Raw genomic sequence first — 57,671 nt, 5'->3', positions numbered from 1 at the left:
TTCACAGACAAAGCGTTCTCCGCGCAACAGTTGTTGAATTCGATACTTGGGAACGTCGCTACTTTCGTTGACTCAGTTAATGGGTACGTGGACAGTGCGGCCACCAGCATTCGGCGCTTCACCGACTTGCTGCCGTTCATGAACAAGGAAGCCAACGCCGCGGGCGCAGGGGTGAAAGTGGTGGGCGATTCGGCACAAGCAGCCGGACAACAGGCCAAAGCATCCGGAGATAACTGGTTGGAATTGACGGGTAAATTTGCTGAGTACAACAAACAACTTGCAGAGCAAATCGTCACATCGGAAAAAGTGGTAGCAGCCCGTAAGGAAGAGGAAAAGACGGTACGCGATCTTGCAGACGCTGAAATCAACGAGTTATCACGTAAAAGCCAGGTGATCGAAGCAGCGAAGGCAACGGCTGTTGCCCTTGAAAATGTCGTACTGAAACGGCAGGGCGACCTATTCCAGACGCAAGAACAGATCACCAAGCTGGAAGCATACATAACCGCAAACAAAGATGTGTCAGCAGAGCATCTGAAACAAATCGAAGAACTTAAAAAACTGGCCGCTGCAAAAGAAGCGGACCTTGACAAGTCTCGTGCCGAAGCCTCCGCAGCCAGGTTGCACACAGAAGCGTTGATATCTGAAGGGCGCGCTATGCAAGACAACTCTTCCAAACTGGAAGGGTTGCGCGCCGTCTATCAGTTGATGGTTGTCCAGGTCAACGAATTGCGTAAAGCCAAGGAACAAGGCCTGAATGTCGATCAACAATTGATCGATGCACAAGTGCGCCTCGGCTCCGCAGGTAAAGCCTACCTCGACTCACTCAGTGATACGCACAAAAACCTACAAGCAAACCTTACGACCAAGATGGCAGAAAACAATCTGCAACAGTTGACCATCAAGTTGTCGATGGAGGAAGCCCGTAGCAATTTGGAAGTCGCCAAGGCCAAAGGGGACGAAGCTGGGGTGCGTCGCGCAACGAACGAAATGCGCCGTCTTGAAATTCAACTGGCACAACTCCAGGCACAGGCCCTGCGCGCTGAAGCAGAAGCAACCCTTGAAATGGTCAAGGTCAAGCGCGAAGAGTTGTTAGCACGGGGGCTGTTGACCAAGGCCGCAGAGATGGAACTGAAGGCCCAAGAGTTGGGCGCACAGGCCAAGAAAAAACAATCTGAGATATCAGACGAGGTGGCCAAGCGCCTAGAACGCCTGACCACAGCGCAGAATAGTTCCACCTCTGCGACCAACTCGCAAAAATCGGCATTCGATAGTGCAGCGACAGGTGCACAAGGAATGGCCGGCGCTTACGACAATGCTGCCGCATCGGCAACAAGATATGCAGCCGCTGCGCAAAAGGCCGCGAGTTCTTCGCCAAGCGCGCAACAAACGCGCACGATCACACGCGAGGACGGCACCACGGAAGTGCTACGCAAGAACGGGAAGGACACCTACGTTGATAGCCAGGGCATCACGGTAGGTGCCGACGGTCGCCCGACGAGCGTGGCATCTGACGGCAACGGCACTGCGCAGAAGGACGTAAAACTCGCACAGATGTTATACGACTTCACACAAGGTAAAACCGTTGCCGCAAACGCAGAAAACCTGGCATTGGCAAAAACCGAGTTGGAAGCCGCCAAGACCAACATGGAAGTGATGCAGCAATACGGCGCTCAATTCTCCCGCGCTGGTCAAGATGACGTCATCAAGGCATACAACCGTGCGCGATCTTTGGTTGACGCATTACAAGGCGGAGGCCTCGCAGGCCCAACCGGCAACCAAGGCAACGGCCCGTCAGGTGGACTGCGTTCTTACACCGTGAATATCAACATGGGCGGCAAAAACACCTCCCTAGGCGTCGCTTCGGAAAAAGATGCACTGGCATTAACCGACCTGTTAGGGCAACTTAGCAATGACAAATCAAGGTCCGCTTAATGACAACCCTTTCAGATGGCACAACAACGATTGAACTAGATCCCGATTTTTGGTGGAGGGACGAGTTCGACTGGCAACCGGTAGAGCAATCAGAAACGCGCACGATCACAGGCGCAATCGTGATAGAGGCCCACGCCCGTGTTGGCGGTCGCCCTATCACCTTGGAACCGCCCGACGAAAGTAGCGCATGGCTGTCTCGTGACGTGGTAACAGCCTTGCAAGCGTTCGCAGCCGTACCAGGCAAGGTGATGACACTGGCCCTAAACGGAACCGAATACCAGGTGGTATTCAAACGGGCTGGAGGGGACGCAGTATCTGCAAAACCTGTTGTCTTTTTCAGCAACGCAGCCGGTTCGGACTACTACCTGACCACCCTTAAATTTATGGAAGTTTAGAAATGACAATCTCCGCAGGCGACGTAAAACTTGTCAAGTCAAAAGTGATGGACGACGTACCCGAAGGTGGCGGACCGCCCACATCAGTAGCGATTATCGACGCCACGAGCAATGCCATTTTTGAGGACATCTCGGAAACAGCCAGGGCCGGCGGTCAGGTTAACCTGCGCAAACTCTTCACAGCCATCAACACAAACGATGTCGATAAATACTTTGGCGCAAATGTGATCGTTGCCGCTCCACCATCGGATGAAAAAGTGTCTATCACGCTGTTTTCCACCGGCCAGGTGTTTGATGTACGCGCATCCGCGAAAGGCCGTATCGAATCTTATTTGTCCATCGGCTCCCGGTATCCTGGTTATCTGTTCGGCGATCACATCGCCGGCCAAAGAATCGTTACCCTGCTTCAGCGCGAAAACATTGCGGTACCTGCCGTAGGCGATACCCTGGTGCTGCGCAAGAATCAGGACTTGCCCACCATGTTTGAGCAATACGTCAAAGTGATTGACGTGTCGTCCCGGGTACGCAATTTTACTGATAGCTCCGGAGACTTCACTCGGTTGGAAGTGTCGTTGGAATTGAGTGACGCACTCACCCAAGATTTCAACGGCTTGGACGCCACGAAGATAGAACCGACAGAGGCGATGTACGCGAACAAAACACGCCTTTTCAGTACGATTGTGGCCGATGCGGCCCGCTACTATGGAGTAGTCAAATCGGTTGAATCCGCAGCCATAGGTGACCTGGTTATCAAAGGTTCTGGAATATTCACGCAGTTGGTCCCAAGTACCAGGATTGAAGTGCCGATTGCAGATGCACGCATGAGTCAGCGCCAATCGGCTGCGATGAAAGCAGGTGAAGTGTCCAGCAATAACGTAGCAGCGGTGTTCAACACGTCACAGGCGTTCTTCGTCGGGGGTCGGGTTCTGCCTGGATCATTCTCCATCAGAACGGGCGGCGTTACCCTGAAGGACAAAGGCGGCGTGCTGATGAATGATAGCATTGCTGTCGGGGCTTTTGACTATGACAACGGCGTTGCCACACTGGCGACCAACGTATTTGGCACAGGAACGAACACTTTTACATTCGAGTACATCCCCGCTGGCACCCCAGTATCCATAACCAATTCGGTAGGCGTACCTGTAACGGCTCAAGGTCAGCGGTCAAACTGGGTGTTCACAGTCGATTCGATACCCGCACGCGGCACTACCCTTGTGAGCTTCAGGGCTTTGCAAAAATGGTATGTGCTGTCTGATGACGGCTCTGGCGCGTTGCGCGGCGCGGATAGCGCTGTGGGTGCGGGTACGATCAATTTTCCAACAGGCACGATATCAGCCACGCTGGGCACACTGCCGGACGTTGGTAGTCAAATCATCATCCAGTGGGTGGATTCAACTGGCGCACGCCCACTAAACGCCATCCCTTTGCAGGCAGGCTCCCTTGGCAAAGCGTTCGGCAAAGTGGCGTTGATCAACGATGCAATCAAGCCTGGGGCGCTGACGCTGACATGGAACGATGGTACGTTGCGGACAGCGACTGACTCCAACGGCACATTGGTCGGCGATGCATCCGGAACAGTCAACTACACGTCTGGAAAGATCGTATTCCGTCCAAACACCCTGCCAGCTATAAATACCGAGGTAACAGTTTCGTCCACTAACGCAACGGCGAACACGGGTGGTGTCAACCTGTTCACCGATGGTGGGGCAAACTGGACTCTGACAGTCACTGCGCCGATTCGTCCTAAGACATTTGAGATGTCCGTCTACACCAAAGCACTTGGCGTCAACTGGCTGAACGAACCTGTCCTGCAACGCAAATTAATGCGCGTCTATGACAACGGCGCTGGCAATTTGCAAGTGACCAGTGGGACCACAAACCTGAACGTCGGCACGATCAACTATACAACGGGCGCTTGCGTGTTGTTCAAAACGACCACGGGATACAACAAGGAAGATGCCGAATACCTAAAAAACGACCTGTTAGCGGATGGCACCATCGTGTTTGGTCGCTTCACCGGTCGGAAAATGTATTTCAGAGATTTAACCATATTAAACGGTCCGGAGATTTAAGAATATGAGTACAGAAACAGGTGAAGATGGTGCGAAAACCACGTCATGGCAATGGTGGTCAGGTGATCAAACCCGCGCAGGAGAATACCGCTGTGTGGGTTCTGATGGGACCGGTCAATCCTACACCTTCAACGTAGACAGTTTGTTTATGCAAGGCAGTCCGGCACCGGTATCATTCAAGTTGGGCGGTCAGCGCTACTTCATCTCAAACGACAACACACTGGTGCGCAATCCATCTGTCGCAACTGGCGTAGGCACGAACTGCGGATCAGTCGGCACTGTGGCCAATGACTTTGGCGTTATCATGACTTCGTGGGCCGCAGGCACTGCAAACACACCGACAGAAATCAGCGGCGTTGATCCAATCGGATTGACGGCAGTGGCCGATGCGGTCACATTCCGTACTGCCGTGGCACCATTGTTTAACGGGGGGTTCAGCATCTCTGGTGTTTTCCAAGACGGTTCGACCTTTAGCGGCACACCAGATATCCACGGCATAATCAACAACACATCTGCTGGCATCTTTGGCAATGTTGATTACAACAACGGTATCGTCACATTGCGCTTTGGTACCCCAGTAGACGACTCGCATGCTCATGACCCTGGCGTGGTTGACCTTACTTACCTGGGCATCGCTGGCCTCAAATACGTGAAAACCAAGGCCGTGCAGACAGATACCCTGCGGTATAGCGCCGTAGGCTATTCGTACCTGCCGCTTGATCAGAACATCCTGGGCCTTGATCCAGTGCGCCTCCCCACAGACGGCAAGGTACCCATCTTCCGTGTCGGTAACTTCGTGGTCGTCGGCCATACTGCGACCGTCGGGCCTATGACTGTATCTAATGGCCAGGTCATCAACTGCGCAAGGGTCCGCCTGTCACGCGTTCGTGTCATCGATGCTGATGGACACATCATAAATGCTGGCTACATCCAAGACCTGGAGGCCGGCGCGGTAGAATTTATCGACGTATCTGGCTACGTTCAACCTATCAAAGTAGAACATCGTATTGAAGATATGGCTCTTGTGTCCGATGCGCAGATCAATGGGCAATTGAGTTTGTCCCGTCCTCTCACCCATGACTACCCGGTAGGGTCTTCGATATCCAGCGCGTTGATCATTGGCGACACCCATGCGCGTGTGTCTACTTTGTTTGATCAGGCGACGTTCGATAACACATGGGCAGATACCGTTACAGGCTCCCCAGCCCAAGCGACGTACAACGATACGCTATTCCCGATCCTCGTTACGAACAAGGGCGCGCTGACAGAACGCTGGGCGCTGCGATTCACCAACACAACGACGTTCGACATCATCGGCGAACACACCGGCATTATCGGCGCAGGCAATACAGGTACTGACGCAGCGCCAAACAATCCGGCAACGGGCGCACCCTACTTCACTGTGCCAGCGGCAGGCTGGGGGTCGGGCTGGGCTGTTGGCAACGTGTTGCGTGTCAACACAGTGGGGGCAACGAATCCGATTTGGGTAGCGCGCACTATCCTGCAAGGTCCGCCAACATCCACAAACGATAGTTTCACTTTACTGGTACGTGGCGACGTAGACCAACCCTAACAGGCAGAACATGACAGATACAACAGTAAAATATTTTCACGATGGTATGGCCGGTGCGCCGATATTGAACGGGGTTGCAGGTAGCCTGATAGACGTTCTGGATGCCGTGCTGGTCAACGGCTGGGGCGTTGCCTCTGTCGGCACCATCGTTGTTGTGGACAACGTGGCGACGATGACCATTTCGGTCGGACACAGCTTTGTACCTGGCGCAGTCGCGCTGATCGCTGGCGCAACGCCATCCGGTTTGAATGGCGAATATCGGATTGCCTCTACCACAACGACCACAGCGACTTTCGCAACGACAGGCATCAGCAACCAGACGGCCACGGGCACAATCACTGCCAAAGTGGCATCAGCAGGATGGACCAAAGCGTTTTCAGGTACCAACCTTGCGGCCTACAAATCGGCAGACAGCACATCGACTATGGCATATCTGCGAGTTGATGACACTGGCACTACATCTGCCCGGGTTGTTGGATATACCGACATGACCGCGATATCCACCGGTACAAACCCATTCCCAACCAGCGCGCAACAATCAGGCGGTTTGTATTGGTCCAAGAGCGAGGCGGCATCATCCACTGCGCGTAAGTGGGTCATCTTCGCTGACGGAAAAACGCTGTACTTTAATCGCTTCAATTCATCGTCAAATACGCTGGCATGTGAAATGTCCATGTTTGGTGATCTGGCATCCGTCAGCGCTTCCGGCGATGCCTTCGGCTGCATGCTTACCGGCTGCGCAAATGAAAAATCAAATGGCAGCGCGGCGACTGTTGACCAGAATTTCTACTCGTCCATCGCGCCAGCCACGGCCTACATTGCCAAAGCATACAACGGCATAGGCGATGCGATCCAAGCTATCCGCACATTCCCAACAGCATTGGCAAATGGCGTTAGCAACTACAGCGGTCAGGTGACAGGCCCGAACGCAACACCCTACCCGAACCCGACTGATAACGGTTTGTATTTGGTTTTGTTCAACATCTCGGAAAACGATAGCAAGGCTTTCCGTGGCTTTATGCGAGGCATGTACGCAGTAGCACAGAGCATGCCCACCACAACATTTGCCACGCATGACAGTGTGTCCGGTGTTGCCAACTTCCCTGGCCGGGTGATGAAGGCAATTACCGCGAAGAACACAAGCACCAGTGTATACGGCACTGTGTTTTTTGACATTACCGGACCGTGGGGGTAATCGATGGCTGACATTTTTGAATCAAGTACCGTTCTGCGCGTTTCGTTCAACGAAGCGGACGGAACAACAACGCCAGTTGATTCCAGCGCGTTGGCAAATACGCTCGTACCGCACGACAGCGTGGTGATCAACACAGGCACAAGCGCGCATTACTCCGTGGCAGGAAATTTTCCGAACGGTTCCTGGTACGAGATAAGTAAGGATGCATCGTGGCTTGCGGGGGACTTCACCATTGAAGCATGGGTGATATTAGATAGCTGGAACACAAACGACCCTTATAACGTAATCTTGGCGCGCCAAGATACCGGGGGATTTGCGTTCAACTTCGGGCTAAAAGCGGAAGGACCGCAATGCTACATGGAAGATGTGAACGGTACGTCTTTCCACGTGGATTCCCTTGGCGCTGGTTTTACTTTTAATCTTCAGCAATGGCACCACGTAGCTGTGTGCAGGTCTGGGGCCACTTGCCGCATATTCGTTGACGGGGTGATGACGGGCACAAGTACTGGAACTACACTTCCAATAAAAAATCTGGGTGGGCAACCGTACTACATAGGACGGATCGGATACTCCACATTATATTTCTTAAACGGACGTATGTGCGATCTGCGCGTCACATCTGCCGCACGGTACATGGGAAACTTCGCTCCCCCGGCACCTTTCGGTTTGCCAGACGGCGACCCGCTCTATGCGAACGTCGCTTTGTTGTTGAAATTCGACGGCGCAGATGGCGCAACCTCGGTCGTAGACCAAAGTCCATATGCCAGGACGATGACCCGTGTCGGCACACCGGCTTTAAAAGCAAACATACGCAAGTTTGGAACAACAAGTTCGTATTTCAGCAATAGCATGGACGCATGGGGAACAGCTACCGACACGGCGCTGGACCTGAATACCGATTTTACGCTGGAAGCCTGGGTGTACCAAGTTGCAACAGGTTCCAGCACGAATGTGATACTCAGCCGGCGTGGTGGTTCCAACGTATTCAATTTCTCAGTGTACAGCGCTGGTGTTGCGCTTGAATTCTGGGAGCAAGACGGAACGTACAACTTGGTTGCCGGGGCAGGCACACCTGTACCTATGAATCAGTGGGTGCACGTAGCCGTATGCAGGATCGGTAACACAATAAAGACATACCGTAATGGCGCACTGGAAAACACAATGACCGGCGCACCAGTACTCTCACATGGGCTACCTGCGGACCTAGCCGTGGGGCGGGATGCGTCCACCAATGCGTACTACTTTCCTGGTTACATTGATGATGTTCGCATCACAAAAGGCGTAAGCAGATATACGGGTCCGTTCACTCCGCCTGATAGCCTGCCGTACTATTCATCGTTGGTATTGCGACCTGTCTCTGCCAATTGGTTTGGTCAACGTTTGCGCCGTATCGGTTTTGATGGCAATGGCCGCATCTCAGGCACCACAAAACTGAAGGGAACGCCAGCAGATACGCCCGTCAGCGAGAAAGTCCGGTTGATTCGGGAAAAAGATGGCCTTGTAGTCGGTGAGGTATGGAGTAATCCGGCCACTGGCGAATACGCCTTTGACCACGTAGATTCGTCATACAGGTACACCGTTGTGAGTTATGACAGAACGCATGGCAAACGAGCGGTGATCGCAGACAATCTGACTCCCGAATTAATCACATGACATTGCAAGTCTCACAAGCACATCTGGATGCGCGCCTTGCAGGTTCCCTTGCGCACCTCGACGCTGGCACAGGCCGCGCCAGGATACGCATTTATGAGGGTGTGCAGCCGGACCTGGGCGGTACCGCAACAAATTTGCTTGTCGAAATCACGTTGACCAAACCCGCTGGCGTGATTGCCAGCGGAGTTTTGTCGCTCACACAATCCGGCTCGGCTTTGATCATGCGAACTGGTGTGGCCACCTGGGCCAGGGTCATCAACGGCAACGGGGAAATCGCATTCGATTGCGACGTGACAGATGACACGGGAACCGGCATTCTGAAGTTATCCAGCACGCAGCTTTATGCCGGCGGTAACGTGCCTTTGCAGTCAGCCGTGATCGGGTAGCCGTGAGCGATACCGCGCTGCTATTTGAGGACGACCCGCTAACCAACCCATCGGAGTTGGTTTTTGGTTTTACACATGCCTATGTGCCAGTTGACCTGGTATTCAATTCGGCACCTATCGGCAACCCAACCGATCTGGTATTTGGCGGCGACACTGAAGCACCAGTAATCGACGATGTCTTTGCGAATGTTGCAGTGACGATGCCAAGCACGACGGTATCTGCAACTGCCAGCTACGCAAGCGACACGTCAAGGCCTATCGTCGGAAAAGTAAGCACCAGTTGGCAAGTTGCTGTAAAAACTTCCTCTGCCGTGACGACGGGTAGCCGCCCTATGAAGCGCATGCCGCTCGGTGCGCAGACCCGGTGGACAACGGCAAAGCGCAATGTGGAAGGTGTTACCAGCATCCTTAAAAACACGATGCACAGGGAACACACATCGGCGCTGTCCAAGTTCCAAGATGCGGCACCACTGCGCAATTCGTTCACAAGCAGTTTCCAGTCGATGCGGCCTATCGCCAGGGCCAGCCGCCAAACTGGATGGCAGGATGCCATACCACTCAGAACTGAAATACAGAACAGTTTCCAGTCGATGCGGCCTATTGCAAGGGCGAGTCGCCAAACTGGATGGCAAGATGCCGTCCGGCTTCAGCACGGCACAACTACCGGCTTTCAGAAAGCAAAGCCGCTGTTCGTCAACGAAAAGGATTTATTCCAAAAGGCGCGCCGTCCGCCCGCGGGTACTTCTGGTGGAAACGTGCCGCCTATCGGCAATCCTTGCTACACACCACCTAACGGCCTGCATGTTGACTTGCTGTTTAGCACAGCATGGAACGGCAGCACTAATTTACTGTTTCGCTGCGATCACGACACGCCTACCCCTGGCGGTCCTATCGTGGTCCCTATTCGGAGAGCATATATCGTGGTCAATAATTCTGAACTTACCCGTGTGTCTGACGGTGCGCCGGTACCAACGGACAACATGAGTCTGAAAATAGATATGGATAGCTGGACGTGGGGTTTTTCTGCATCAATGCCCTACACAAGTTACGAACTGATCAAGCGCGACTCCTCCGGCGACCCCGTTGTGCTGAATGCCAAGATCAACGGCCATAGTTACCGGATACTCGCGGAGACAATCAGCCGTGACAGGACATTCGGAAAAACAAGCATATCCCTTTCGGGCCGTGGCATCTCAGCGAACTTGGGCGACCCATACAGCCCTGTGCTTGGGTTCCACAACGGCATCACACGAACCGCGCAGCAATTGATGGTGGGCGCTCTGCAGTTGAACGGGGTGCCCATCGGCTGGGATGTTGACTGGCAAATTGATGATTGGCTTGTGCCATCTGGTTCCTGGGTACACCAAGGCACGTACATGAGCGCGATCACCACCATTGCCAATGCCGCTGGTGCTTTCGTTCAACCAGATCCCGTAACGCAAACGCTACACATCTTGTCGCGTAACAAGGTCAAGCCATGGGAGTTGAACGACTCCACGCCAGATATCATCCTGCCGTCAGCGCCAATCATCCAGGAACAAGAAAGCTGGGAAGACAGAGCCGAATACAACTCCGTATATGTCTCCGGTTCCACGACCGGCGGTGTTTTGGGCTTTGTACGTCGCGCCGGCTCAGATGGCGCCAGCCCTGCGCCCATGGTAACTGATGCATTGATTACCAATGTCATAGCGGCAAGGCAGCGCGGTATATCAGAACTGAGTAAGTTCGGCAGAGTGAAAAAGTATCAACTCAGTTTGCCGGTGCTGGAGGAAACGGGCCTGATCCTCCCTGGCAAGACGGTGCGGTACACGTCGGATGGAATTACGGCAACTGGCGTGGTGAATTCCATGTCGGTTAATGTCGCTTTACCTACCGCACGTCAAACCATCGGCATTACCACATATGTCTAACCTGTACGCCCTCTTTAAAAGCATTTTGCCCAACACCCCCTTGCTCGTCGGGACAGTCGTTTCCGTCGTGACAGGTGGTGTGTATGTGCAAGTGCCGGACGGCGCGCAGGTATTCGCAAGGGGCACTGGTGACGTAGGTACGAAAGTATTTGTACGTGACGGTGTGATCGAAGGTGTCGCACCTAATTTATCAATCGAAGTGATCGATGTTTAGGAGTGCGATATATGCAAGACGACCAAGGTAATGAATTTGTAGTACCCCCACATTCTGTTTTAGAGGAAATGCGAAACAGGATTCAATCGTTGGAAATCGGGTTGATGGAAAACACCGAAGCCACGAAGCGCACCGAAGCCGGCACAGCGCAACTGATGGAAATCCTCGAAAGCTTCCGGGGTGCATTCAAGGTGCTGGGCTGGATAGGCGCACTTGCAAAGCCCTTCGCGGCCATCATCGGCTTGGGCACGGCTATCTGGTTGGCCTGGGTTGCCAAAGTTACCCACCCTACTGAAATTCTCCCACCAAAATGAGCGCAAAAGACAAACTTATTGCGCTGGTAGGCGTTACCGCTGCATCTGGCGCACTTTATCTCACCACGGCATCTGAAGGCACTGTATTGAAGGTGTACAAAGACCCTGTTGGCATTCTCACATCCTGCATGGGTCACACTGGGCCTGAATTGAAGCTCGGCCAGACCTTCACCCTGGAACAATGCCAGGAACAGCAATACGCAGACTTGCTGAAGCATGCAGCCGCGCTGGATTGCGTCAAAACACCTTTGACTGACGGCGAAAAGGCAGCTTACTTGTCTTTTGCATACAACGTGGGTGTGAGCAATTTTTGCAAGTCCACGTTGGTCAAGCTGAAAAACGATGGCCGCAGCATGGCCGCTTGCGATCAGTTGTTGCGATGGGTGATGCCAGGTACCAATCTGGAAAAGGGATTGCGCACACGTCGCAACCTCGAACGGTCTTACTGTGTGAGGAACTTATGAGCGTACTTGACCCTCGTGTTTGGCTGGCCACCATCGGCATTGTGGCTTTGGCCTACTTCGCCGGCGATTGGCATGGTGCACATGCCGAACGGAAAAGCATCAATGCCGAATTGGCCCATGCCAGGGCGGAAGCTGTAGAACAGACCCGCACAAAGGAACGTGAATTGCAACGTGCGATCAGCAAATTGCAACTTGATAACGACGAGGTAACAAAAAATGCAAAAATACAAACAGATTCTTTGCGTGCTGATGTGCGCCGTGGTGCTGTCAGGCTGTCCATCGCAACCAGTGGTCATCGCTCCATCTGTGGCGATACCGGCGTTGCCAGCGGAACTGGCGACCAAGAACGAGCCGACATACTGCCAGAGGCTGCTGACGCTCTTATCGGCATCGCCACAGACGCTGATAGCGAGGTGCGGAGGACAAATCTCTGCATCGACAGCTACAACGCCCTGAAGGCTATACTGAACACACCGGCAACCGAACCTAAAAGTCTGCTAAAATCACTACGGGGCGATTAGGCGGGGAATTTCACCCGAAATAAACCCGAGAGCCATGGAAATCCGCATGAAATATAGGGTTTCGATTCCGGCTCTCGGCACCAAAAGCATTTGCAAGGCTCTCCATGTGAGGGCCTTTTTGCTTTGCGCGCGTTAACCTGGTTTTGCAAGCTACTGATTTGCTTCTAAATAATTAGCGCACTCCACCAACTGCCCAAGTACAAGCTCACGCACATAGTCAAAAGTCGGCTTATAGTCAATTGTATCAATGGCATTGAATTGCTTACGCAAGAAACTCGTGTCTCCATTAAGAATAGTGTTGATAGTCTTTGCATGTCTGACCAAAAATTTACTCGCTGCGAGTAAACCTACGGGTTCTTTTTCTGCGACAAGTGCAAAATCAAACATATCCCTTGCTTGCAAGCGATCACCACGATGAAAGAATTTTTTGGCAATGATCTCTGCTGACGTTTCTACCCTCACTTGACGCCCAAAGATTTCTTCGAAGACGAAAGGTGAGTCTGTAAGGTTAGGTGAAGCAACAAAATCAATCTCACCATTCGACAAAAAGAGTTTGACGTAATTGTCAGCCTCAGTATATTCAGTAGTAATACTTTCAGCCTGATCACTAAGCCGTGGGGTAACGTATTTCAATGCCTGAGGATCTGGCACAAAGATATCAATATCCTTACTAAACCGATGCTGATAACGGCGCATCAACACGGTGCCACCACCAAAGGTCCAATACAAATTCTTTGTACCATGAGTCTCGATTTCATCAATCAAGGTCAGGCTCTTTTTAAACAAATCCTCCCAAATCATCAAACCTGCCATCACCAGACCTTTCTATAGATATGCAAATCTCTGGCAAATTTAGATACATTGCGCATGATGGTTCGCGTTGAAGTATGGGTTGCCATTGACGCTTCCTGAATCGCCTTCACGACGATAGGCAGCGGAGTCTCTTCCAGCAAGGTCATGAGGTGAGGATGGTATTCAACCGGCGCAATCCCGGCAGCCAAAATATTTTCCAGAGTTGATGAAGACAACATCATGCTATAACTGGTACTCGCAGTCCGCGCCGCAATTTCCAAAGCTTTACTGATACCCTTGGACGGCTTCGCATCCATGTCCAGTCCCAAAATAGCCAACAAATTAAGCAGTTTGCTGTAGCCAAGATCGGGCAACACGCCACTTTCAAGCTGATTAATCGTTGTACGTGACAAACCCGCCAACTTAGCGACCTGCGCCTGCGTGAGGCCCAACTCAATACGCTTTTCCTTGACTTGAGCACCTATTTCGTGAAGTTTCACAAAACACCTATATGTTCAGTATACTTAACACAATTATGATGCATTACCACGAAAAATCAAGGAAATACCGAGTTTAAAGAAGCCCGTGTAGTCGATATGAGCAGCTAAGGAGCAAATCACCAGCAAATAACTAGCAACAATCAAATCCATCATACGTGCCTGTTCGATTCCGGCTCTCGGGACCAAAAGCATCTATCTCATTCAAAAATGAAATAAAATCAATACTTCCAAAAGAGTAAGCTAAGTTTGAGCGAGGTCGATGATGAGCGTACCAGCACCTTTACAGCAAGCTAAAGCAGAACTGCAACAAAGCACTCAATCAGCACCACAAACCGGGGTTGAACTCGCCACTGACTTTGTTGATGCACGTCCTCAAGCCGTCGCGCAAAGGCAACGCCAGGAAATGGCGAATAACAGCGCCCAGGCAAAGCAGCTTCGTGCCTACCAGCACATGATGCAAAACAGCCCGCGCTCACTACAGCTCAAATCCGTGCAGGCTATCGCCGCGCAAAGACTTGAAAATGAAGATCCGGTACAAAACAAACTGACCACAGTACAAAAGTCTGAAGAGGACAACGATCCCTTGCAAGCCAAGCTACCAGATGACGGTACCGCGCAATTAGTTGAACAACCTAGTCCAAAGCCAGATAACACAGCAAATAACACGACGAACAACACCGACTTACCAAATCAACTCAAGGCTGGCATAGAATCACTTTCCGGCATGAGCATGGATCATGTCAAAGTCAACTTTGACTCTGACAAACCGGCACAGCTCAATGCGCACGCGTATGCACAAGGCAGTGACATACACGTAGCACCTGGGCAAGAACAGCATTTACCGCATGAAGCCTGGCATGTAGTGCAACAGGCTCAGGGCAGAGTCAGGCCAACCATGCAAATGAAAGAGGGTACGCCTGTCAATGACGACAAGGGTCTGGAAGCAGAAGCCGACGTGATGGGCGCCAAGGCGCTGGCGACGGGTGAAAATGTGGCGCAAGCTGCGAATATTAATAACACTCAATCTGCACTGACGCCATCTCCAGCGAACGACTCCTCCAATGCCATCCAGATGGCAAGCTCTGAAACGATTAATAAAATAAGCTATGAGACCGAAGATTTTCCTTATAAAAAAGAAAAAAAGGCCCGCGAACGGGTATCCAAAGTAGTCATTATGGGGCGCAACAAAAGCGACAACGTGGATCCTGAAACTGCCCGTAGCTTTGTCAATTTAGATAAAAATGAATATGAAGACATGGAGGGCTATCACAAAGGACACGTCGCAGCCCGGCAATTTGGTGGCACCTACCGCAACATCAATATGGTTCCTATGCTGCCCAAGTTTAATTTTGGTGAGTGGAAAAATATTGAAAACACAATCAAACCTTATATTGGTAAAAATAAAGTTACGATCGAACCTAAATACGAAGACGAAGACAGCCGCGTCCCTAATCGAATCGCAGTCAACATTGATAGTGTAACGTCATTTAGTGTTCTTCATGATGTGGTGGAACGCGAGCAATTTGTTAAAGAAGACATGGAATTTATTTCCGACGAAAGTAAAGTCAAGAAGAATAAAAATCATGCCCTCCAATGCTTGGCAGATGCGCATAAGAAGGGCCAGATCCCAGATAATTACAAAAATTCGCCTTATCTTGCTCTGGATATTTTATGGCTCAATAGTATCAAAGGACATGGAGACCCTAAGACCTGGAATAGCTATCAATCGTGGCAAATTGACTGGATCATTAAATACAACCGCGGCCTTAATGGTGGCGAAATGGAATCAGATGCCTGGACTTTTGGTACGAATGAGCCATATCAAAAACTGCGCGAGGCTGGCCGCCAGGACAAACCCGAAGTCGATCATATTGTCCCCAATTTAAGCGGGGGTGCCAATTTATTTACCAATGCACGGCTTGTCAGCTGGAAGTTAAACAATTCTATTGAACGCAATGTCTCACCTAGCCAGAAATTTACGAAGTGGTGAATGGACTTAACTAAGGCCGCGGCAAGACTTCGCATACATTCCCCCATATTATCCGGCAGATTAAACAGTTTGCTATAGCCAAGCTAATCTCAAACCGATTTCAGGTTCTGTAATCAGATATTTACCTCTCTTTGCATACTTCTGTTTTTTTTGAGCTGAACCAAGCCTATTCTCATAGGCAGTCAATTGCCATTCAGGTAATATACAAATCAAACCAACGCAGACCACCAAGACACCTGGTTTGTCTGCGGCAAAAATTTGCAAGCATTGCTTAGGCAGCTTCAATCCAACGAATTTGACGAATAAAGAAACACCAATGACACAAACATCGAATAACCTCGCGACCGAATCCTGGGCGATTGCCGACCTGCTCCGGGGTGACTTCAAACAGAGCCAGTATGGCCGCATCATCTTGCCGTTTTGCTTGTTGCGCCGCCTGGAATGCGTGCTGGAAGCAAGCAAAGAAGCCGTACTGGCGGAACAACAAAAAATAGAAAGCACGAAATTGCCCGAAGAGGCGCAAGAAAAATTGCTGCTGCGTGCCACTGGTGGCTTGAATTTCTTCAACACATCCAAAATGGATCTGTCCAAATTGGGTGAAAGCGACATCAAAGCCAACCTAGAAAGTTATATCCAGAGTTTTTCCAAAGATGCGCGTGAGATATTTGAGTACTTCAATTTTGCTGAATTCATAGGCCAGCTTAACGATGCCAATTTGCTATACAAGGTAGTGCAAAAAGTTCGCACCATTGATCTTAGTATCAGCGCCGTGTCCAACCATGATATGGGTCTGGTGTTTGAAGAACTGATACGCCGCTTTGCTGAGGGTTCAAATGAAACAGCGGGTGAACACTTCACCCCACGCGATATCGTACGCCTGACCACCTCGTTGGTGTTTACGGAAGACGATAAAGCCTTGAGCACCCCGGGCACGATTCGCACCATCTATGACCCTACCGCAGGTACAGGCGGATTCTTGTCATCTGGCATGGAATACGTGCATGAGCTCAATCGTGACGCCAGAATGGTCGCCTTTGGGCAAGAGCTTAACCCCGAAAGCTATGCCATCTGTAAAGCAGACATGCTAATCAAGGGGCAAGAGGTCAAAAACATCAAGCTTGGCAATACCCTCTCTAACGATCAACTGTATGGAGAGCGCTTTAACTACATGCTGTCCAATCCCCCCTTTGGTGTTGATTGGAAAAAGATAGAAGAAGACATCGTTAAGGAACACAATGAAAAAGGCTACGATGGCCGTTTTGGCGCGGGCTTACCCAGAGTCTCTGATGGATCTTTGCTGTTCCTGCTGCACCTCATCAGCAAGCTTCGCGACATCAAGGATGGTGGTGGCCGCATAGGCATTATCCTCAATGGCTCACCGCTTTTCACAGGCGGCGCGGGTTCGGGCGAGTCTGAAATACGTCGTTATATTCTGGAAGCAGATTTACTGGAAGCCATCGTCGCCCTGCCGACCGATATGTTCTATAACACCGGCATCGCCACGTATGTATGGATACTGTCCAACAAAAAGCCAGACGAGAAAAAGGGCCTGGTACAACTGATCAACGGCAGCAACCTCTACAGCAAAATGCGCAAGTCGTTGGGCAGCAAGCGCAATGAAATGAGTGCCGAAGACATCGCCACCATCATCCGCTGCTTTGGTGATTTTGAAGCCATTGATGCGCGTGAACTGGACAAGCCCAGCGAACAAAAAAGTAGTCGCGGCAGACAATCAGCAACCCCAAAGACTGAAGCAGCAAAAACCTTTGCCGCCAAGATTTTCAAGACCCATGAATTTGGCTACCGCCGCATTACCATTGAACGCCCGCTAAGACAGTCTTACCAATTCTCTGATGAACGCATCACCACACTGCGCTTTGAATCAGGCGCATTGAACAGCATCATGCAATGGGCATACGCAGAGTTCGCCAATCTGCCAGGCGCAATATGGAGCGATGCACCAGATTGCCTACACTATGGTGTGCTTGGCCAGCATGAAGACACCATGCGCCGTTATATCAAAACGCATTTTGCCGACCTCAAAGAAAAACAAGTCAAAGACCTGCTCAACCGTGACACCTGGTTAAACACCAAAGCCAGCATGCTCAAAGCCCAGGCCCTGCAAGCGCAGTTAGGTAAGTCACAGTTTGATGATATGAACGACTACGATGACGCCATTGCAAAAGCAGCCAAGCTGGCCAACATCAGCCTGGACGCCAAGAATAAAAAAGTCATCGAAGCCGCAGTAAGCTGGAAAAACCCAGCCGCCCTGCCCGTCATCAAAAAAATCCACAAAACCAAGGCCGATCCCATCTATGGCCTGTTTAAGGTGGATGGCAAAACCATAGAATACAAAGCCGATGGCGACCTGCGTGATTTTGAAAACGTCGCCCTCGATCCATCCAAAACAGTCAACGAGATCAACGAAGCCTACTTCAAAAAAGAAGTGCAACCGCACGTGCCAGACGCCTGGATCGATGCCAGCAAAAAGGATGATAAAGACCAACAAATCGGCATCGTCGGCTATGAAATCCCGTTCAACCGCCACTTCTACCAATACCAGCCACCGCGTGACCTGGCTGAGATAGATGCGGATCTGGATGCTGTCAGCGCAGAGATCATGAAGCTGCTACAAGAGGTACATTCATGAGCAAAATAATAAAAGGTCAAGAGAGCGATAAGGATTTCGCCGAGGTGGTACGTCTGATTGGAGAGGCAAGACAAAAAGCTGATCGCGCCGTCAATGCCCAATTGATCGATCTGTATTGGGCAGTCGGTGAATACGTCAGCAAAAAAATAGAGGCGAACACTTGGGGCAAAGCAACGGTGAGTTCCTTAGCAGACTATATTCAGCTAAGGCAACCGGGTCAACGTGGATTTTCAGCGCAAAACATCTGGCGCATGCGCCAGTTTTATGATGCTTATTGCAACACACAAAAACTCTCAACACTGTTGAGAGAATTGTCGTGGTCTTCTCATTTGCATATTCTCAGCGGCAGTAAGTTGCCGGAAGAGCGCGAATTTTACCTGCGCATGGCAAAAAAAGAGGGGTGGTCAGTTCGAGAAGTTTCTCGCCAAATAGATACTCAATTGTTTGCTCGTGTAGTAACGCAAGCACCAAAACTCTCAACGGTGTTGAGAGAATCGCAGCCGCAGGCAGAGCAAGCGTTTAAAGACAGTTACTTTCTTGAATTTCTTGGTTTGCCGAAACAGCAATCCGAGGGAGATTTGCATAACAGCTTGCTCAACAACTTAGGACGTTTTTTAACTGAACTTGGAAGTGACTTCTGTTTCGTTGGTTCCAAATTTCCTGTGCAGGTAGGTGGGCGAGATTTTGAACTTGATCTTTTGTTTTATCACCGCGGGCTTAATTCGCTGGTGGCGGTCGAATTGAAGATTACCGAATTTGAGCCAGAACACTTAGGCAAACTCAATTTCTACCTGGAAGCCCTGGACCGCGACCACAAAAAGCCACACGAAAACCCCGCCATCGGCGTGCTGCTATGCGCCAGCAAAGATGATGAAGTCGTCGAATACGCACTGAGCCGCAGCCTGTCACCTGCCATGATTGCTGAATACCAGACACAACTACCCGATAAGAAACTGCTGCAAGCGAAGCTGCATGAGTTTTATCTGTTGAATTTGGCGCAGGAGGATGGGGTATGAGTCGGTATAAGGCTTATTTTGAGTATAAGGATTCAGGGATCGAGTGGCTTGGAATGGTGCCGAAAAGCTGGAGCGTGAAAAAGTTAAAACACGTTATCTTGTCTTTGGAGTCGGGTGTAAGTGTCAATGCAGCAGATGTCCCAGCAGAAGATAAAGAAGTTGGAGTTTTAAAAACCAGTTGTGTTTACACTCGCTCTTTCCGACCCGAGGAAAATAAAACCGTATTGATTGAGGAAATTTCGCGAGTTAAGTGCCCGGTTCGCAAGGGGGAAATAATCATTAGTAGGATGAATACACCTGAGTTAGTTGGTGCTAGTGCATTAGTTGATAGCGACTCACCAAATCTATTTCTTCCTGATCGTTTGTGGCAAACAAATTTTGCGGACATAAATGCTCAAAACGCAAAATTCATTTCGTATTTTATGATGGATGAAGGCTTTCGAAGCCAAATCTCATTAGCTGCTGAGGGTGCAAGTAGTAGCATGCAAAATATCGCAAAAAATGATTACCTCTCAATAAGTATTGCATTCCCGAAGTTGCTTGAGCAAAGAATAATAGCCAACTTCCTCGACCACGAAACCGCCAAAATCGATACCCTGATCGCGAAGCAGCAAGAGTTGATCAAGCTGCTGAAAGAAAAACGGCAGGCGGTGATTAGTCATGCCGTCACCAAAGGCCTCAACCCCAACGCCCCCATGCGCGACTCCGGCGTTGAGTGGCTAGGCGAAGTGCCGGAGCATTGGGAGGTTACAAAATTTGGCTACATTTCGATGGTTGTCCGCGGGGGCTCTCCTAGGCCCGCCGGAAATCCCTTGCTCTTTGATGGTGATTACTCACCTTGGGTCACCGTTGCTGAAATTACTAAAGATGATGAGATTTATCTTACATCAACAGAATCATTTCTGACCAAATTGGGGAGTAAACAGTGTCGCGTTTTTTCCGCAGGCACGTTATTGCTTTCAAATAGTGGCGCAACACTTGGAGTCCCCAAAATTTTAACTATAGACGCGAACGCAAACGATGGTGTTGTTGGATTCGAACAATTAAGACTCAATTCTGAATATGCGTACTTTTACCTTTCGACAATTACAGAAGATCTGCGTGAAAGAATAAAGCAAGGTTCTGGACAGCCGAATCTAAATACGGATATCGTGAAATCTATCGCCATAACGATTCCACTGGATCACGAAATTACTGAAATTGTCAATTTTGTTAACCGAACGCGAGCACAATTCAAAAGTTTAACCGAGCAAGCAACAAAAGGAATCGAATTGCTTCAAGAACGCCGCACAGCCCTAATCTCCGCCGCCGTCACCGGGAAAATCGACGTACGCGACTGGCAAACTCACTGCGACACAGCCTTAGCCGCCTGATAGCCTTTGATTAAACCAAGCCTCCACCAGAGAACCTCTTTATGAGCAAAGCCAACGAACTTACCTTTCAAAATGACATGATACGCCAGCTCGTGACCAATGGCTGGCTGCTAGGCAAGGCGGAGCATTACAATCGTAAACTGGCGCTGTATCCTGAAGATGTGCTGGGTTTTGTCAAAGACACGCAAGACGAGCAATGGCAAAAGTTTTGTACCTTGTATCCTGTTCAGCCTGAACAAAAAATCCTGGAGCGACTGACGCAGCAGTTGAACAAAGCAGACCCAAATGCGGCGAATAAAGAGATGCGTACCTTTGGCACCCTGGGTGTCTTAAGGCATGAACTTAAAGACCGTGGCACGCGCTTTTCTCTGTGCCAGTTTGCGCCTGAGCATGATTTGAATCCGGATACTTTGGCGCGCTATAAGCAGAACCGTTTACGTGTGGTGCCAGAGTTGACTTACAGCCCTTGGGTGAAGGAGGCGGATGGTGCGCCACTGGATTCCCGCCTGCGCGGGAATGACGACTCAACTGGTACGGATGAGGCAAACAGTGTAAAAGCAAAAGCCTGGCGTATTGATCTGGTCTTGTTCGTCAATGGCATCCCGGTTGCGACTTTGGAATTAAAGTCTGAATTTAAACAGGCGGTACACAATGCCATGCGTCAGTATCGCACCACGCGTTTGCCCATTGACCCCGTCACCAAAAAATCAGAACCACTGCTGACTTTCAAACGTGGTGCATTGGTGCATTTTGCGGTGAGCCAGTACGAAGTCTATATGACGACCCGGCTGGAAGGTGAAGATACTTTCTTCCTGCCGTTTAACAAGGGGACGCATGATGGTGGCGCTGGTAATGATGTGCCTGAAGATGTCACGCAATATGCCACTGATTACTTATGGAATGAAGTCTTATTGCCCGACAATCTGCTTAAGATTTTGGGCCGCTATGTGCATTTGCAGATAGAAGAAAAAGAAGACTGGGAAGGCCGCAAGTATAAAAAGGAAAGCATGATCTTCCCGCGTTACCACCAGTGGGATGTGGTGAATAAATTATTGGAAGCAGCACGTACTGAGGGGCCAGGACATAAATACCTGATACAGCACAGCGCGGGTTCAGGCAAATCAAATTCGATTGCCTGGGTGGCCCACCAGTTATCGTCTTTGTATGATGAGCGGGGCAATAAGCAATTTCATTCGGTGATTGTAGTGACAGACCGTACTGTGCTGGATGCACAGTTGCAAGACACGATTGCCCAGTTTGAACATACCGACGGCGTGGTTGGTCGCATCAATAACCAGGAAGGTGATGGTTCAAAATCAGAAAAACTGGCCAAGGCTTTAGAAAGCTCTCAGCCAATTATTATCGTGACGATACAGACCTTCCCTTTTGTATTGCAGGCGATAGAAAACAGCGTGAGCCTGAAAGAGCGTAACTATGTGGTCATTGCTGATGAGGCACATTCTTCGCAAACTGGCTCTACAGCGCGCAAATTGAAAGAAGTCTTGATGGTGGATGGCAGCACCAGTGATGAAGATGAAATCACTGCTGACGATATTATTGATGCTGCCGTTGCCTCACGCCGTGCGTCCAAGAACCTGAGTTATCTGGCGTTTACTGCGACGCCTAAAACCAAGACGCTGGAATTATTTGGCCGCCGCCCTCGCCCTGAAGAACAAGCATCAAAAACCAATAAGCCTGCTGCCTTCCATGTGTACAGCATGCGTCAGGCGATAGAAGAGGGTTTCATCCTGGATGTATTGCAGAACTACACCAATTACAAGGTGGCATACAACCTGGCAATGCGTATCAACGATGCAGATCAACAGGTGGAAAGCAAGAAAGCCACGGTCAGGCTCAACCAGTGGGTACGCCTGCATGACCACAATATCAGCCAAAAGGTCATGATCATTGTTGAACATTTTAAAACGCATATCATGGGTTTATTGGGTGGGCAGGCCAAGGCCATGGTGGTGACCAGCTCACGCAAAGAAGCCGTGCGCTATAAAAAATCTTTTGACACTTACATTACCAAGAAAAGTGAAAGTGAGCCTGACTATCAACAGATACGGGCTATGGTGGCTTTTTCTGGCGAGGTAGAATTTAACGATAAAGACCCGAATGTCGAGGCGCTGCTGGACCAAAAATTCACAGAGACAAACATGAACCCGGCCTTAAAAGGCCGCGATATGCGCAAGGCTTTTGATACCGATGATTATCAGCTCATGATCGTCGCCAACAAGTTTCAAACAGGTTTTGACCAGCCCAAGCTGTGCGCGATGTATGTGGATAAAAAACTGGGTGGTGTGGAATGTGTGCAAACTCTGTCGCGCCTGAACCGTACTTACCCCAGTAAAAAAGAGACTGGTACCTTTGTACTGGATTTTTTTAATGATCCGGAAGATATCCTTTCCTCCTTCCAGCCTTATTTTCAGACGGCAGAACTGGCAGACGTATCCAACCCCAATTTGATTTTTGATCTGTTTGATAAATTGCGCACTGCGGATATTTTTACCTGGACAGAAGTTGAGCAGTTCTGCAAAGCCTTCTTTGTGCAAAGTAAAAGCAATGCCGCCATTGCCAATATCTGCAAACCCGCCGTAGAGCGCTGGCAAAAACGCTATAAGCATGCGGTAGAGGCTTACAAGCAGGCCAAGGAAATGTATGAACGCACAAAGAAATTCAATGACGCGGTACTGATTGCCAACGCTGAAAACAGTCTTAAAGACTGCAAGAAAGCCAGGGATGCGCTGGAGATATTCAAAAAAGACCTGGGTACTTTCGTTCGCTTTTATGAATTCATGTCGCAAATCGTAGATTATGATGACAAGGATTTGGAAAAACTCAGCCTGTACGCCCGCAACCTGCGCCCCATGCTGCGAGAAACCATCATCGACGAGGATGATATCGATTTATCGACCATCTCTTTGAGTCACTATCGCGTATCCAAAATCCGCCAGCAGCATTTAATGCTGAAAGAAGATCAGGAAGAATACAAGCTGGTGCCCGGTGAAGGCGCAGGCACAGCCCGCGCCAAGGACAAGAAAACAGAATTCTTGTCGCAGATAGTCTACAGGCTAAACGAGTTATTCATCACTGACCATTTGACTGATCAGGACATGGTCAATTATTTTTTCACCGTTAGCGACAAGGTCAGGGAAAACTCCAGCGTCATGCAGCAATTCGCCAACAACAGCGCAGAACAAGCCATGCTGGGTGATTTTTCCAAGGCACTAGACGACGCAATTTTAGATAGCAGCGACGTGCATGAAAACCAAAAAATGCAATTATTATCAGATCCAGTACGCTATGCTGGATTTAAAAAAATGGTTTTTGATTTGATGAGGCGACCAGCATCGTGACTTTTCTAAATGTATGCTGTAACTATCAAACTGCCGTGAAGACTAAGAAATAAAATAAGGAACGATGCAATGCAACCATTCTCCATCACCCTGTTTGCCACCACTGGCGACCCGGAGGCGATTCGCCACGTGGACAAATCTAACTGGTCAGGCTATGGCGTGGTGTTCACCAAAGAACTGGTCGGCAGCCTGAAGCAAGAGCCGGGTATTGCACAGGCAGGCATCTACATCCTGGTTGGTAACGCCGCCGAAGAAACCATTTATATCGGTGAAGCCGACCCGGTAGGTGACAGGCTAAAGAATCATGTCACCAACAAAGAAGGCTGGGTTTGGGGTGTGTACTTTTTTGACCGCAACCATAAAATCGGCAAGACCGAGGTGCAATACCTTGAATCCGCGTTACTTGCCCTGGCCAAGAAGTATGACCGCGCCATTTTACTCAATAAGAATACGCCAACAGAGCCGACCATGTCCCCAGCAGCGAAAGCGACTGCACAGGCTTTTCTGACAGACATGCTGCTGATCTTGCCCATGCTCGGCATCAATGCATTCACGCCACCCAAGATCAAGGATGTGACAGAACAAGTGCAGCCTGTGGGCTCAGAAAGCGGCAGCTTCGACACCATCGTCATCCCTGCCCGCGAAGATGGTTTTAAAGAAGAATTTTTAAAACAAAACCGCTGGTTTGCTGTGCGTATCAATGCCAGGCAAATTCCAAAGTTAAAATACATCGCTGCCTACCAGGTCGCGCCCATTGCAGCCATCACCCATATTGCCGAAATTGAATCTATCGTTCCTTACAACGACACTGGCAAGTACATGATTAATATGAAGCGGGCAGCGACAGTGATTAAGCCTATACCGCGTACAGATAGCAGCGAAATCAACATGCAGTCATCACGCTACGCCTTGCGCGACAAACTTCTGGCGGCAAAGAGTTTGGATGAGGTTTGGGTTTAAGCAAGCATTTGTCTGAAAACAGTGAGCTTATCCTGAAATTTAGTCTTCCATAGATTGCTTAAAAAAACGTTACTTTGGAAGCACAAGAAATGAAAAATACCACGGCAAATTTACGCGACACGAGCTAGTTAACCCGCAGCAAGCGCCTGGTCAGCAAGCCGCTCATATCTCGCCTGGTGTCTGCAATGATGTGGATATACGCCGTGTCTTGCCGCACTTCGTAAATGATGCGGTTCATGCCGGACAAGACCTGACGGTATTGGCTCAGACTGAGTTTTTCCAGTTCATCCGGGATGATGCCTGCATAAGGAAATTGCTGCAAATGGCGGATCGCGTCTTTGATTTTGCTGTAGCTGTCTTGCCAGGTTTTTGCTGAAAAATTTTTGATCAGATAACTTCTGAGTTCTTTCAGGTCTTGCTCGGCCGAGGCAAGGATAACTATCCTGCGCCCCATCAGTGGTCGGCCTTATCCAGTTCGGCAAAAACATCCTCTGCATCGCGAAACTGGCCTTGTTCTATCTCGCGGTTACCTAGTGCCAGCATTTTTAACAGGGCCAGAGTTTCTTCCTGCTCTTCATAGCTTTTAACATCCATGACAACCAGCTTGGCTTCGCCATTTTGGGTAATCAACATGGGTTCACGGCTTTCTGTAAGGTCTTTTACGATTTCAGCAGTATGGCTTTTGAGGTAGCTGATTGGCTTTACCTGGGTAGAGAGTTTCATTTTGCATCACCACCGATTAAAAGACTGATTTTAGTCTTAATTTGGTCTTATTGTCGCTTTCAGTTCAAAAAAAGCTGATTTTAGTACCTATGCTCATCCACCAAATGCTTATTAAAACTGTACTTGCTGCCGCCTTGCAGCACGTCGGTCAGGCGTTTGGGGTTGCCGGCTGAGATGAAGATGTCGGCGATGCCGTCCTTGACGCGGAACTTGGTGGCGGGGCTGAGGATGTTGTTGGCTTTGATCATCAGGTGGCGGATGATTTTGGCTTTTTCGCTGCAGATGAGGAAGTGGTTTTCTTTTCTGAAGTTGGTCAGCGGAATGTTTAGCCACCAGCCTTCGTCATTGCCATAACGGACGACCTGGGAGAATTGGGTGTTGCCGTCGTTCAGGACGTTGGCTTGCAGGGAATCGTTGGCGATTTGTATGGCTTCGGCTTTGTTCATTTTTTGTCTTAGGTGGGTGTTTTGGGCGGGGTAATTAACAGAATTGCTGCTTGGGTATGCGGCTGAAACCCATCCCTAACCCGGCCTTTCCCTTGAAGGGAAAGGAGTATATGGCAGTATTTTAACCGCTAGGCCTTCAACGCAGACGGAAATGCTTGCGGTTCTCGTTTACCCTTCATAGCAGATTGCGTTAAACTGTATGCATATACAGTTATTTAAACGCTATTTACCCTCCCCCGCATGCTTGCCAATCTGGCCTACCCCTTTTACTACCTTGAAAACTTCCAGACTGTGCTGGATTGGGTGGCTGGGCGCTATGCGGATTTGCTGGTGGCGGATGAGCAGGACTTTATTACTCAGTTTCCCCGCTTGCCGCAGGTTTCACGTGCCTTGTATGTGCGTATGGTGATGCGCAAGGGCTGCGTATTCAGGGCCAGCAAGCTTAATTATGCCGAGATTGGTGATACCCGTGCGGCCATGCAGGCCCTGGTGGACGTGGGCTGGGTGCAGGCTGATGCTGTGGTTGATATTGCGGGCTTGTTTGATTTACTGCAAAAACCGGAGCTGGCGCTGGCTTTTGCCATGTCGCCTGCTGAAAAGAAATTGCAAAAGGCAGATCAACTGGCTTTGCTGGGCTTGCAGCACACGGACAGCAAGGCATTTTCTGGCTGGTGTGCGGGCATGGATGATGTGGCTTACCAGGTGCTGAACAAGGATTTGTGCGACCGGCTGCGATTGCTATTTTTTGGCAATCTGTATCAGGATTGGTCAGAATTTGTGCTGTCTGACCTGGGTATTTTTCAGTATGAAAAGGTGGAATTTTCTGCGGCGTCGCGTGGCTTTGGCAGTCGTGCTGATATTGATGCTTACCTGGCCTTGCATGCCTGCCGCGAAGCTTTTCATGCGGAGCAGCCTGTGCCTGATGTGTTGGCGCAACTGGCTGCCACTGGTCTGCATGCGCTGGACAATGCCTGGCTGGTCAGCCGCCGTAACCGTTTGCTGTATCAGATTGGTGAACATTTAGAAAAGCAAAAAGACTGGGCGCTGGCGCAGCAGGTATATGCAGACTGCACTTACCCTGGTGCACGTTTGCGTGCCATACGCGTGCTGGAAAAAAGCGGGCAAACCCAGGCGGCTTTTGATTTGCTGACACTGGCGCAGCAAGCGCCAGAGAGCGAGGCAGAACACCAGCAGATGTTGCGCATTGCCCCGCGCCTTTGTCGCAAGCTGGGCCTGGCTAAAGTGGCTGCGGCGACCAGTATGCCACCCACAGAACTGGCCTTGCGCCTGCCGTTTCCGCAAGAAGATTATGTGGTCGAATATGTGGTACGTGATCATTTAAGCTGTGATGAGGCACCGGTGTTTTATGTAGAGAATGCGCTCATCAATTCTTTGTTTGGCTTGTTGTGCTGGCCAGCTATTTTTAAGGCGATACCGGGAGCGTTTTTTCATCCATTCCACCGCGGGCCTGCGGATTTGCTGAGTGCCGATTTCCAGGTGCGGCGGGAAGACGATTTTGCTGCCTGTTTTGCGCAGCTGGAGTCAGGTGCGTATCGCCAGACCATACGCGACACTTATACCGCCAAATTTGGCGTGCAATCGCCCTTTGTGTTTTGGAGTGCCTTGTCTGAAGACTTGCTGGAGATGGCGCTGACATGTATACCCGCGCAACACCTGAAGCATAGTTTTGAGCGCATCTTGCTCGACATCAGGGCCAACCGCAATGGCTTCCCTGACCTGATACAGTTTTGGCCGCAAGAACAGCGTTACCAGATGATAGAGGTCAAGGGCCCCGGCGATAAGCTGCAAGACAACCAGAAGCGCTGGCTGGATTTTTGCGCCACGCATGACATGCCTGTCACAGTATGTTATCTGGAATGGCAAGAGGCTGATCAGTGAGCGCTGAAGGTTATACCGTAGCCGTGCGGGCGCTGTGTGAATTCACAGCAAAGCAGGGTGATCTTGATTTGCGCTTTACGCCCTCCCCCACTGCCGAGCAAGGCATGGCCGGGCATACGACGGTGGCCTTGCGCAGAAACGGCAGTTACCAGCGTGAAGTTAAACTCGAAGGCCAACATGGCCGCTTGCAGGTGCGTGGCCGTGCCGATGGCTATGACCCTGACTTGCAACAGGTAGAAGAAATCAAAACTTATCTGGGTGACCTGCACACCATGCCAGACAACCACCGGCATTTGCATTGGGCACAGGTCAAGATATATGGGCATTTGTTATGCCAACAGTTGGGCTTGCAAAAGATCAGCGTGGCGCTGGTGTATTTCAATATACAAAGCCAGAAAGAAACAGTATTGCAGCAAGAACTTGGCGCTGCTGAGCTGGCAGATTTTTTTGCCTTGCTGTGTGGCCGCTTTATTGCGTGGGCAGAGCAGGAAGTGAGCCACCGTGCTGCGCGTAACATAGCTTTGGCGGACATGGTTTTTCCCCATGCGACATTCAGGCCGGGCCAACGCCAATTGGCTGAAGCCATGTACAAAGCCAGCAAACGCAGTTGTTGCCTGCTGGCGCAAGCGCCCACTGGCATAGGCAAGACCATAGGCAGTTTGTTTCCGCTATTAAAAGCCACGGCAGAACACAAGCTGGACAAGATTTTCTATCTGGCTGCCAAAACATCAGGCCGGCAACTGGCTTTGCATGCATTGGCCAACATACAGAGCAGCACCCCATCCCTTGGCTTGCGCACGCTGGAACTGGTGGCAAAAAGCAAGGCCTGCGAATACCCGGAAGCCGCCTGCCATGGCGATGCCTGCCCGCTGGCCAAAGGCTTTTATGATCGCCTGCCTGCGGCCCGAGCCGCTGCCGTTGATCAGCAATTGCTGGATAAGGAAGGCTTGCGCAATGTCGCCCTGGCGCACCAGGTTTGCCCCTATTATCTGGGCATAGAAATGGCACGCTGGGCCGATGTCATCATTGGTGACTATAACTATTATTTTGACATCCACGCTTTGCTGTATGGCTTAAGCGTAGTGAATGACTGGCGTGTGGCCGTGCTGGTGGATGAGGCGCACAATATGGTGACGCGGGCACGCCAGATGTACACGGCAGGGTTGCAGCGCGACAGCCTGAAGCAACTGCGCAAGACACCACCACCAGTACTCAAGAAACCCTTGGACAGGCTATATCGCGCCTGGCTGCAACTGGAAAAAGAACAAACGCCAGACTATCAAGCCTATGCAGAGATACCAGAAAAATTGCTGGCTGCATTAACGCGCCTGTGTACAGAAATTGGCCTTTACTTTGCCGACAACCCCAGCCAGCTGGCACCTGATTTGCAGCAATTTTATCTGGATGCCCTGCTGTTCAACCGCCTGGCAGAAAGCTTTGCTGATCATTCGCTGTTTGATATCAGTAAAGAACAGGGCACATCGACGCTGTGCATACGCAATATCGTGCCGGCTACATTTTTAACGCCGCGCTTTGCGGCCAGCCATACGACAGCCTTATTCTCGGCCACGCTCAGCCCCTGGAATTATTATTGCGATACTTTAGGCTTACCCGAAACTACCGCCTGGGTGGATGTGGAATCACCCTTCTCTGCAGATCAACTGGCAGTACATATCGTGGACAAAGTATCCACCCGCTATGCCGACCGCAGCAATTCTGTCGCGCCCATCACGGCATTGATGGCACAGCAGTACCATGCACAGCCGGGAAATTATCTGGCGTTTTTCAGCAGCTTTGATTATCTGGCCCAGGTCAGCACCAACTTCATCCAGCACTACCCCGATATCCCGGTACGCTTGCAAACCCGACGCATGAATGAGGCAGATCGTGAAGATTTTCTGGCGAAATTTACCGCAGACAGCCAGGGCATCGCCTTTGCCGTGCTGGGTGGTTCTTTTGGTGAAGGCATAGACCTGCCAGGTACCCGCCTGATCGGCGCCTTCATCGCCACCCTGGGTCTGCCACAGCTTAACCCCATCAATGAACAGATCAAGCTGCGCATGGATAAAATCTTTGGCGCGGGCTATGACTATGCCTATCTTTACCCAGGCTTGCAAAAGGTAGTGCAGGCAGCAGGGCGGGTGATACGGCAGACGGATGACAAGGGTGTGGTGTATTTGATTGATGACCGCTTTGGGCGTGGAGATGTGCGGGCTTTGTTGCCAGGGTGGTGGGCTGTGAAATCCTAATATTGCAGGTTGGCATTATGTAGGTTGGGCTGCGCCTTACCAGCCCAACACTCGGCTTTTAATTACGTACATCATCCTTCAATCGCCCAGTATGTAGGTTGGGCTACGGTTTTCCAGCCCAACACTCGGCTTTATCAAACGTATCCGTTATTTAGGCGCCCAGTGTTGGGCTGGTAAGGCGTAGCCCAACCTACACACCTCCCCACCCCACAATCAATACAAACCCTCGTTTAAACAAGTAAACCTTGTTATTTAACGAAACAATGTATATATTAATGGAACTCAAACACCATTTTTATAGAAGTTCGTCTCGATTATGAAAACTTCCAAATCCCAGCAAGAACAAACCCGGCGTAATCTTATCCGTGCGGCCGTCGACCTGATTACCGAAAAGGGTTATGACGCCACCACCATGAAGCAGATCGCCCGGGATGCCGGCATCGGTGATGCGACGATTTATAAGTACTTCCCCAGCAAGGAGAAAATCCTGCTGGCTTACTATGAATTGTGTATCGACATCACCCTCGAAACAGCGCAAGAAACACCAGGCTGGGAAGAATTTACCCTGCAAGAAAAACTGCAAAGGCTGGTGGATGCTTTGCTGGAACTCTTGCTGGGTGACCGTGAATTTGTAGAAATCACGCGTGATATCTTTGGTAAATCACCCTTGCTGATGATGCGCGACAATATGCCGGGGCAGCAAACCCTGAAGCAAGAAATCGTCAGCCTGCTGGAAGAAGCTGAGCAGCGCGGCGATATTTCACCTTGCGATTTCAAGAACCTGATCGGTGGCTTGTTTGGTGACTATCTGTTCGCCGTCATCGCGTATTGGCTCAAGGATGAGTCGGAAGAATTCTCTAACACCACGCAGTTGGTGGATATGACGCTGGCGATACTGGTCATGGCCTTGAAGAGTGGCATCGTCAATAAAGTGTCAGAACTGACCAGCTTCATGCTGCGCAACCAGCTATCACGCATCATGCAAAATGGTTCTGGCTTGCTGGAAATGGTTAAGCTCGTGCGGAATGGTTTGGGGGATAGACGATGAACAAGGCACCGCCTGCCAGCAAACTCGGTAGAACTGCCATCACTGGCCTGGCACTGGCGCAGGCTGGTGCCAGCAAACTGGGTCACAAGGCGCGACAAATGCTGCGTAGCGATGATGACAAACAGGCTGCACAAGAACAGCACGAAGCAAAACTCGGGCGCATACTTTTTAAGGCTCTCAACCAGTTAAAAGGCAGTGCGCTCAAGGTATCGCAATTGCTGAGCATGGAAGCCGATTTTTTGCCGGAAGGTATACGCCGTGAACTGGCCAAGGGCTGCCACCAGGTCACGCCTTTGAATCGCGCGCTGATCCATAAAGTCTTTCAACGTGAATTTGGGCAGGCTCCGGAACATCTGTATGCACAATTCGATGCGCATGCCTTTGCCGCGGCCAGCCTGGGGCAAGTGCATCATGCGCAATCGGCAGATGGCCAGCAACTGGCCGTCAAGGTGCAATACCCTGGCATAGCATCTGCCATAGGCAGTGATTTGCGTATGTTGCGCGGCATCTTTCAAACCATGGCCATGGGCACCACCATCTTGCCACGCAAAGAAGTCATAGACCGCTTCATGAATGAACTGGAAGTCAAGCTGGGCGAAGAGCTGGATTACGAACATGAGGCGACGCAGTTACACTGGTTTGGCCAGCATGTCAATTTGCCCGGCATTGTCATCCCCAGATGCATAGACGCCATGTCCAGCAAACGCATATTGACCATGGAAAAACTCGACGGCCTGCACCTGGATGCCTGGCTGGCGACGGCACCTGATCAAACACAGCGCAATCATTTTGGGCAATTGCTGTTTGACTGGTTCTGGTTCAGCGTTTGCCAGTTGGGCCGGGTGCATGCAGACCCGCATCCTGGCAATTTTTTATTCATGCCTGACGGGCGCCTGGCAGTATTGGATTTTGGTTGCACCAACAAAATTTCCACTACCTGTAGCAATGCCATGGCCAGCAGTTGGCGGGCCTTGCTGATGACGGACGAAACCGAACGCAATCGTATTTTGCGCCTGGCCTATATCGATCTGGGTCTGTTTTCTGATGTGGTCACACAAGCTGAATTTGATACCGGCGTCATCCCGGCACTGGCAGAATTACATGCCTGGAAGATAGAAGCCTTTCGAAGTACGCACTTTGATTTCAGCAACAAATCGCCCTACCCCAAAACCATCAACGTCCAGCACAGCAAGGTGTTGGCAAGCATCCTGGCCGGCTGGCATGAAGACGTGCCGTATTTTGACCGTGCCTATCTGGGCCTGATGAATATGCTCAAGAAAATGGGCTCTATAGTCAACACGGATATCGCCTGGACCAAACAAGGAGTCCCCCATGTCAGCACCAATTAAAACCGGGAAAATCTGGATAGGTCGTTATCTGATGGTCATTGCCGCCCTGCATACCATCGTCGCCTTGCTGCTCTACGGCCCCGTCTTTATGGGCATGCTGGAACGCGGCGTATTCAATACCGTCAATCGTGACCCTTTGCGGTCGGCAGCGATCTGGTTCTTGCTGTTTGGTGGGCCACTTTTACTGCTGGGAATGAACATCAACAACATGGAACGCAAACGCGATTTTGCAGAAGCCGGCACCATGGGCCTGGGCATATTGATCTGCTGTCTGTTCGGCCTGGTGTTGATGCCAGTGTCTGGCTTTTGGCTGGCCATACCGGCGGCAATTGCATTGATGAACAGGCGTTCAAACCAAAGGCCAGCACTATGAGAAACAAGATCACGGAAACTGCAGTCCCAAGCAACACCAAAATTGCGGAAGACCTGCCCGGTGCCTATTTTTATGATTGCTATCAAATGCCATTCAATCACGCAGAACTGAGCGCCATGCAAATCTACATGAATACCTTTGCCAGGACACCGGCGTGGGTCAATTGCCTGATGGGTGCACGCAATCGCGTCGTCGGCCTGTTTGGCTTGAAGAACCTGGGCGGGATGAAATCGCTGGATAAAAACAAGCCAGCCGAGGCGTATCAGGTAGGGGACAGGGCGGGGATATTCTCGCTGGTGTACAAGTCAGACGAAGAGGTCATATTCTGCGATTCTGACAAGCATCTGGATGTCAAAGTCTCTGTATCCAAACAAGTCAGGGATGGCCTGCCCAGCATTGCCGTTACCACCATTGTGCATGTACACAATAACCTGGGGCGTGCCTATATGCTGTTTGTCGGCCCGGCGCACAAGGTGATTGCGCCAGCAGTATTATCCAGAGCATAAGCTTCCATCATCTCTGAAACGACGGCTAAATCATATACGTATTTTCCACCATCTGTTTTGTCACGCATTTGTCACAAATCTCTTCTAAGATGAAATCACCAAAACAACAGAGAAGAGGATAATAAAGACTATGTTAAGTACATTAAAACAAAAATATCAAATGATGCGTGCCAGAAATATCACCGAATTTTCAGGCTACAAGCGTCAGTTGATTGAAGTTCCTAACGCAGTGTTTTTGCAATGGCAGGCTAAAGCAAAATATGAATTCCCCGGCATCCCCAGTGATGCCATTTTTTTTGCCCGCGCCACTGAAGGGCTGATGATGTTCTTCGATTATGTACGCCGCAGCAATCGCCCCTGCGCCCTGCCCTCCAAGGCAGTCGACTCGGTCTGGCATGCCTGGAATAGCTGGTCATCAATCCATCTGGATAACTTCTGTCTCAAGCACTTTGGCCGCACCATACCACACGTTGAAGCAGCACAAATGAGCAACGAGATGGATGCCGCATTGGCCAACTGCCTGGTCACGGCACAACGGGCAGAAGGCCGCCTACCCGGCAGCGCATCCCTGCCGCGCCTGTTTGCGCTGGACCGAAAACTACACATGCCGCAAGGGTATTCCTACTTTGCCACATCCTTGCGTATAGGTTTCCGGCACATGAATACGCGTGCTGCCGACACCGGCAAAGCCATCTATCCGGAAAGCTTTGACGCCACCCAACTGCTAGCAGCCGGGCTGATTTCCAACCTGGCGTATGAAGAAATGATGAAGAAGCAAGCAAAGGCCGCCAGCGCCGGCGCATCTTGCGGTAGTAGCTGTGGCAGCAGCGGCAACAGTAGCAGCAGCGCAAGCTGCGATGCCAGCAGCGGCGGCTGCGATAGCGGCGGTTCAAGCTGTGGCAGCAGTTGCGGTAGCAGCTGTGGTGGTGGCTGCGGCGGCGGTAGCTAAGTCGTGCAAAGACTGAAGCATGCTCCATGTTGACGAGGCGGATTGCATGGCTGCGGATTGCGGCCATGCAAAGTAGATGAGACTGCGACACCACCACAGCGAACATCAATCAAATCATTGCTCAGTCAAAACACAATCATCTTCATGAGCGAAATAGACGCGATCGCACAATTTCAAAACGAAATTTCACTTGAAATCATGGCGCAAGGTACACTGGTATTTTTTTTGCACTATCGACCACATGCCGTCCTATTTCACTGCTTTATTCCATCGTTCCTCCAGACTGACGGTCTGCCTGATTTTTGGTATTGCCACTCTGCCAGCACTGGCAGCTATCAACCTCAATGACCCGATTCCTGTCAATCCAGCCCTGACTCTGGGCAAACTGGATAATGGTCTGACCTACTATATCCAAAAGAATGACACGCCACGTAAAAAGGTGGAACTGCGCCTGGTCGTGAAAGCAGGTTCGGTGCTGGAAGATGATGATCAGCAGGGTCTTGCGCATTTCACCGAACACATGGCTTTCAATGGGTCCACCCATTTCAAGAAAAACCAGCTTATTTCCTATCTGCAATCTATCGGTGTGAAATTTGGTGCCGACCTGAATGCCTTTACCAGCTTTGATGAAACCGTCTATGTGCTGCCAATACCGACCGACAAAAAAGCTTACCTGAAAACCGGCTTCCAGGTACTGGCCGACTGGGCCCAGGGTGTCAAGATGAAGGATGCCGATATCGACAAGGAACGCGACATCATCCTGGAAGAAGCCCGCCTGGGTAAAGGTGCCGATGACCGCATGAGCAAGCAATTGCTGCCCGAAGTCTTCAATGGCTCCAGATATGCCGATCGCTTGCCTATAGGCAAGGAAGACATCATCAAAACCTTCAAATATGATGCGCTGCGCCGTTTTTACCGCGACTGGTATCGCCCCGACCTGATGGCGGTCATCGTGGTTGGTGACATCGATCCGGCAGACGGCGAACAAATGGTGCGCGAGTATTTCTCCGGGCTGAAAAACCCGCTGCCGTCGCGCCCCCGCCCGACCGTCACCATCGCTAAAAACCTTGAGTCCAAGGCCCTGGTCATTACCGACAAGGAAGCCACCAACAACTTGCTGATGATACGTTACCCCCTGCAACCCATCGCCCCGCGCCTGACCATAGGCGATTACCGGCAGGATATTATCAAGAGCGTTTACAAGTCCATGATGAACAAGCGCCTGAGCGCGCTGACAGAACAGGCGCAACCGCCTTTCCTGGGTGCATCTGCCGGTACCGAACAGGTCGTGGAAGGCTATGAATCCTTCATGTCTGCCGCAGTACTGTCACAGTCAGGCATACCAGCAGCAATCAATGCGCTGGTGCAGGAAAAAAACAGTATCCGTCGCTTCGGTTTCACCATTGCCGAATTTGAAAGAGCCAAGAAAATCGAGGCGCGCGAATATGAAACCATGTACAACGAACGCAATAATTCACCGTCCTCCAATTTCGCCGGCGAATACATACGCAATTTTCTGCATGCTGAGCCTATCCCCGGGCTGAAAAACGAATATGCCTATTTCAAGGAATTTCATGATGGCATTACACTGGAAGAACTCGACCAGTACGCAAAAAAAGCGACGCCGGATGACACCAGCAAACTCATCTTCTATATGGGCTCCAACAAGGCCGGTGAAGTCGTTCCCGACACGGCTGAACTGCTGAAATTTGCCAGCCAGGCAGAAAACCGCCCGATACAGGCCTACAAAGAAAAAGAATCCCGCAGCGCGTTGATGAACACCCCGCCCACGGCGGGCCAGATTGTGTCTGAAAAAGAAAACAAGCTGCTGGGCCTGACTGAGCTGGGCCTGTCGAATGGCGTCAAGGTGATATTGAAGAAAACCGACTTCAAGAGCGACCAGATCTTGATGAGTGCACGACGCTTCGGTGGTATGTCCGTCTATGGCGACCAGGATTTCTACAATGCCTGGTATGCCAATCCCATCGTCTGGGAAATGGGCATGAGCAATTTCAGCGCCAAGGATGTGCAGGAAACCATGGCTGGCAAATATGCCACCGTCAGAACCTCGATCGACAATTATGCTGAAAGTTTCGGTGGCACATCCAGCAATGAAGATATTGAATCCATGTTGCAACTGCTATACCTGCGCATGACCAGCCCGCGCAAGGACAAGGTCTTGTACCAGTCTTTCATCAATACCCAGAAAGAACTGGCACGCAATTCCTCGGCCCGTCCAGAAGCCATTTTTTCAGATCAGATTGTCACTGCACTGTATCAAAACCATCCCCGCGTCATGCGCCAGGCCAAGGTCGAGGATTTTGACAAGCTGGACCTGGAACGCAGCATGGAAATCTTCCAGGACAGATATGGCAGCGCCAAAGACCTGACTTTCATTTTCATTGGCAGTATTGATCTCGACAAAATCAAACCGCTGATCGCCACTTATCTGGCCAGCCTGCCGACAACAGATATCAAGACCGGTTATCAGGATCTGAAAATTTTACCGGTACGCGGCGTCGTCAAAAAAGATGTCAAGGTCGGCAGCGAACCAAAAAGCATTATCTCCATCAGCTTTACCGGCCCGACTGTGTATTCGCGGGAAGAAAACACGCGCTTCCATGCCATGCTGGATGTATTGGAATTAAAGATCATCGACGTCATACGCGAAAAACAGGGCTTGATTTATAGTGGCGGCATCAATGGTTCCATACAAAGAATCCCGCAGATGCAATATGGCATAGACATCAATTTACCCTGCAGCCCGGACAATGTGAACAAGGTCATCGCCGCCATGTTTGCCGAGATACAAAAACTGCAAACGGCTGGCCCTTCGGCAGAAGATGTGAACAAGGTCAAACAGGCCTGGCTGCAAGACCATCAGGCCGACCTGCGTAGCAATGAAAGCTGGCTCGATCATCTGCAAACGGCAACCCTGTACCAGACTGATCCTGAATCCATACTGTCCACTGAAAAACGCATCAAGGCCGTCACCGCCAGCCAGATCAAGGACGCAGCCAATCGTTATTTCAATATGCAAAATTATGTGCAGGTAGTCTTGTATCCAGAAGATAAAAAAGACAAATAGATAGGATCTACGCAAAACCGCCCCAACTGCGTTGCAGCTCCTCTCCTAGGAGCCGCGTACTAAAGTACTGTCTTCGTCGCTGCGCCTTGTTGGGACAATTTTGCGTAAATCCTAATAAAACCAGACTTATGGAAGGGCCTGGCTTTTTTTGAGCCTGCAGATTACTGGTCACAGTCGCATGCACGATCAATCAATTGAACGAGAACGTATAGTTCACATCCACCGCCGATTCGGTACCGGTGCGGCCAATAATGCTGACCCTGCGCGTCAGTTGCCAACTGAGTTTGATGCCGCCACTGGCGTCTGCCAGACCACGTTCTATCGACAGCACCAGGCCAGGCATCAGGCGCTTGCCGACGCTAACCACCTGGTCTGTACTGGCGCTAGTATTACCGGTAGAACCGGCCACGGTTTGCCCGGGCAAGCGAGTCGTATTATTGGCGGAGGATGAACCGATGGAGAATTCATCAAAGCCCAGTCCCTGCACGATATCGCGCGGCACATTGCGGCTGCCATCGCCCCCGAATATGGCCGACGCGGCCGACATCAGCAAAGATGCATCACTGCCCGCCAGTTGATCAGCGCCACGGCCCAATACCAGCCATGACAGTTTTTCAGCATCCGGCACGGCAGGTTCCGACACCAGCCGGACTTGTGGCGCAGCGACCGTACCAACAATTTCCACCCCCGCCTCTACCGCCAGGCCACGGCGCAAGGCACGAATATTCAAACCGGGATTAGACGGTGGCCCCTGGAAATTCAAAATACCGCGCTCTATCGCCAGTTGCTGCCCATATCCTTCATACACGCCTCTGACGGTGCGGATGGAGCCGGTCGCCTGCAAGGGACTACCATCGATGGAACGCAAACGCAAACTGCCCTCCAGCCCGGTATCGAGCCCACGCCCGACAAACACAAAGCGTGGCCCCATGTCGAAGCTGACATCGACACGGGTTTTCAAACCTTTTTTCGGTGCGTCACTGTCATTGTTTTTTACTGCCAGTTTGTCGCTTTTGCGGGTCACCACCACATCGCTGGACAAACTCGGCGGTGGCATTTTTGGCAGTTTGAAATAGGCGCCATCGGTATCCACCTTGCCGTTCAGGCTCCAGATATTATTGGCTTCGACAATGTCGGCCTTGCCAGAAACCACCAGCCACCTGTCCTTGCGCTGCAATAAGGGGAAATGCTGCCACTGCGCCTGTATGCTGCCGGTTTCCTTGCCCATGTCGATATCACCACTGGCCTTGAATTCGCCTTTCTGTCCCACCAGTTCCATGCCTTGCAACAGCGCATGGCGCGGTACATTGGTGATCGTATTGGAAAACTGCAGATTGCTGACCTTCAGATGGCTGTCTTCAATTTGTGCATCCAAGCTGCCATTCGGTAACAATAAACCTTCAGCGGCAAAAGCGACTTCCAGCTCGCGCCCCGTCAGGTCAGCGCGGTAACCGGGTTTGCCAACCGTGCCCATCAGACGCGCATCGACATTCAGTTTTCCTTTGAGTACCAGGCCTGGGTTAATCCATGGCCCCAGCCATTGCAGGTCAGGGATGACAGCGCTGGCCTGGCCATTCAGCGCAGCCGTTGGTGCGATGGTCCAGGCACCGCCCTGTTTGCTTAACAAGGTATTGGCCTTGATTTTCCAGCTACCCAGGCGCGCGCCCTCGGCGTTCATGGTCAACGCCAGGTCTTCGCCATCGGTACCTGCGACCAGGCCGCCCACTTTCATCTGCAATTGCAAGTCGCGTATACCCAGAGCGACAGAATTGCCAGTGCCATCCGGATCATTGAAACGTAAATCACCGCTTTGACGCTGTATTTTAATCTCACCCTGTGCATGTTCATGCAATTGCAGATCCCATTGCGCGTTCAGTTTGAGGTTGCCGCTGACGGCATATTGTGGTCGCACCAGGTTGGCAATCTCTATCACCCTGACATCGGTGAGACGGCCCCTGGTTTTCAGCGCAGCGGGTGTCCATTCCAATTCTTCCAGCACCAGGCTGCCCAACTCACTATGCAATGTCAAAGCCCCCAGACGCACTGACTGCGATGACAATTGCAGAGGGGCGCTGCCTTGCAGTTTTACATCCGGCTTGCCATTCAGGTTAAGTGCCTGCAACTGGCCATTCCAGCTCCAGCCTTGCGCATTTTTTGAATCCGCCTGCATGCTGCCATTTGCACCCAGGCCAAAAGTCTGGCGATTCGGGAAAGTGCTTTCCAACGTGATGGTATGGGCGTCACGCCGGCCCTTCAATTGCAGATGCAGTTCGCTTAACTTGTCGGCTGCAGCCTGTGCTTTAAGCTGCGCTGGCGTTGGTGTTGGCGTTGGTGCCGGCGTTGACGCTGGTGTTAAGTTAGCGCCAGTCGGACTGACACTAAAATCAGGCAAATCACCGCCGATATGGCTTGCCACTATGTCGCCGTCAAAATTACCCTTGCTGCCATTGTCGAGGTTCAATCTGGATTTCAGTTGGGCGATAGCCCATTCCCGGTTTCCGTATTTAATGCGCAATTGCTGGGCCTGCGCATCCAGGCTGCCAGCGGGTTCGGCAAACCGGCCACGCAGGCTGACATCGGCCTTCAATGCACCACTCAGTGCCAGTTGCCAGTTACTCAGCAAGGGGTTGAGATTATTCAATTCCGGTGCATCCAGATTCAGTTTCAGCACATCATCCGCAGCACCCCAGTTACCCTGTCCCGTCAGGGTATTTTTTCCCCAACGCAGATCCATTTGCTTGACGCGCACTTGCTGGTCCTGCACCCATTGCATCTCAAGACTGGATTGCACGGTCTGTCCTGCATATTGACCTTGCAGTTGCGGCATGCTGACTTGCAGGTTGAGACGTGGTGAAATTTCGCCCTGCAAGCTGAAGGCAGCTTGCAGATTACCAGCGGGTGTGGCTATCCAGCGCGCCGGGTCAAAATTCGTCAGCCTGGCCTTGAGCTTGAACGCCTGTTTACCAGAAAAAGCGATATCTCCCGCCCCCTGCAAATGGGCATCTTCTGCCTGCAAATCAAATTTGTCGAGACTAAACAATTGCGTCACGCCATGGTAGGTGGCGTCGGCCTTCAGGCTGGCCTTGGCATCCGTCAGTTGGGCCTGCAATTGAATGATTTTGTCCTTGCCGGTCTGGGCAGAAAGCTTGCCCTTGATCTGGCTGGCATGCAGGCGCTGATCTATCTGTGCCAGGTCAACATTGGACAAGATCAGTTGCACATCCGCAGCCAGCTCTGCATTAACCCAACTCAGACGGGCATCCCCCTGCAATTTGCCATTGCCATTCAATTGCACTGCCAGGCCCTGCAAGCTGAGGCGATCCGCTTCCAGTTGCAGCCTGGCTGTCAGCGACTGCACTGGCAAGCCCTGTTTGTTGATGGCTGCTGCCTGCGCATTGCTGGCACTGACATCGCCGGCCAGCACAAAACGGGAAGCATTTTTGTCGCCCGCCGGTTTCAGCTTGGCCAGCAAACGCAAGTCGGCCTGCGGCGCCGCTGCCTGCCAGGCCGCAGGATTAAAATGCTGGATGTCCAGATTCAGTTGACGTAAATACGGTGCAGTAAAAGGTGTCAGACTGGCCTGCGCATGCCCCTGCAATTGCGCATTGTGCTGGTTCTGTTCTGCTGCCTGGGCTTGCAATGCCAGTTGCAAATCCTGCAGGCTGCCAGACACGCTCCCTTTCAATGCCAGCGCGGGTATGTCTTGTTGCACCTGGCCTTGCAGGCTGAACTGGCCATTCAGTGTATACGGGCGCAGGCTGGCCAGCGAAGATTGCATTTCTGCCCGCCCCCATGGGCTGGTAACACCCGCCACCAGACGGTATTGTCCGTCTTGAAAATGCAGGCTGCCACTGAGTGCGCTCAGCTCCAGGGTTTCATGCTGGGTGCCATCTACTGACAAGTTCGCCACATGCAAATGCCCCAGCGCCAGCTTGTGTGCATCCAGGGTAAATGGCAGGCTGAGGGTAGCCGGCAGTTGTGCCGGGTCTTTGCCAGGCAGGCTGGCAATGCGCAATGAACTGGCTTGCAAGCGTGGAATATCCACCTGCTGACGCCACAAGGCAGCAGGACGCCATTGCAGGCTGACGGCAATCGCCTCAATCACCAGCGTCTTGCTCTTATAACTGAACTTATCAATGGCCAGGTCATCTCCCACCGCACCCTTGACACCTTCAAATTGCAGGCTGCCACCACTGATTTTTTCTGTGACTGCCAGCAGGGTCCGGGTACCTGATTCGGTCTTGCTGGCCCAGGTAAGCAGAATAGTCAATGTAACGATTAGCAGCAGCAAAAACAGACAGGCGGACAACAGCAGACGCGCCAGCACCGAGCGATTTTTTTTGGTCTTTGCTACTAGCGTTTTTACTTCGGGTGTCGTCATGTCAGAAAGCGATAGCGATGGAAAAATCCAGCCTGAATTTTTTGGTCTGACGGCCAGATGCCAGGTCCAGGGCTATCGGCCCGGCGGGTGTTTTATAACGCGCGCCCACACCCATACCCTGGCGCAGATTTAATTCACGCCAGTTATCTGCTGCATTACCTACATCAATAAAAGTAGCCGCGCCCCATTCGGGATACAGCCAATGCACATATTCAGCACTGGCAGTCGCCATGACACGGCCGCCACGGGTACTGGTGGCGTTTTGTATACCCAGGCTTTGATAGGCATAGCCGCGTACGGTCGTGCTGCCACCGGTACGGAACAGATAGTCTTCAGGAATGCCGTCACCGCTGGTGGAAAATACATTACCCACTTCAGCCCGCACGATCACGCTGTCATTCTTGCGTACCGGTATCCAGCGCTGGTATTTGCCATAGACCCGCACGAAACGCTGATCTGACCACAAGGCTTTTTCTGATGCAGCCAGATCCAGTTGATAAATCTCGCCCTTGCGTGGATCAAACGGTTGATCCACGTCACGCCAGGTCCAGCCCACACTGGCCACCAGCGCCCGGTGAAATTCATCCGGGGTATTGGCGACGGTCAGTTTTTCCCTGACAATATTCAAGCCCAGGCGCTGTTCAAGATGGCCGCGCGTGCTGGTGCGCTTGACACCCAAAGACTGGCGATTGGTCAGCACACCGGATATATCTTCGCGCTCTATCAATACGCCAAAAGAATCCAGGTAATTGTTTTCACGCGGCGGTAAATAGATGTCGGCGTAACCCAATTGCCGACGTTGCTCCAGCCTTACCGCAGTACGCAAATCCCAGGCTTTGCCCAGGATATCGCGGTCACGATAAGCAACTTCACTGCGGTAGCCAGTATTGGTGCTGTAACCCAGGCCAAAACTCAGGTCACGTGCCTGCCGTTCAACCACGTTCACGTCAACTGGCACGGCAGCGGCTTTTTCCGGGTCCGGGTCTATGCCCACGGTGACAGTGGCAAAATACGGTGAGTTCTGCAAGGCGCGTTGAAAATCCAGCAGGCGTGAACGTGAATACGGTTCCCCCTTTTTGGGTGCCTGATAGCGGTCTATCAGCCACGAAGGATAACGCTGCATGCCGGTGACCCGTATCTCACCCAGGGTGAATACCGGACCACTATCGACGTCCACCTCCAAGATGCCACGGTGTTCATCGGCATCGATTCTGGCTTCGCTGGAAGTCAGCGTTGCCGCCGCATACGCATCGGCACGCAGGCTTTCCAGCAATTGAGTTTTGGCGTCGGTCCAGTCGGCGTCGCGAAATGGCTGTCCTACCGCCAGGCCCCAGTCTTCCTGTAAAGCACGTCTGCGCTTGAAGGTCGGTTTATCCCCGGCATCTATGGCATCGGCCATGGGGCCCAGTATTTTGATTGAGACATTTTCTATCAGCGTGCGCACACCGGCATCTACTGTCACGTGTATCAGTTTGGCAGTGCCCGTTGGGGTGTCGGTATTGTCGAGATTGTCAAACTGTATCTGCGGTGAAAAATAACCTTCGGTTGCCAGGATATTGCCAATGTCCTGACGCAATTTGCGTATCAGCGCTGGGGTGATATTTTGCGCATCGGCGCTGGCAGAAAATTCGGGAATATGCTGCCGCAGCAAATCCGCCCAGCTTGCTTTCGGGGTTTGCAATTGCAGGCGTCCACTGCTGGCCCTGACCACGGTGTCGGGATCGATATCGGGATTTTCCGGGGCTGGAGTGAGCGCCGTGACTGGCGCGGCAGTACTGGCTCCCTTGGCAGGCGGGGTGGGCGCAAGCACCGGTGTTGCCACCTGCTGCGCCCTGACCTGCCCTGTGCCGATCAACCCAAGGGCACACCCTATTGCAAGAGAGGTACGCAGTGTTATCTGCATCAGTAATCGCTCACTTGGTTGCCAGCCCAACACGATTGATGCCAAGTTTTTTCGCTTCCGAAATCACCTGTATGACTTCATCATAAAGCATGCCCTTGTCGGCGGAAACCAGTACCGACAGTTCCGGCTTGGCATCATGGAACTCGCGCAGTTTCTGCATCAGTTGCTTGCGGTCTTTGGCTTCTTCCTTGCTGTCCTGGCGGTTATTGCCGTTACTGCCTGCCTTGCTGTTGATGCTGATGGTGGAAGGTGCATCCGGACGCAGGGTAATTTCTATATAGTCGGATGGCGGTTGTGTCGATTGTCCAGCCGTCGGCAGGTTGATGACGCTGGGATTGGTCATTGGTGCACACACCATGAAAATCACCAGCAACACCAGCATCACGTCGATATACGGGACGACATTGATTTCTGCCTTGAATTTGCGTTTACGTTCGCCTCGCAGAGTACTCATGCTGACCTCTTTCCTCTTAGCGCGACTGACGCTGGAGGATATTCGAGAATTCCTCGATGAAGGTTTCGAAACGAATCGCCAGCCTGTCTATGTCATGCGAATAACGGTTATACGCCAGCACCGCCGGAATCGCCGCAAACAGGCCAATTGCCGTTGCGATCAAGGCTTCGGCAATACCTGGTGCCACTGCCGCCAGCGTCGCCTGCTGTACATTGGCCAGGCCACGGAAGGAATTCATGATGCCCCAGACCGTACCAAACAAACCGATATACGGCGACACCGAACCTACCGACGCCAGATAGGACAGATGGGATTCCAGCAAATCCATTTCACGCTGGTAAGACGCACGCATGGCGCGGCGTGCGCCGTCCAGCATGGCACCGGCATCCAGCGATGCCTTGTTGGCGGTTTTTACTTTGTGGTATTCGCTCATGCCGGCTTCAAAAATACGCTCCAGCGCACCGGTATTGTCACGGCCATTGCGACGGTTATTGGTGGCAGCGGCATACAAATCCACCAGATTGCCGCCAGACCAGAAATTGCGTTCGAATTCTTCTGTCTGCCCACGTGCTTTTTTAATGGCAAACATTTTACTGAAGATATAAGTCCAACTGGTCAGGGATACGCCCAACAGCAATAACATGACCAGTTGCACCAGGATGGAGGCATTGGTAATCAGGCTTAAGAATGAGAGATCTTGGGTAACAGTCATATTGAATCACATAAAAAACAAAAAACGTAAGCCTGATGACATGCTGCGTTCAGTCAGGCGAGTATTCAGCGGTATCCGATAAATTTGGATAAATTTGGACAAATTCAGGCACATCCTGACAAATTTAGGCACTTTTTGACAAATTCAGACAATTTTTGTCAGAACATCGTCAGGAATGGCTGCTGGCCGCACATTCACCTTGTCCACACATCCCACCTTGATTTTGCCGCTAGCCAACAGGCGTTCGCCGCACCAGGCCTGCTGTTCGAACTGTACCGATGCCCTACCCAGCTTTTCGACTACAACCGTCAGCCTTAGTTCATCATCCAGTCTGGCAGGTGCATGATACTCGACTGCCGTGGCTTTGACGACAAACATCAATCCATGCTGATCGGCCATCTGCTGCTGGTTCACCCCGGCTGCGCGCAACCATTCGGTACGTGCACGCTCAAAAAATTTCAGGTAATTAGCATAAAAAACGATACCACCCGCATCGGTATCTTCATAATAGACCCGCACTTGCCATTCAAACGCTTTGCTCATAATGTAAAACTTTGCGGGAAACTAGTGGACTGCAACAGCCCACTAGAAAAGTTATCATAGAAATCATCATTGTAAACTGCTTCTGCCAGGAATGACTGAAACCATGCCGATCTGCTATCGAATCAGCATGATTAACCTTCCCCAGGCCATCCGGCCGTCAGGATGTGGTGCGCTTGATGGTCAATGGACCATACCCCTGGCAAGTCGGCATCATTTCTATGTGATTGATGTTGACATGCGGCGGCAAAGTGGCAATCCAGTAAGCAGTTTCAGCAATATCGATGGCTGTCAGCGGTACCGTGCCCTCATACACCTTGGCTGCCGCATCGTCATTGCCACGATAGCGGACATTCGAAAACTCGGTGCCGCCACACAAGCCAGGGGCAATATTCGTGGCCCTGACCCCGGTGCCGACCAGGTCAGCCCGCAGGTTCTTGGTAAATTGATCCACAAAAGCCTTGGTAGCACCATATACATTGCCACCTGGATACGCCGTTGAACCTGCAACCGAGCCGATATTGATCACCAGGCCACTGCCACGGACCACCATGGCCGGCAAGACGGCACGGGTCACTGTCACCAGGCCCTTGGTATTCGTGTCTATCATGGTATCCCATTCATCCTGCGACGCCAGATGTGCAGGTTCAGTGCCCAGGGCAAGACCGGCATTGTTGACCAGCACATCGATTTGCTTCCAGTCCTGTGGCAGGCCTTCCAGGGCCAGGCGGATGGAATCCTTGCTGGTGACATCCAGCGTCACCGGCAATAAGGCCGCACCAAGTTCGGATTGCAATGCGGCAAGTCGTTCTGCACGACGGGCGGCGGCAATCACCTTATGGCCCTGGCTGACAAATTTTCGTGCCATTTCTTCGCCAAAACCTGAGCTTGCGCCTGTAATCAATACGATCATGCTGATTTCCTTCAATGTGATGGATGAATACTGGCATTTTAATGCACATGCAGCATTTCCGATGGGCAGGCATGTATTTGACCGGCTTGCACTTGCCCATTCAAACGCCATCACGTAAAATCCATGCACCATTTCGTCTCACGTGACTGGCGAAACGGCCGAACCTGCATCAGCAGGGTATGCGGAACACGCATCACACCGGCCAAAGATGGAGATCCATCGGGAAGCGTGAGATTTCGGAGTCAACCTGACTCCAGCCGTGCGCCTGGGTAGCCTGATGGTAAAAGCAATGAGGCTGCCCCCTATCCGTTTCAGACACCTCATTGACATCAAGCAATTGCTTAGTGATTGCTTATTAATTGTTTATTAACAGGAATAATCAGGAACCGCCATGTTTGCAAATAATCAAACCCTCGCCAACGTAGATCCAGAACTGTTTGCTACGATACAAAAAGAAAACGTCCGTCAACAAGAGCATATCGAGTTGATCGCGTCAGAAAACTATTGCTCCCCAGCCGTCATGGAAGCCCAGGGCTCCCAATTGACCAACAAATATGCCGAAGGCTATCCAGGCAAGCGCTACTACGGTGGTTGCGAGCACGTGGATGTGGTGGAACAACTGGCAATTGATCGCCTGAAGCAATTGTTCAATGCCAATTTTGCCAACGTGCAACCAAATTCTGGCTCCCAAGCCAACCAGGGCGTCTTCTTTGCGCTGTTGAATCCAGGCGATACCATCATGGGCATGAGCCTGGCTGAAGGTGGTCACCTGACCCACGGCATGCCCTTGAACATGTCCGGCAAATGGTTCAATGTTGTCTCTTACGGTCTGAACGCCGTAGAAGACATCGATTACGACGCCATGGAAAAACTGGCACGCGAAACCAAACCAAAACTCATCATCGCCGGCGCCTCTGCATTTGCGTTGCGTATAGACTTTGAACGTTTCTCGAAAATCGCTAAAGAGGTTGGTGCCTATTTCATGGTTGACATGGCGCACTATGCTGGCCTGGTCGCTGCTGGCGTCTACCCTAACCCGGTACCGTTTGCGGACGTGGTCACCTCCACCACCCATAAGAGCCTGCGCGGTCCACGCGGCGGCATCATCCTCAGCAATGACGAAGCCATTGCCAAAAAGATCAATTCTGCGATCTTCCCTGGTATCCAGGGTGGCCCACTGATGCATGTCATCGCGGGTAAAGCAGTTGCATTCAAGGAAGCGCTGTCTCCAGAATTCAAGACTTACCAGGAACAAGTCGTTAAAAATGCGGCCGCCCTGGCAACTACCCTGACTGAACGTGGTCTGCGCATTGTTTCTGGCCGTACTGAATCGCACGTCATGCTGGTTGATCTGCGTCCTAAAGGTTTGACAGGCAAGGAAGCAGAAGCCATCCTCGGTTCTGCCCATATTACCTGCAACAAAAACGGTATCCCGAATGATCCGCAAAAACCGATGGTCACTTCCGGTATCCGTCTGGGCAGCCCGGCCATGACGACACGCGGTTTCAAAGAAGCCGAAGCAGTGAAAGTCGGACACCTGATTGCGGACGTACTTGAAAATCCGCATGATGCCGCCACCATTGAACGTGTGAAAGCCGGTGTCAAAGCATTGACCGATGCTTTCCCGGTCTACGAAGCATAATTCAGCGACATAAAACGCCACTCCATGAGTGGCGTTTTTTAAACTTTAGGCGAACTCTATGAAATGCCCTTTTTGCCACAATGACGATACCCAGGTTATCGATACCCGTGTTTCAGAAGAGGGCAATGTGATCCGCCGCCGCCGCCGCTGCGCCGATTGCGATAAACGATTTACAACCTATGAACGGGTTGAGCTGGTGATGCCGGTCATCGTCAAGAAAAATGGCAGCCGTACCGAATACGAAACCGCCAAACTGCGCGCCAGCCTGATGCTGGCCCTGCGCAAGCGCCCGGTCTCCGCTGAAGCGGTGGAAACTGCCATCCAGCGTATAGAAGAAAAATTACTGTCCAGTGGCGAACGCGAAGTCATGTCCGGCCACGTCGGCGAACTGGTTATGCGCGAATTGAAACGCCTCGACAAAATCGCCTACATCCGCTTCGCCTCCGTCTACAAAAGTTTTGAAGACGTATCGGAATTTGCTGAAGCGATACAGGAAGTCAGGAAAAATTAAGCTGCAAAACAAGCAAGACCATTGCACAAATCACATGGAATGCCATGCTGCTTTATTACCGAATCACTTTCTTTGATACTTCAATAAATTCAAGCGGGTGAACTGCAGCGCTCAGTGATACTTCGATCACAAACTGGCTCTTCACGGCAACATCACCAATCATGCCCGGAGCAAACTTCATTTTCAAGAATTGTTCTTTCACCAAGCGGGTGGCTTCTGCTGAAAGTTTGCTCTCTTCAATTTCGATGTCGTCAACGTCGCCATTTTCATTGACCAGCACGCGCAATTGCAGGGGTTTTTCTGGAACCTCATCCATGACCAGGGTGAGGGTTGCGCTGGGCTCAACGTTATTCTGCACCTCTGGTGGTGTAGTCAATTCGTCAACGTGGTAATAATAGCTAAGCGAATCGGCGGTCTGCAACAAAGCCGGGGGACTCTTGTGTTGAACTTGCACTTCCCTGAACTTTTCCGCTTGATTATTATGTCGCAGATTATTTCCGGTCGGCGGGCGGGAGACAGCCTTGCGGGTATCAGGCTGCGACGTATCAGATGCGACGAAGTGAATTTGCAGGATTTGGGACGTATCAGCATGCTTAACGATGCTATCTACATTCCCATCCTGAGCGTTTTTACATAAGACAAACACCACCAGTAAGCCATGCATCACCAAAGAGAAAGTTAATGCAAAGACGGAGCGGGAAGTATCATTTTTTGTAATAATGTAAAACACGAAATTGAATTGCCGTGACATTTTCCTGCCTATTGCTTACGTCCTCCAGGCAGGAAAACATCCGTTCGTGCCCTCTATTTATTCCAGCAGGCTGCGGCACCACCAGTACCAGTTGCATCACGCACACCGGCGCTGGTCAGGGTCAAGGTAGCACAAGTAGTGTCATTGACTTGATCATTTGCTGGCACTGCTTGCAAAGTGTAGGCGGTTGCCGTCGGAGTACCAACAAAAGACAAGTTGTACTTTGTTTTCGATGAACGCGGTGAGGTGTTAAATGGTAGTTGCGCCGTCGTCAAGGCGGTTGTCCCATCTGGCATCAATGCGTAACTGTTTGTCAACGAATAATTTCGCTCCATCCACTGCTGCAACTCCATCAAATCGCCTTTGGCTGTATTCCGATTACCGGTCAAGACATAGTTCCGGTAACTGGGAATACCGACAGCAGCAATCACGCCAATAACGACAACCACGACCATCAACTCTATCAGGGTAAAACCACTTGAGGTTTTGCGCATAATCTATTCCAAATTTAAATGCCCCTGGCAGATCCAGGAGCTCGTCACAATTTATAAGATTTAACGAATTTGCCGCCAGGAAAACCTTACCCCTGTAACCGCACTTTTATTTAATTCAACTCCTGATTGACTTTCCGGAGGAGGACTGCCACTACCACTACCACTACCACCAGCAGTGAAACCAACCCTCACGCCACCAACTTTTACCACCGCTTTCTTGCCGCTGGATACCACAGAACTGAAATAAGGTATCCCCATTCCCACTGCCCCCCAACTACTGAGTTGGACAGGTGTGCCCGAAGTATTGTCTATTACCGCAGCGCCACTGTAGGCGTTAAAGATATTCACATACCCGGTACCCGGCAAACAGGCAGTGGCAGGTGTGAACGAACTGACCAGGACAATACCAGTATCTGCCGGCATGATCGAATTGACGATACTGCGCTCACCATTAACGTTCGGCATATCCATATACCAGCCCTTCTTGGTCGCAAAGTTGACCGCATTGGAAGATGTGGCTCTGAAAAAATCCCCCGCCGCATTTACTAAAGTTGTTGAGGTGATCGTTTGTGCCACCAGATCGGCTTTGGTAATGGGTGTCGCTGAGAACGTATCCGCGAATCCAAAGATTGTTTGCTGTACAGTGGTATTGTAATCAGCCCTTTCTATATATTTTCCTGTACCAAAAACGACGGCCCATGCACTAGGCACCAAGGCATGCGGCGCTACAGCAGGTGCCGATGTGATCGGTTGCGTTGCACTACCGGCAAAGGCTTTAGTCACTTTCCATGTGCTGGTTGCTGTATCCCATCTGATACGCCACATATTACCCTTCAGGTCACCAGCCCAGACCGTGTCTATCCAGCCATCACCCTGGGTTGCGATTGGTAAGGGGGTCGCAAGACCATTGTTTCCCAGCGAACCTTCAACTTCGATTTTGTTGATCACACTGCCATCATTGGGATTAAGCATATACAAGACTGCCTTGCCGTTGGTACTGCCAAAGCCGTTGCCAACAATGACTGCCCACTTGCCATTCGTTGTTCCGTCCGGGATTTTTGTAATCTGTAATACCTGCCCAGAAATAGGGCTTTGAGCGGGCTGATTATAGCTGTAGCCCATGTCCGTATCATTGGTGTCAGAGAATTCCCATTTGGAAATCGTAGCCGCATTTGCTTCTGAAAATCTGGTCGGATCAGTAACATCAAGCGCAAAGTATCCTTTGCCACCGGCACCATAACTACCGACCAGCAAGGTCGCCCAACCGCTGGTCAATTGGACATCACCTATCATCGGTGTCGAATCGACATAGAACTCATGCGTATAGGTGAGTGTCGTCAAGGCAGAAATCTTGGGGGCTGAAGTAGTAGGATCTATCTGCATGAACTTGCCCGGCACATAGGCAAATAATTCCTTGCCTTTGCCCGTATCAGAAGCGTCAAAGGCGTGCAGCATGCCGTCGTTCGCGCCTACGTAGACGACAGGTTTCCTATTTACATTGTTGGCAATAAATGCAGAGTATCCGGGGAAGGCATTGCCTGCGTACAAGGCACTGGGTGCAGCCACATAAACAGGGCCAGAACCGACGATGTCACCTAATTTGGTTTTCAAACGGGTTCTGAATATACCGCCTGTCCTGGATGATTCTTTGGAAGAGTCGCCACGTATATAGTTGACCCTGTTAACACCTAGTAAAGTGGGTGTATCAGTCAAGCCAGTCGCTGGATTGGTATCCATTAAAGCTTTATCTGTCGCCGACAGATTAGCATATTTAAAAGCAACGCCTGCGTTACCGGAACGGGTAATAATCTGACGCGCGGTATCCGTTTGATAGGTCGAATACGTGGTCGATGCAGTCGGGTCCAGCCAGACAGAAGTGTCCCAGTCTGGACTCGCATCGCAAGTAGCAACAGCCACATTAAAACCGCATGCTTTTATTGCCCCGCGACCACCATTGGTCAACGTGTAACTTGCATAGTAAATTCCTTTGGCTGAAGCGATAGACACGCCAGATGTCGCAGGTGCGGCACCATCACCCAGACTACCGGCAGCAACAATTTGTTGAAACACATTACTCAAGCCATTTTTTAAACCGATAGGATCATTACCCGCATACCAGTTGTCTGGCGTGCCGTTACCATCCTTATCCCAGGACTTGATCGAACTGGTTAACGCTGTCGAATTGGGGTTCAAGTAAGGTGCTTGCGTCAGGGCAGGATTAAAACCACCATATTTGGCAGCGGTGAACATAGGTGTCATGGTAGCGCCTGTCTGTACCGGGTTTCGACCGTTAAAAGGCTCCATGACGTCAACAAAGAAGCTGGTGACCGTCTGTTTCTGATCCGTGATGCGCTGTGCAGCCTTGTCTGGTCGTATATCATTGACGTGCGCCCAATAAGCCAGGCCGCCCAGATACCAACCGGCATTTCGTCCAGGTGACGCGGCAGCATTAATCGTGGAAGCGCTGACAGTAGAATTAATAATACCTGCCTCCATGTTTGCCACATTGTCGGTCCAATCATTAAACTTCACCGCAGTACCTGGGCTCGGTGGATTATCCGTAGGGGCTGTAGCACCACAATTACTATTTTGATTACCAGGTATTCTGGTGTCGCACCAATTATTGACGTCACCGATGGTAACAATAAAATTCTGCTGGCAAGAACTGGTTATTGGGTCATTGGCAGCAACCGTTGCATCAAAATTAATCACTGGAAAGCCATCTACCATTGCCGTGGTGGGGTTCGCGATGGCCTGTGGCGTCGGGCTCATCTTCCTCAGGTAGCGCAATGATTCATAAAACAACTCAGCCATGGGATCATAGCCTTTGTAACCACTGGCATAACCAAACTGGTTCAGGTAATTGATGACGCCGCTGTTGGTGGCACCACTCGTGGCAGCCTGATCGCTGCTATCGGGATTAACAGTGAACACACCTGTAGTGCCACTCCACTCCAAACGTGGATTGACAGTTGACAAGGCAATCGGGTCTGCAATCGTAGGGCCGACCGATTTCATGCGGGCACGCAGCACGCCCCCTTGTCTTGATTGTGCCGGATCATTCAAATATCCAAATGCAGAGAAGCGCATATTTTGGTTATATTGCTGCATCAAGCCTTCAGGCTTATACGTTCCACCTGTAGTGGAGTAATCGGTACAGTTTGATTCCAGCCCAGCTACCTTGTCGCACACTTTGACTCTGACATGGTAACAAGTCCATGAGGGATTATTGTTATTATTCACCGCCTTATAGTCCGTTACCAATTGGGCGCAGGTATGAGTACCCATTTGTGCGGTCGTCAGATTGCTGACTGCCACACTTCCTCCCGCCTGCACCAACATCTTGTCACCCATGTTAACGCTGCGATAAGTCTGTTGTGTTGCAACGTTTGCGTCTGTCGTCGTTGCTGACCGGTCTGGAAAATAAGATGTGCCACTCTGCGCATCGTTATAAGCGCGTTGTAATACCGTCGTTCCTGCCGAGTCAATAATGCGGTTACCCCCCGTCATGATTTGGCGGAATTGATCCAGGTTGGCCATGGATACCCAATTCAGCAAATTGCCTTTGAAAGTTCCAGTTGCACAAGCCGTCGGTGAAAAATACAGGTTGCTGGTGCTGTATGAATAGCACTTGGCACTGTCGAAGTAACCATAGTAGGTCGCTGCAGGATCATACGTTGATGATGACGAGGCCGCATTAGTTGCTGCATAACTGGCCGCATCACCGGTAGGAAATTCCACCGACAGCGCAAACACCACATTGGATAGCGCACGGTCGATATTTTCCAGAGGCATCTTGGACGGTGTCACATTCGCTGCAACAGAAGCAGCAGCCAAGCTTGCGATAAAGCAGCCGAGTGCCAATTTTTTCAGAAATGAACCAGGCAAATAGTGGGTAATCATCATTATTCCAGACAATATTTAAATCAATGAGGAGCAACTACGCTCTGTAACATCACAACTGTATTGGGATTTTGTCCAACAGCGCGCACGGTAATCCGAACCGCGACACGGGCAGAGCCTGAGGTTCCGGCAAAATCAGCAACCAGGCCGCCTGGGGGGAAAATTTCCATGATATACCTCGGTTGGGCTGCGACTTTTGGTATTGCCGTTGCGCCTGTATAGGTGCCATATGCAATAGTAGGATTGGTACCGGTCGATCCGGTTTGTGGTGCCCAATTCGCAGCGGTATCGTCCCATACCGGTACTGGCGCCGTTGCATTATCCAAGGGTAGGCATTGGCCACGCACACAATCTGGCGTCCAGGTCTGACGCATGGTGCTGGTCCAGACCCAAAAGCCGTCTCTGAGTAAAGGATTGTCCGGTCTCGCCGCTGTAGGGCGGCAAGTCACAGCGCCAGCGGCACTTCCGCCCGGGCAAAATGTTACATTGTCTGCAAGCAAACTGGCCAAATCGCGTTCGGCATCGCGCAATGTCAGTTCAGCCGCCTGCAAGGCAATATTACGATCACGCAAGTTATTCGACATGCGTTCTTGCAAAGTACTGTTTTGCATGGCAGATAGCCCAAGCAAAGATAAGGCCATTAACAATACGACTGTCAATATCAGAGAGTTGCCACGTTCGCGATGCATCGCGAATTGACTTTGTCGTGGACGTGATTTGAGGCTAGCGGATCTCATGGCAGCACATCCGGAGAGGTAAGAATATTATTGCGCAAAGAGAAAGTCGCACGCGTAATCTGACGATAGCGCAAGTCGGCCAAAGACACGCTCGTCCCCCTACAATCAGTGTAATTTGTCCCTTTGAGCGCTACGTTTTTTGCCGTTGCCACTGTTTGCAGGCAAACACGAACGGACAAAACCCGTGACCAATCTGCCACACTGTCTGCAGTGACATATTGAGCAACAGCACTATCGCCTGGAACGGTTAAGCTGACAGTTGCAGGGGCAACTCCGTAGAGGATATACATATCCTCTACGCCTTCTGCAATCGCCTTAGGTTTGCTTGGATCACCGTTACCAATACACATTAAACGCTTGCTTGCCACGTCAACATAGAAACGATTGATCGCCAAAGGCCCTGCCGGGCTTGCTGTAGCCCCGTTCACATTATTGCCGCCACAATCCGATCCCTTACCAGTATTGGCGTCATATGCCGACATGGTGTCAATCGCCGCAGCTGCAGGCAGAACCGCTCCTGCATTAGCACCTACATCACTATTGAGCACCTGATACGCCACCGTCAGAGAGCTTGGACTGGTCGCTGTAGCAGACGCACAAGTCCAGTTAGACAATTGTAAAGGATCACCTGACGTAGTAAAAAGCCCCTTGCACCCCATCACACCGTGTATCTTGTTTGCTCCACTACTATACTCTGGTGACTGTCCAAAATACATGGACAGCAAATCTGAATTGGTCCTGTTCGGATCGGTTTTTGACAACCAGTCCTTATTTGCCGGCTGCAACAAATTTTGCCGTGTCCCAGGATTATTCACAGCATCAACAAATCCGGCCAGGCGAATGTGATAACCGAGTACATCCATCGCGGCCCTCATGGTCTCTTGCTGGCGGGCGTCACTGTCCTGATATTTGAATGATTGGGTATTCGCGACATACAGGCTGACCACTGCAGCCGACATCACAAGTCCGATCGACATGGCAATCATCAACTCCAAAATACTGAAACCGTCTTCGCGGCGCATGACAGAACGAGTCATTTCTTCAACCTTTAATCATGGAATGAATGGCGTGCTCAAGCAACGCACACCAACAACTGCCGGCGTTGGACACAAGGAGTCAGTCGAATTTGCATCAATCAAAGCCTTTTCCTTCCACATGACAACAATACTAAAGGCCGCGGCATTATTCGCTGTTGGTATCAGGGCACCAGCACCACCAGGGAGAGTCCTGGCAATGTCATTGGTCCAGTCAGACAGATCAAGCGTGGCCATATTGGCTGGAGTACACTCGGTTGCATTGGTTCCACAACCAGGGGCAGTCGGTATAGTAGTAGACGCCGTTGCATAACCATAATTCCTGGTGTATTGTCCCGCCTTTACACCGGTCATATTCGCGCGCATACGATCCGATAACTCCAGCGAGAGCAAGGTTGCCTTGGACCGTACCGCAGAGTCTTTATTGTATTTCAAGGATGTTATTTGCATGGCAGCCAAGCCCAATGCACCTATGGCAAAGATAACCATGGTGACCAATACTTCCATCATGGCAATACCAGATTGCCGTTTATGCATAGCTTTGTGAGCCAATGTTGCGCTAGTTAACATCTTGATCCTCTAGTTCCCACAATAACTGTCCGCAGCCAATTCTGCCGGTGTATCGACCCGTGGCCTGCCCTGTGAATTGACACAGACGGTTCGACAATTTGACTGATCATCTCCTGACGGAGGGCACATGGTGATTTTGCCGCCAGTAAATGTAGGCAACGGCCGCCCCAAGCCCGTAAAAACCAGGTTTTGTGCGCTACCGCCAGAACCTACCGCAGTGGTATTGCCGCTTAAAGCCGGGTAAGCGCGAATCACCGTTTCGCCTGAGTTAACTACACCATCATAATTGGGGTCAGCAAAGACTATCCAGCCTGCAGCCCAATTGCTACCTGCAGCCTGACAAGTAGTGCCGTTTGCACTTCTGCAAATGGTTACACCACTATTCCTTTTGACCGCTTCAGAACGCGCTAGATTGATTGCGCCAATAACATCACTTGACTGTGTCCTCATGCGCGCACCAATAATGAAGGCCTTCAGACCTGGCACGGCAATCGCCGATAAAACGGCAAATATCACAATAGTGACCATCAGCTCAATAAGAGTAAATCCGCGCTCTTTGTGACTGGAGTGATTGATCTCTGACTTGCCCATTAGAGCCTTCATAATAATTTTTTATTGAAATAATACATTTCGGCAATACGGATGACGAATAATACTTGATATTCAGCAGTATGAGACACTGCAAAATCCGTGCCTGCAAGTAAAATTTGTAAGCAATTCTGTCAGAGTAACTTCCCGGCGAGAGAAAGTCAAAATGGCATAAAAACAATACGACTCCATGCCACTGGCGACAAGCTGCATCTATAATTTTCCTAGTAGCAACAATATTGTAAGACCGCTCACCACAGAGACACGGAGGCACAGAGGTTCACAGAGCAAAGCAAGAGATTCTGACGTTTCATTACTGTCCCGCTGATACCCCCGAAGGCCGAGGCACAGAGTAAAAGCAGAGAAACCCCTGATGCTCTTACCTTTTCAGACTTTCTTACCTTTCTCAGTGCCCTCTGTGCATCTCTGTGCCTCTGTGTTGAGAGGTCTTGAAGTTGATGTTGATGATGTTAGTGTTGTTTTTGATCTGGTGTTGCGCGTGTATTTTCCGTTCGCGCAAAGCGAAACCCCCGCTAAATTGCTCTAGCGGGGGTTTCTGGATACAAGCCTGACAATAACCTACTTTCACACTGGTTGCAGCACTATCATTGGCGCGTAATCGTTTCACGGTCCTGTTCG

The 57,671-nt window shown here is 51.0% G+C and carries 47 protein-coding genes and 1 riboswitch (1 of these 48 running past the window's edge); of the genes, 28 read left to right on the top strand and 19 right to left on the bottom strand.

Translation table 11 applies throughout. The features are described from left to right. The 12 genes in view from ACO0LM_RS11840 to ACO0LM_RS11785 are tightly spaced (at most 25 nt apart) and all read left to right on the top strand, a layout consistent with a single transcriptional unit that may run on beyond the window. Window positions 1-1,932: the final stretch of a tape measure protein gene (locus ACO0LM_RS11840; RefSeq protein WP_423037288.1), read on the top strand. It extends 2,547 nt beyond the left edge of the window; 1,932 of the gene's 4,479 nt are visible here — the last part of the coding sequence; its start codon lies beyond the left edge, outside the window; its stop codon occupies window positions 1,930-1,932. Then, a complete protein-coding gene (locus ACO0LM_RS11835; protein WP_423037286.1) occupies window positions 1,932-2,327 on the top strand; it encodes a hypothetical protein in 396 nt (131 codons plus the stop codon). The genes ACO0LM_RS11840 and ACO0LM_RS11835 overlap by 1 nt, the downstream gene beginning before the upstream one ends. A gap of 2 nt (window positions 2,328-2,329) precedes the next feature. Beyond that, on the top strand, window positions 2,330-4,399 hold the full coding sequence (locus ACO0LM_RS11830) for a hypothetical protein (RefSeq protein ID WP_423037284.1): 2,070 nt from the start codon (window positions 2,330-2,332) through the stop codon (window positions 4,397-4,399). A gap of 4 nt (window positions 4,400-4,403) precedes the next feature. Further along, window positions 4,404-5,972, top strand: a complete 1,569-nt coding sequence (locus tag ACO0LM_RS11825; protein WP_423037282.1) for a hypothetical protein — start codon at window positions 4,404-4,406, stop codon at window positions 5,970-5,972. A 10-nt stretch (window positions 5,973-5,982) separates the two neighbouring features. Next, on the top strand, window positions 5,983-7,167 hold the full coding sequence (locus tag ACO0LM_RS11820) for a hypothetical protein (RefSeq protein WP_423037280.1): 1,185 nt from the start codon (window positions 5,983-5,985) through the stop codon (window positions 7,165-7,167). 3 nt (window positions 7,168-7,170) lie between these two features. Further along, a complete protein-coding gene (locus ACO0LM_RS11815; protein WP_423037278.1) occupies window positions 7,171-8,820 on the top strand; it encodes a LamG domain-containing protein in 1,650 nt (549 codons plus the stop codon). Then, window positions 8,817-9,206, top strand: coding sequence for a hypothetical protein (locus tag ACO0LM_RS11810; protein ID WP_423037276.1), 390 nt, complete (start codon window positions 8,817-8,819; stop codon window positions 9,204-9,206). The genes ACO0LM_RS11815 and ACO0LM_RS11810 overlap by 4 nt, the downstream gene beginning before the upstream one ends. Window positions 9,207-9,208: 2 nt before the next feature. Next, window positions 9,209-11,116 (top strand): hypothetical protein, encoded by a 1,908-nt coding sequence (locus ACO0LM_RS11805; protein ID WP_423037274.1) that lies wholly within the window; start codon window positions 9,209-9,211, stop codon window positions 11,114-11,116. A gap of 25 nt (window positions 11,117-11,141) precedes the next feature. Continuing rightward, window positions 11,142-11,330 carry a hypothetical protein gene (locus ACO0LM_RS11800; protein WP_423037272.1) on the top strand — a complete coding sequence of 63 codons (189 nt, stop codon included), beginning with the start codon at window positions 11,142-11,144 and terminating at the stop codon, window positions 11,328-11,330. Between the two features lie 11 nt (window positions 11,331-11,341). Beyond that, window positions 11,342-11,644: a hypothetical protein gene (locus tag ACO0LM_RS11795; protein WP_423037270.1), complete on the top strand. Its 303-nt coding sequence runs from the start codon at window positions 11,342-11,344 to the stop codon at window positions 11,642-11,644. After that, entirely contained in the window at window positions 11,641-12,108 is a 468-nt protein-coding gene (locus ACO0LM_RS11790) for a lysozyme (RefSeq protein WP_423037268.1), read from the top strand. The genes ACO0LM_RS11795 and ACO0LM_RS11790 overlap by 4 nt, the downstream gene beginning before the upstream one ends. Next, the gene (locus tag ACO0LM_RS11785) at window positions 12,105-12,629 is read left to right on the top strand and encodes a lysis system i-spanin subunit Rz (protein WP_423037266.1); all 525 of its coding nucleotides are present in this window, start codon (window positions 12,105-12,107) and stop codon (window positions 12,627-12,629) included. Before ACO0LM_RS11790 ends, ACO0LM_RS11785 begins: the two co-directional genes overlap by 4 nt. A gap of 150 nt (window positions 12,630-12,779) precedes the next feature. Here ACO0LM_RS11785 and ACO0LM_RS11780 read toward each other — a convergent pair whose 3' ends face one another. Both ACO0LM_RS11780 and ACO0LM_RS11775 read right to left on the bottom strand, forming a co-directional pair. Next, a complete protein-coding gene (locus ACO0LM_RS11780) occupies window positions 12,780-13,442 on the bottom strand; it encodes a nucleotidyl transferase AbiEii/AbiGii toxin family protein (RefSeq protein ID WP_423037264.1) in 663 nt (220 codons plus the stop codon). Further along, a complete protein-coding gene (locus ACO0LM_RS11775) occupies window positions 13,442-13,921 on the bottom strand; it encodes a helix-turn-helix transcriptional regulator (protein ID WP_423037262.1) in 480 nt (159 codons plus the stop codon). The genes ACO0LM_RS11780 and ACO0LM_RS11775 overlap by 1 nt, the downstream gene beginning before the upstream one ends. Before the next feature lie 259 nt (window positions 13,922-14,180). On the opposite strand from ACO0LM_RS11775, the gene ACO0LM_RS11770 reads away from it, so the two are divergent. From ACO0LM_RS11770 to ACO0LM_RS11745, 6 genes are all read left to right on the top strand, one after another. Beyond that, window positions 14,181-15,911: a DNA/RNA non-specific endonuclease gene (locus ACO0LM_RS11770; protein WP_423037260.1), complete on the top strand. Its 1,731-nt coding sequence runs from the start codon at window positions 14,181-14,183 to the stop codon at window positions 15,909-15,911. A 316-nt stretch (window positions 15,912-16,227) separates the two neighbouring features. Continuing rightward, window positions 16,228-18,561 (top strand): type I restriction-modification system subunit M, encoded by a 2,334-nt coding sequence (locus ACO0LM_RS11765; RefSeq protein ID WP_423037258.1) that lies wholly within the window; start codon window positions 16,228-16,230, stop codon window positions 18,559-18,561. Beyond that, on the top strand, window positions 18,558-19,577 hold the full coding sequence (locus ACO0LM_RS11760) for a PDDEXK nuclease domain-containing protein (protein WP_423037255.1): 1,020 nt from the start codon (window positions 18,558-18,560) through the stop codon (window positions 19,575-19,577). The genes ACO0LM_RS11765 and ACO0LM_RS11760 overlap by 4 nt, the downstream gene beginning before the upstream one ends. Then, window positions 19,574-20,950 carry a restriction endonuclease subunit S gene (locus ACO0LM_RS11755; protein WP_423037253.1) on the top strand — a complete coding sequence of 459 codons (1,377 nt, stop codon included), beginning with the start codon at window positions 19,574-19,576 and terminating at the stop codon, window positions 20,948-20,950. The genes ACO0LM_RS11760 and ACO0LM_RS11755 overlap by 4 nt, the downstream gene beginning before the upstream one ends. Before the next feature lie 41 nt (window positions 20,951-20,991). Continuing rightward, on the top strand, window positions 20,992-24,309 hold the full coding sequence (locus ACO0LM_RS11750; RefSeq protein ID WP_423037251.1) for a type I restriction endonuclease subunit R: 3,318 nt from the start codon (window positions 20,992-20,994) through the stop codon (window positions 24,307-24,309). A gap of 69 nt (window positions 24,310-24,378) precedes the next feature. Further along, on the top strand, window positions 24,379-25,269 hold the full coding sequence (locus tag ACO0LM_RS11745; RefSeq protein ID WP_423037248.1) for a GIY-YIG nuclease family protein: 891 nt from the start codon (window positions 24,379-24,381) through the stop codon (window positions 25,267-25,269). Window positions 25,270-25,393: 124 nt separating this feature from the next. Here the strand turns inward: ACO0LM_RS11745 and ACO0LM_RS11740 are convergent, their stop codons facing one another. The 3 genes from ACO0LM_RS11740 to ACO0LM_RS11730 all read right to left on the bottom strand — a co-directional run bounded on the left by ACO0LM_RS11740 (window position 25,394) and on the right by ACO0LM_RS11730 (window position 26,438). Next, complete coding sequence (locus ACO0LM_RS11740) at window positions 25,394-25,723, bottom strand: type II toxin-antitoxin system RelE/ParE family toxin (protein ID WP_423037246.1); 330 nt, start codon at window positions 25,721-25,723, stop codon at window positions 25,394-25,396. Beyond that, window positions 25,723-25,992: a type II toxin-antitoxin system Phd/YefM family antitoxin gene (locus ACO0LM_RS11735; protein ID WP_423037244.1), complete on the bottom strand. Its 270-nt coding sequence runs from the start codon at window positions 25,990-25,992 to the stop codon at window positions 25,723-25,725. Before ACO0LM_RS11735 ends, ACO0LM_RS11740 begins: the two co-directional genes overlap by 1 nt. Window positions 25,993-26,072: 80 nt before the next feature. Continuing rightward, window positions 26,073-26,438 (bottom strand): hypothetical protein, encoded by a 366-nt coding sequence (locus tag ACO0LM_RS11730; protein WP_422978290.1) that lies wholly within the window; start codon window positions 26,436-26,438, stop codon window positions 26,073-26,075. Between the two features lie 240 nt (window positions 26,439-26,678). On the opposite strand from ACO0LM_RS11730, the gene ACO0LM_RS11725 reads away from it, so the two are divergent. The 8 genes from ACO0LM_RS11725 to ACO0LM_RS11690 all read left to right on the top strand — a co-directional run bounded on the left by ACO0LM_RS11725 (window position 26,679) and on the right by ACO0LM_RS11690 (window position 37,899). Next, the gene (locus ACO0LM_RS11725; RefSeq protein ID WP_423037242.1) at window positions 26,679-28,337 is read left to right on the top strand and encodes a VRR-NUC domain-containing protein; all 1,659 of its coding nucleotides are present in this window, start codon (window positions 26,679-26,681) and stop codon (window positions 28,335-28,337) included. Next, entirely contained in the window at window positions 28,334-30,586 is a 2,253-nt protein-coding gene (locus ACO0LM_RS11720; RefSeq protein WP_423037240.1) for a helicase C-terminal domain-containing protein, read from the top strand. The genes ACO0LM_RS11725 and ACO0LM_RS11720 overlap by 4 nt, the downstream gene beginning before the upstream one ends. A gap of 316 nt (window positions 30,587-30,902) precedes the next feature. After that, entirely contained in the window at window positions 30,903-31,634 is a 732-nt protein-coding gene (locus ACO0LM_RS11715; protein WP_423037238.1) for a TetR/AcrR family transcriptional regulator, read from the top strand. Continuing rightward, the gene (locus ACO0LM_RS11710) at window positions 31,631-32,983 is read left to right on the top strand and encodes an ABC1 kinase family protein (protein WP_423037236.1); all 1,353 of its coding nucleotides are present in this window, start codon (window positions 31,631-31,633) and stop codon (window positions 32,981-32,983) included. Before ACO0LM_RS11715 ends, ACO0LM_RS11710 begins: the two co-directional genes overlap by 4 nt. Next, entirely contained in the window at window positions 32,967-33,356 is a 390-nt protein-coding gene (locus ACO0LM_RS11705) for a DUF6463 family protein (protein ID WP_423037234.1), read from the top strand. Before ACO0LM_RS11710 ends, ACO0LM_RS11705 begins: the two co-directional genes overlap by 17 nt. Then, the gene (locus tag ACO0LM_RS11700) at window positions 33,353-33,862 is read left to right on the top strand and encodes a DUF2867 domain-containing protein (RefSeq protein ID WP_423037232.1); all 510 of its coding nucleotides are present in this window, start codon (window positions 33,353-33,355) and stop codon (window positions 33,860-33,862) included. The genes ACO0LM_RS11705 and ACO0LM_RS11700 overlap by 4 nt, the downstream gene beginning before the upstream one ends. A gap of 130 nt (window positions 33,863-33,992) precedes the next feature. Further along, window positions 33,993-34,811: a hypothetical protein gene (locus ACO0LM_RS11695; protein WP_423037230.1), complete on the top strand. Its 819-nt coding sequence runs from the start codon at window positions 33,993-33,995 to the stop codon at window positions 34,809-34,811. A 190-nt stretch (window positions 34,812-35,001) separates the two neighbouring features. Next, window positions 35,002-37,899, top strand: a complete 2,898-nt coding sequence (locus tag ACO0LM_RS11690) for a M16 family metallopeptidase (protein ID WP_423037228.1) — start codon at window positions 35,002-35,004, stop codon at window positions 37,897-37,899. A 190-nt stretch (window positions 37,900-38,089) separates the two neighbouring features. Here ACO0LM_RS11690 and ACO0LM_RS11685 read toward each other — a convergent pair whose 3' ends face one another. From ACO0LM_RS11685 to ACO0LM_RS11660, 6 genes are all read right to left on the bottom strand, one after another. Continuing rightward, window positions 38,090-42,280, bottom strand: coding sequence for a translocation/assembly module TamB domain-containing protein (locus tag ACO0LM_RS11685; protein ID WP_423037226.1), 4,191 nt, complete (start codon window positions 42,278-42,280; stop codon window positions 38,090-38,092). A 1-nt stretch (window position 42,281) separates the two neighbouring features. After that, entirely contained in the window at window positions 42,282-44,183 is a 1,902-nt protein-coding gene (locus ACO0LM_RS11680) for an autotransporter assembly complex protein TamA (RefSeq protein WP_423037224.1), read from the bottom strand. 10 nt (window positions 44,184-44,193) lie between these two features. Next, window positions 44,194-44,637, bottom strand: a complete 444-nt coding sequence (locus tag ACO0LM_RS11675) for an ExbD/TolR family protein (protein ID WP_422987485.1) — start codon at window positions 44,635-44,637, stop codon at window positions 44,194-44,196. A gap of 16 nt (window positions 44,638-44,653) precedes the next feature. Continuing rightward, window positions 44,654-45,349, bottom strand: coding sequence for a protein TolQ (gene tolQ, locus ACO0LM_RS11670; protein WP_423037222.1), 696 nt, complete (start codon window positions 45,347-45,349; stop codon window positions 44,654-44,656). A 144-nt stretch (window positions 45,350-45,493) separates the two neighbouring features. Further along, window positions 45,494-45,892 carry a tol-pal system-associated acyl-CoA thioesterase gene (gene ybgC / locus ACO0LM_RS11665; RefSeq protein ID WP_423037220.1) on the bottom strand — a complete coding sequence of 133 codons (399 nt, stop codon included), beginning with the start codon at window positions 45,890-45,892 and terminating at the stop codon, window positions 45,494-45,496. A gap of 157 nt (window positions 45,893-46,049) precedes the next feature. Next, the gene (locus ACO0LM_RS11660) at window positions 46,050-46,802 is read right to left on the bottom strand and encodes an SDR family NAD(P)-dependent oxidoreductase (protein WP_423037218.1); all 753 of its coding nucleotides are present in this window, start codon (window positions 46,800-46,802) and stop codon (window positions 46,050-46,052) included. Window positions 46,803-46,934: 132 nt separating this feature from the next. Then, window positions 46,935-47,080, top strand: a riboswitch (ZMP/ZTP riboswitch). A gap of 113 nt (window positions 47,081-47,193) precedes the next feature. Here ACO0LM_RS11660 and glyA point away from each other — a divergent pair. Then, a complete protein-coding gene (gene glyA / locus ACO0LM_RS11655; RefSeq protein WP_423037216.1) occupies window positions 47,194-48,444 on the top strand; it encodes a serine hydroxymethyltransferase in 1,251 nt (416 codons plus the stop codon). Between the two features lie 58 nt (window positions 48,445-48,502). Beyond that, window positions 48,503-48,955 (top strand): transcriptional regulator NrdR, encoded by a 453-nt coding sequence (gene nrdR / locus ACO0LM_RS11650; RefSeq protein WP_422987495.1) that lies wholly within the window; start codon window positions 48,503-48,505, stop codon window positions 48,953-48,955. 55 nt (window positions 48,956-49,010) lie between these two features. On the opposite strand, the gene ACO0LM_RS11645 is transcribed toward nrdR, so the two are convergent. The 8 genes from ACO0LM_RS11645 to ACO0LM_RS11610 form a co-directional block, all read right to left on the bottom strand. Next, window positions 49,011-49,706 carry an energy transducer TonB gene (locus ACO0LM_RS11645; protein ID WP_423037214.1) on the bottom strand — a complete coding sequence of 232 codons (696 nt, stop codon included), beginning with the start codon at window positions 49,704-49,706 and terminating at the stop codon, window positions 49,011-49,013. 53 nt (window positions 49,707-49,759) lie between these two features. After that, complete coding sequence (locus tag ACO0LM_RS11640) at window positions 49,760-50,200, bottom strand: type IV pilin protein (protein WP_423037212.1); 441 nt, start codon at window positions 50,198-50,200, stop codon at window positions 49,760-49,762. Between the two features lie 60 nt (window positions 50,201-50,260). Then, on the bottom strand, window positions 50,261-54,106 hold the full coding sequence (locus ACO0LM_RS11635; RefSeq protein WP_423037210.1) for a pilus assembly protein: 3,846 nt from the start codon (window positions 54,104-54,106) through the stop codon (window positions 50,261-50,263). 20 nt (window positions 54,107-54,126) lie between these two features. Further along, a complete protein-coding gene (locus ACO0LM_RS11630) occupies window positions 54,127-54,792 on the bottom strand; it encodes a pilus assembly PilX family protein (RefSeq protein ID WP_423037567.1) in 666 nt (221 codons plus the stop codon). A gap of 44 nt (window positions 54,793-54,836) precedes the next feature. Continuing rightward, entirely contained in the window at window positions 54,837-55,877 is a 1,041-nt protein-coding gene (locus ACO0LM_RS11625; protein ID WP_423037208.1) for a PilW family protein, read from the bottom strand. A gap of 15 nt (window positions 55,878-55,892) precedes the next feature. After that, a complete protein-coding gene (gene pilV / locus ACO0LM_RS11620; RefSeq protein ID WP_423037206.1) occupies window positions 55,893-56,411 on the bottom strand; it encodes a type IV pilus modification protein PilV in 519 nt (172 codons plus the stop codon). A 42-nt stretch (window positions 56,412-56,453) separates the two neighbouring features. Continuing rightward, window positions 56,454-57,035, bottom strand: a complete 582-nt coding sequence (locus ACO0LM_RS11615) for a GspH/FimT family pseudopilin (RefSeq protein WP_423037204.1) — start codon at window positions 57,033-57,035, stop codon at window positions 56,454-56,456. A gap of 403 nt (window positions 57,036-57,438) precedes the next feature. Continuing rightward, on the bottom strand, window positions 57,439-57,671 hold a 233-nt coding region (locus tag ACO0LM_RS11610), incomplete at its 5' end, for a hypothetical protein (protein WP_423037202.1).

Source organism: Undibacterium sp. Di26W, assembly GCF_049340265.1.
In the GTDB taxonomy this organism is placed as follows: domain Bacteria; phylum Pseudomonadota; class Gammaproteobacteria; order Burkholderiales; family Burkholderiaceae_D; genus Undibacterium.
This window is presented reverse-complemented; position numbering and strand designations above follow the sequence as displayed.

What these genes read in the sequence shown, in the direction of transcription:
- ACO0LM_RS11735 (WP_423037244.1), bottom strand. Translation starts at nt 25,992, where the DNA reads ATGAAACTCTCTACCCAGGTAAAGCCAATCAGCTACCTCAAAAGCCAT.
- pilV (WP_423037206.1), bottom strand. Translation starts at nt 56,411, where the DNA reads ATGCATAAACGGCAATCTGGTATTGCCATGATGGAAGTATTGGTCACC.
- ACO0LM_RS11830 (WP_423037284.1), top strand. Translation starts at nt 2,330, where the DNA reads ATGACAATCTCCGCAGGCGACGTAAAACTTGTCAAGTCAAAAGTGATG.
- ACO0LM_RS11755 (WP_423037253.1), top strand. Translation starts at nt 19,574, where the DNA reads ATGAGTCGGTATAAGGCTTATTTTGAGTATAAGGATTCAGGGATCGAG.
- ACO0LM_RS11640 (WP_423037212.1), bottom strand. Translation starts at nt 50,200, where the DNA reads ATGCGCAAAACCTCAAGTGGTTTTACCCTGATAGAGTTGATGGTCGTG.
- ACO0LM_RS11785 (WP_423037266.1), top strand. Translation starts at nt 12,105, where the DNA reads ATGAGCGTACTTGACCCTCGTGTTTGGCTGGCCACCATCGGCATTGTG.
- ACO0LM_RS11750 (WP_423037251.1), top strand. Translation starts at nt 20,992, where the DNA reads ATGAGCAAAGCCAACGAACTTACCTTTCAAAATGACATGATACGCCAG.
- ACO0LM_RS11675 (WP_422987485.1), bottom strand. Translation starts at nt 44,637, where the DNA reads ATGAGTACTCTGCGAGGCGAACGTAAACGCAAATTCAAGGCAGAAATC.
- ACO0LM_RS11835 (WP_423037286.1), top strand. Translation starts at nt 1,932, where the DNA reads ATGACAACCCTTTCAGATGGCACAACAACGATTGAACTAGATCCCGAT.
- ACO0LM_RS11660 (WP_423037218.1), bottom strand. Translation starts at nt 46,802, where the DNA reads ATGATCGTATTGATTACAGGCGCAAGCTCAGGTTTTGGCGAAGAAATG.
- ACO0LM_RS11685 (WP_423037226.1), bottom strand. Translation starts at nt 42,280, where the DNA reads ATGACGACACCCGAAGTAAAAACGCTAGTAGCAAAGACCAAAAAAAAT.
- ACO0LM_RS11695 (WP_423037230.1), top strand. Translation starts at nt 33,993, where the DNA reads ATGTTAAGTACATTAAAACAAAAATATCAAATGATGCGTGCCAGAAAT.
- ACO0LM_RS11790 (WP_423037268.1), top strand. Translation starts at nt 11,641, where the DNA reads ATGAGCGCAAAAGACAAACTTATTGCGCTGGTAGGCGTTACCGCTGCA.
- ACO0LM_RS11705 (WP_423037234.1), top strand. Translation starts at nt 32,967, where the DNA reads ATGTCAGCACCAATTAAAACCGGGAAAATCTGGATAGGTCGTTATCTG.
- ACO0LM_RS11795 (WP_423037270.1), top strand. Translation starts at nt 11,342, where the DNA reads ATGCAAGACGACCAAGGTAATGAATTTGTAGTACCCCCACATTCTGTT.
- glyA (WP_423037216.1), top strand. Translation starts at nt 47,194, where the DNA reads ATGTTTGCAAATAATCAAACCCTCGCCAACGTAGATCCAGAACTGTTT.
- ACO0LM_RS11815 (WP_423037278.1), top strand. Translation starts at nt 7,171, where the DNA reads ATGGCTGACATTTTTGAATCAAGTACCGTTCTGCGCGTTTCGTTCAAC.
- ACO0LM_RS11630 (WP_423037567.1), bottom strand. Translation starts at nt 54,792, where the DNA reads ATGCATCGCGAACGTGGCAACTCTCTGATATTGACAGTCGTATTGTTA.
- ACO0LM_RS11765 (WP_423037258.1), top strand. Translation starts at nt 16,228, where the DNA reads ATGACACAAACATCGAATAACCTCGCGACCGAATCCTGGGCGATTGCC.
- ACO0LM_RS11810 (WP_423037276.1), top strand. Translation starts at nt 8,817, where the DNA reads ATGACATTGCAAGTCTCACAAGCACATCTGGATGCGCGCCTTGCAGGT.
- ACO0LM_RS11715 (WP_423037238.1), top strand. Translation starts at nt 30,903, where the DNA reads ATGAAAACTTCCAAATCCCAGCAAGAACAAACCCGGCGTAATCTTATC.
- ACO0LM_RS11745 (WP_423037248.1), top strand. Translation starts at nt 24,379, where the DNA reads ATGCAACCATTCTCCATCACCCTGTTTGCCACCACTGGCGACCCGGAG.
- ACO0LM_RS11645 (WP_423037214.1), bottom strand. Translation starts at nt 49,706, where the DNA reads ATGTCACGGCAATTCAATTTCGTGTTTTACATTATTACAAAAAATGAT.
- ACO0LM_RS11740 (WP_423037246.1), bottom strand. Translation starts at nt 25,723, where the DNA reads ATGGGGCGCAGGATAGTTATCCTTGCCTCGGCCGAGCAAGACCTGAAA.
- ACO0LM_RS11725 (WP_423037242.1), top strand. Translation starts at nt 26,679, where the DNA reads ATGCTTGCCAATCTGGCCTACCCCTTTTACTACCTTGAAAACTTCCAG.
- ACO0LM_RS11635 (WP_423037210.1), bottom strand. Translation starts at nt 54,106, where the DNA reads ATGATGATTACCCACTATTTGCCTGGTTCATTTCTGAAAAAATTGGCA.
- ACO0LM_RS11625 (WP_423037208.1), bottom strand. Translation starts at nt 55,877, where the DNA reads ATGACTCGTTCTGTCATGCGCCGCGAAGACGGTTTCAGTATTTTGGAG.
- ACO0LM_RS11710 (WP_423037236.1), top strand. Translation starts at nt 31,631, where the DNA reads ATGAACAAGGCACCGCCTGCCAGCAAACTCGGTAGAACTGCCATCACT.
- ACO0LM_RS11730 (WP_422978290.1), bottom strand. Translation starts at nt 26,438, where the DNA reads ATGAACAAAGCCGAAGCCATACAAATCGCCAACGATTCCCTGCAAGCC.
- tolQ (WP_423037222.1), bottom strand. Translation starts at nt 45,349, where the DNA reads ATGACTGTTACCCAAGATCTCTCATTCTTAAGCCTGATTACCAATGCC.
- ACO0LM_RS11700 (WP_423037232.1), top strand. Translation starts at nt 33,353, where the DNA reads ATGAGAAACAAGATCACGGAAACTGCAGTCCCAAGCAACACCAAAATT.
- ACO0LM_RS11780 (WP_423037264.1), bottom strand. Translation starts at nt 13,442, where the DNA reads ATGGCAGGTTTGATGATTTGGGAGGATTTGTTTAAAAAGAGCCTGACC.
- ACO0LM_RS11680 (WP_423037224.1), bottom strand. Translation starts at nt 44,183, where the DNA reads ATGCAGATAACACTGCGTACCTCTCTTGCAATAGGGTGTGCCCTTGGG.
- ybgC (WP_423037220.1), bottom strand. Translation starts at nt 45,892, where the DNA reads ATGAGCAAAGCGTTTGAATGGCAAGTGCGGGTCTATTATGAAGATACC.
- ACO0LM_RS11615 (WP_423037204.1), bottom strand. Translation starts at nt 57,035, where the DNA reads ATGGGCAAGTCAGAGATCAATCACTCCAGTCACAAAGAGCGCGGATTT.
- ACO0LM_RS11770 (WP_423037260.1), top strand. Translation starts at nt 14,181, where the DNA reads ATGATGAGCGTACCAGCACCTTTACAGCAAGCTAAAGCAGAACTGCAA.
- ACO0LM_RS11825 (WP_423037282.1), top strand. Translation starts at nt 4,404, where the DNA reads ATGAGTACAGAAACAGGTGAAGATGGTGCGAAAACCACGTCATGGCAA.
- ACO0LM_RS11760 (WP_423037255.1), top strand. Translation starts at nt 18,558, where the DNA reads ATGAGCAAAATAATAAAAGGTCAAGAGAGCGATAAGGATTTCGCCGAG.
- ACO0LM_RS11820 (WP_423037280.1), top strand. Translation starts at nt 5,983, where the DNA reads ATGACAGATACAACAGTAAAATATTTTCACGATGGTATGGCCGGTGCG.
- nrdR (WP_422987495.1), top strand. Translation starts at nt 48,503, where the DNA reads ATGAAATGCCCTTTTTGCCACAATGACGATACCCAGGTTATCGATACC.